Annotated in this window: 34 protein-coding genes; 15 read left to right on the forward strand and 19 right to left on the reverse strand. The window is 59.5% G+C overall.

Translation table 11 applies throughout. The features are described from left to right. Both RAH32_RS18625 and RAH32_RS18635 read right to left on the reverse strand, forming a co-directional pair. Positions 1-702, reverse strand: a 702-nt coding sequence (locus RAH32_RS18625) for a calcium-binding protein (protein ID WP_306609931.1), incomplete at its 3' end; no start/stop codon positions are given. Between the two features lie 887 nt (positions 703-1,589). Next, a complete protein-coding gene (locus RAH32_RS18635; protein ID WP_306609932.1) occupies positions 1,590-2,429 on the reverse strand; it encodes an ABC transporter permease in 840 nt (279 codons plus the stop codon). Positions 2,430-2,542: 113 nt separating this feature from the next. On the opposite strand from RAH32_RS18635, the gene RAH32_RS18640 reads away from it, so the two are divergent. The 3 genes from RAH32_RS18640 (at position 2,543) to RAH32_RS18650 (ending at position 4,891) form a co-directional block, all read left to right on the forward strand. Next, positions 2,543-3,898 (forward strand): KpsE/RkpR family capsule polysaccharide export protein, encoded by a 1,356-nt coding sequence (locus tag RAH32_RS18640; protein WP_306609933.1) that lies wholly within the window; start codon positions 2,543-2,545, stop codon positions 3,896-3,898. Then, positions 3,895-4,560 (forward strand): ABC transporter ATP-binding protein, encoded by a 666-nt coding sequence (locus tag RAH32_RS18645; RefSeq protein ID WP_306609934.1) that lies wholly within the window; start codon positions 3,895-3,897, stop codon positions 4,558-4,560. The genes RAH32_RS18640 and RAH32_RS18645 overlap by 4 nt, the downstream gene beginning before the upstream one ends. A gap of 196 nt (positions 4,561-4,756) precedes the next feature. Next, on the forward strand, positions 4,757-4,891 hold the full coding sequence (locus RAH32_RS18650) for a hypothetical protein (RefSeq protein ID WP_306609935.1): 135 nt from the start codon (positions 4,757-4,759) through the stop codon (positions 4,889-4,891). Positions 4,892-5,056: 165 nt separating this feature from the next. Here the strand turns inward: RAH32_RS18650 and RAH32_RS18655 are convergent, their stop codons facing one another. Genes RAH32_RS18655 through RAH32_RS18665 form a run of 3 tightly spaced genes read right to left on the reverse strand, consistent with a single transcriptional unit; the run spans position 5,057 to position 10,351 of the window. Next, positions 5,057-5,833, reverse strand: a complete 777-nt coding sequence (locus RAH32_RS18655; RefSeq protein ID WP_306609936.1) for a DUF6270 domain-containing protein — start codon at positions 5,831-5,833, stop codon at positions 5,057-5,059. After that, positions 5,820-6,794, reverse strand: coding sequence for a hypothetical protein (locus tag RAH32_RS18660; RefSeq protein ID WP_306609937.1), 975 nt, complete (start codon positions 6,792-6,794; stop codon positions 5,820-5,822). Before RAH32_RS18660 ends, RAH32_RS18655 begins: the two co-directional genes overlap by 14 nt. Then, positions 6,791-10,351, reverse strand: coding sequence for a glycoside hydrolase family 99-like domain-containing protein (locus tag RAH32_RS18665; RefSeq protein WP_306609938.1), 3,561 nt, complete (start codon positions 10,349-10,351; stop codon positions 6,791-6,793). Before RAH32_RS18665 ends, RAH32_RS18660 begins: the two co-directional genes overlap by 4 nt. A gap of 451 nt (positions 10,352-10,802) precedes the next feature. Between RAH32_RS18665 and RAH32_RS18670 the strand changes: the two genes are divergently transcribed. Beyond that, on the forward strand, positions 10,803-11,720 hold the full coding sequence (locus tag RAH32_RS18670; protein ID WP_306609939.1) for a glycosyltransferase: 918 nt from the start codon (positions 10,803-10,805) through the stop codon (positions 11,718-11,720). Positions 11,721-11,881: 161 nt separating this feature from the next. On the opposite strand, the gene RAH32_RS18675 is transcribed toward RAH32_RS18670, so the two are convergent. The 7 genes from RAH32_RS18675 to RAH32_RS18705 all read right to left on the reverse strand — a co-directional run bounded on the left by RAH32_RS18675 (position 11,882) and on the right by RAH32_RS18705 (position 21,329). Further along, positions 11,882-14,119: a glycoside hydrolase family 99-like domain-containing protein gene (locus RAH32_RS18675; protein WP_306609940.1), complete on the reverse strand. Its 2,238-nt coding sequence runs from the start codon at positions 14,117-14,119 to the stop codon at positions 11,882-11,884. A 288-nt stretch (positions 14,120-14,407) separates the two neighbouring features. After that, complete coding sequence (locus tag RAH32_RS18680; RefSeq protein WP_306609941.1) at positions 14,408-15,397, reverse strand: Fic family protein; 990 nt, start codon at positions 15,395-15,397, stop codon at positions 14,408-14,410. A 67-nt stretch (positions 15,398-15,464) separates the two neighbouring features. Beyond that, complete coding sequence (locus tag RAH32_RS18685; protein ID WP_306609942.1) at positions 15,465-18,533, reverse strand: efflux RND transporter permease subunit; 3,069 nt, start codon at positions 18,531-18,533, stop codon at positions 15,465-15,467. Further along, a complete protein-coding gene (locus RAH32_RS18690) occupies positions 18,530-19,639 on the reverse strand; it encodes an efflux RND transporter periplasmic adaptor subunit (protein ID WP_306609943.1) in 1,110 nt (369 codons plus the stop codon). The genes RAH32_RS18685 and RAH32_RS18690 overlap by 4 nt, the downstream gene beginning before the upstream one ends. A 108-nt stretch (positions 19,640-19,747) precedes the next feature. Beyond that, the gene (locus RAH32_RS18695) at positions 19,748-20,134 is read right to left on the reverse strand and encodes a type II toxin-antitoxin system VapC family toxin (protein ID WP_306609944.1); all 387 of its coding nucleotides are present in this window, start codon (positions 20,132-20,134) and stop codon (positions 19,748-19,750) included. Next, positions 20,134-20,376 carry a type II toxin-antitoxin system Phd/YefM family antitoxin gene (locus tag RAH32_RS18700; RefSeq protein ID WP_306609945.1) on the reverse strand — a complete coding sequence of 81 codons (243 nt, stop codon included), beginning with the start codon at positions 20,374-20,376 and terminating at the stop codon, positions 20,134-20,136. Before RAH32_RS18700 ends, RAH32_RS18695 begins: the two co-directional genes overlap by 1 nt. Positions 20,377-20,492: 116 nt before the next feature. Continuing rightward, complete coding sequence (locus tag RAH32_RS18705) at positions 20,493-21,329, reverse strand: sulfotransferase family 2 domain-containing protein (RefSeq protein ID WP_306609946.1); 837 nt, start codon at positions 21,327-21,329, stop codon at positions 20,493-20,495. Positions 21,330-21,663: 334 nt separating this feature from the next. Here RAH32_RS18705 and RAH32_RS18710 point away from each other — a divergent pair, with 334 nt between their 5' ends. Further along, positions 21,664-22,299, forward strand: coding sequence for a DsbA family protein (locus tag RAH32_RS18710; RefSeq protein WP_306609947.1), 636 nt, complete (start codon positions 21,664-21,666; stop codon positions 22,297-22,299). A gap of 1,070 nt (positions 22,300-23,369) precedes the next feature. Continuing rightward, a complete protein-coding gene (locus tag RAH32_RS18715; protein ID WP_306609948.1) occupies positions 23,370-26,321 on the forward strand; it encodes a right-handed parallel beta-helix repeat-containing protein in 2,952 nt (983 codons plus the stop codon). A 42-nt stretch (positions 26,322-26,363) separates the two neighbouring features. Here RAH32_RS18715 and RAH32_RS18720 read toward each other — a convergent pair whose 3' ends face one another. Continuing rightward, positions 26,364-27,323: a ParB/RepB/Spo0J family partition protein gene (locus tag RAH32_RS18720; protein WP_306609949.1), complete on the reverse strand. Its 960-nt coding sequence runs from the start codon at positions 27,321-27,323 to the stop codon at positions 26,364-26,366. Beyond that, positions 27,323-28,723: an AAA family ATPase gene (locus RAH32_RS18725; RefSeq protein ID WP_306609950.1), complete on the reverse strand. Its 1,401-nt coding sequence runs from the start codon at positions 28,721-28,723 to the stop codon at positions 27,323-27,325. The genes RAH32_RS18720 and RAH32_RS18725 overlap by 1 nt, the downstream gene beginning before the upstream one ends. Before the next feature lie 444 nt (positions 28,724-29,167). On the opposite strand from RAH32_RS18725, the gene RAH32_RS18730 reads away from it, so the two are divergent. From RAH32_RS18730 to RAH32_RS18740, 3 genes are all read left to right on the forward strand, one after another. Beyond that, positions 29,168-30,169: a replication initiator protein A gene (locus RAH32_RS18730; protein WP_306609951.1), complete on the forward strand. Its 1,002-nt coding sequence runs from the start codon at positions 29,168-29,170 to the stop codon at positions 30,167-30,169. A 101-nt stretch (positions 30,170-30,270) separates the two neighbouring features. After that, positions 30,271-31,266, forward strand: a complete 996-nt coding sequence (locus tag RAH32_RS18735) for a glycosyltransferase (protein ID WP_306609952.1) — start codon at positions 30,271-30,273, stop codon at positions 31,264-31,266. Positions 31,267-31,373: 107 nt separating this feature from the next. Then, entirely contained in the window at positions 31,374-32,471 is a 1,098-nt protein-coding gene (locus RAH32_RS18740) for a glycosyltransferase family 4 protein (protein WP_306609953.1), read from the forward strand. 7 nt (positions 32,472-32,478) lie between these two features. On the opposite strand, the gene RAH32_RS18745 is transcribed toward RAH32_RS18740, so the two are convergent. Beyond that, positions 32,479-33,600 (reverse strand): glycosyltransferase family 2 protein, encoded by a 1,122-nt coding sequence (locus RAH32_RS18745; protein WP_306609954.1) that lies wholly within the window; start codon positions 33,598-33,600, stop codon positions 32,479-32,481. A gap of 121 nt (positions 33,601-33,721) precedes the next feature. Here RAH32_RS18745 and RAH32_RS18750 point away from each other — a divergent pair, with 121 nt between their 5' ends. Genes RAH32_RS18750 through RAH32_RS18760 form a run of 3 tightly spaced genes read left to right on the forward strand, consistent with a single transcriptional unit; the run spans position 33,722 to position 37,433 of the window. After that, on the forward strand, positions 33,722-34,933 hold the full coding sequence (locus RAH32_RS18750) for a glycosyltransferase (protein ID WP_425589734.1): 1,212 nt from the start codon (positions 33,722-33,724) through the stop codon (positions 34,931-34,933). Next, on the forward strand, positions 34,930-36,138 hold the full coding sequence (gene epsE / locus RAH32_RS18755; protein WP_306609956.1) for an exopolysaccharide biosynthesis GT4 family glycosyltransferase EpsE: 1,209 nt from the start codon (positions 34,930-34,932) through the stop codon (positions 36,136-36,138). The genes RAH32_RS18750 and epsE overlap by 4 nt, the downstream gene beginning before the upstream one ends. Next, positions 36,135-37,433: a glycosyltransferase family 4 protein gene (locus tag RAH32_RS18760; protein WP_306609957.1), complete on the forward strand. Its 1,299-nt coding sequence runs from the start codon at positions 36,135-36,137 to the stop codon at positions 37,431-37,433. The genes epsE and RAH32_RS18760 overlap by 4 nt, the downstream gene beginning before the upstream one ends. Before the next feature lie 39 nt (positions 37,434-37,472). Here RAH32_RS18760 and xrtD read toward each other — a convergent pair whose 3' ends face one another. The 3 genes from xrtD to RAH32_RS18775 all read right to left on the reverse strand — a co-directional run bounded on the left by xrtD (position 37,473) and on the right by RAH32_RS18775 (position 40,010). Then, complete coding sequence (xrtD, locus tag RAH32_RS18765) at positions 37,473-39,035, reverse strand: VPLPA-CTERM-specific exosortase XrtD (protein ID WP_306609958.1); 1,563 nt, start codon at positions 39,033-39,035, stop codon at positions 37,473-37,475. 219 nt (positions 39,036-39,254) lie between these two features. Then, positions 39,255-39,572, reverse strand: a complete 318-nt coding sequence (locus RAH32_RS18770; RefSeq protein WP_306609964.1) for a transposase — start codon at positions 39,570-39,572, stop codon at positions 39,255-39,257. 12 nt (positions 39,573-39,584) lie between these two features. After that, positions 39,585-40,010 (reverse strand): IS5 family transposase, encoded by a 426-nt coding sequence (locus tag RAH32_RS18775; RefSeq protein WP_306609959.1) that lies wholly within the window; start codon positions 40,008-40,010, stop codon positions 39,585-39,587. Between the two features lie 173 nt (positions 40,011-40,183). Between RAH32_RS18775 and RAH32_RS18780 the strand changes: the two genes are divergently transcribed. From RAH32_RS18780 to RAH32_RS18790, 3 genes are all read left to right on the forward strand, one after another. After that, positions 40,184-41,119 carry a glycosyltransferase family 2 protein gene (locus RAH32_RS18780; RefSeq protein WP_306609960.1) on the forward strand — a complete coding sequence of 312 codons (936 nt, stop codon included), beginning with the start codon at positions 40,184-40,186 and terminating at the stop codon, positions 41,117-41,119. Between the two features lie 260 nt (positions 41,120-41,379). After that, on the forward strand, positions 41,380-44,106 hold the full coding sequence (locus tag RAH32_RS18785; protein WP_306609961.1) for a hypothetical protein: 2,727 nt from the start codon (positions 41,380-41,382) through the stop codon (positions 44,104-44,106). Between the two features lie 312 nt (positions 44,107-44,418). Then, positions 44,419-45,765, forward strand: a complete 1,347-nt coding sequence (locus RAH32_RS18790) for an IS5 family transposase (protein ID WP_306609962.1) — start codon at positions 44,419-44,421, stop codon at positions 45,763-45,765. Between the two features lie 717 nt (positions 45,766-46,482). Here RAH32_RS18790 and RAH32_RS18795 read toward each other — a convergent pair. Beyond that, positions 46,483-47,593, reverse strand: a 1,111-nt coding sequence (locus RAH32_RS18795) for an IS701 family transposase (RefSeq protein WP_306609963.1), incomplete at its 5' end; no start/stop codon positions are given.

Here is a 47,593-nt window from a genome sequence, read left to right on the forward strand (position 1 = left end):
GTAGCTGAAGGCGCTTCTGACTGTGTCACTGCCCCCGCCGGCAGCCTCGACGATCGAGTCCCTGTCATGGAGCACATAAGTGTCGTTGCCCAGGCCGCCGTTCAGCACATCCGCACCGGCACCGCCGGAAAGCAGATCGTTGCCGGCGTCCCCAAAAAGGGTATCGTTTCCAATGCCGCCGTTCAAAATATCATCTCCAGCGAGTCCGGAGATCTTGTCGGCAAAAGGGGTTCCCGTCAGGACGTCATTGCCAGAAGTTGCATCCAGTGTGGCAGAGATTTTATACGTCCCCACAAGATTTCCGAAGCCTTCCGCCAGCAGAAAATAAGTGCCTGACGCAGATGGGGTGAAGATAAGTCGAGATTCGCTGCCAATGTCATCAAAGCTGGCGGCAAGAAAGTTGCCGGTATCATCCCGAAGTTGGAGAGTCGGATCTCGCAGCGTCCCGTTTCCGCTTGGTAGCCCTTGAAGATCAATTGTGTAGGTTTGATTTGCTACAAGAGTGATGGCGAAAGTATCAACATCCTGAGCATCCTGAATTTCTCCAGAAACAGAGACTCCAACTCCTAAGTTGCCAGGAAGTGGAGAAATGTCATCGATCCAATCTCCATAGTCATCCTGGGCTGCTTCATCCGCGTTGGAGGTGTTATTGCTCAGTCCTGAATACTGGTTACCAGACATATCAGCTTTATCCTGTGCCAAGTTGTAACTTCACCGAAGGTCAAAGCCCTTCCAAAGTCAATAGTTAGAGCCCTGATTTTGGTTTTAAGTATGAATTATCACTTTGTTTTTGAAGAAATTTATTTTGAAATCTCTTTTCATCATATGGGAATTGATGATGTGACCGCCCCTCGATGGCATCTGTGTGCCATATGTGGACGGCCCCCTCCCTACAAGAACTCCTTGATGATTTTGATCGGATCGCTTGCGTTCATATGTCTGGCCTGTTGGTGCGCTTGCACATGAACGCTGGCCAAGATGGGTCCCGCGACGTTGGTTCCAAACAGGGTGACGGCCACATCGGGCCATTGGCACACATGGAGTGTCCGACGGCTCGGATCGATCGATCACACCACCTTGTAGACTCGGATGGTTTTGGGATAGCCGACTTGGGCACAGACCTGTTCCAGTGTCCGACCCGGTGCGTACTGGCGCCGGCAATATGGATCGCCGCGATCACTGCCTCAGCCTTCTTCGTCAGCCGCCCGCGACGTAGCAATGTCTTGGTCCGTTCCCTGACCTAGCCGGGCTTGTCTTCAATCCGCGCATGCGGCACCCGCCCAAAGGTTCCGGTGAGCTGTCGCTCCCGGTAGCTGTGCCGATAACCTATTACCCGGTCGACACTCCAACCGTAGCGAAAGCAGCCGAGAAACCGCAAGCTCTTCTTCCAATACTGTCTCGATGGTGGCGGGCGCCTTCGTCTTCAGGCTCTTATCGATCGGGCCGAACCCGGCCTCTACGGACAGGAGCGACAAACTCGCGGTCTCGATGATCTGGTTCATAGCATGATCTCCCTGCGATAAGCGCCGCCGGTTGGATGTTTGGCAGTTCACTGGAGATTACGCCGCCTGATCAACCCACGGCGGTGATCAGCTGTTCTGCAAGTCGCGGTGATAGCGAATCAGAAGCGCCAGGCCCAGGGCATAGACGAACAGTGACACCCCCAGCACATAAAGCGGGCTGACGTAATCTCCTGCATAGGAAGGATAAAACGACTTCCGCATCTGGCCGACCACATGGACCAGCGGGTTGAACCACAGATAGTCCGAAAACGGCGCCGGGATATCGTCATACATGAAGAAGACGCAGGAAACCAGAAACAGGGGCCGGTTCAGGATCGCCCAGACCTGCGGCCACCAGGTAAAGGCCTCGCTTAGAAAACAGTTCACCGCCCCCACGGCGACGCCAAAGGAAAAGGCCATCAGCAGCGACAAGGCGATGCCTCCGGCCTGAGGGTCGGTCCGCGTGTCCTGAAAGAACAAAAGCGCGGCGAAGACAATATAGGCCACCAACATCTGCGTGATGCCGTTCATGATCATGCGCGCCAACAAGGCATCCATGAAGGTCACGGCGGGATAGGCCAGCAATGCCTTGGAATACAGGATGGACTGCGCCACCTTGCCAGATATCGCCATATAGAACATGAACGGCACCATTCCGGTGGCATAGAAGATCGGGAAGTTCGTGCCGATGGGCGGCTTGGCCAGGACCATGGAAAAGACCAGCGTCAACAACACGATGCCGGCCACGGGTTCGGCGACCGCCCACAGATAGCCGCCGGCGGATCTGCCGTTCGTCGTCGCCATCTCGCGCAGCACCAGGGCGCCGATGGCCCGGAAACTGGAAAAGGACCGGTGCCGATGCGACAGGCGCAACGTCCCCTCGGGGGGCTGCGCCGCGGCGGCCGAAGGGAAATTGATCTTGGACATAGGCCCGACTGCCCCTTGCCTGTTCACGCCCCCGTCAGGGATGGACGCTGGAACTGTGTGGGCGGCTTATGTATGACACCGCTCGACAGATCAACAACCCCGAGTGTCTGCGCATGACCGTCCAGAACGACAAGCCGGTTCACGCCGACGCCCCCCGTCCTGCCAACCCCACCCCCGTCGGCGCCGTGCCCGCGCAGCCCCGGCCCGTGCTAGCGGGCCAGCCTGCCGCGGCAAGGCCTGCCGCGGCCCAGCCGAACCCGGCAGCGGGGGGTGCGGCCGCCCCGCGTCCCGTGCCGGCGGCGCCGGGCCGCCCTGCCCCGCAGATGCCCCCGCCCCAGGCGCCGGTCAAGCCCGCGGCATCGACCGCCCGCCTGAAGCCGCGCCATCTGGGCGTGGCCGCCAGCTTCGTGGTGATCGTGCTGCTGCCGATCCTGGTCAGCACCTGGTATCTGTATGCGCGGGCCGAGAACCAGTATGCGTCCTACATGGGCTTCACGGTGCGATCGGAATCCGGTCTCGCCACCAGTGATCTGCTGGGCGGACTGACCTCGCTTGTAGGTACGACCTCAAGTACGGGCAGCGATACGGATATCCTCTACAAGTTCATCCAAAGCCATGACCTGGTGCAGCGCATCGACGATCGGCTGGACCTGCGCGCGATGTGGTCCAAGCCCGAGAACGATCCGGTCTTCGCCTATACCGGCAACGACTCGCTGGAGGATCTGCTGTCGGAATGGGAACGCAAGGTTCGCGTCTATTACGATGCGGGCATGATCGACCTGCGCGTGGTGGCCTTCGATCCCAAGGACGCCCAGGCGATCACCCAGGCGATCTATGACGAAAGCACCGTCCTGGTGAACGAGCTGAACGACGTGGCCCGCGAGGACGCGCTGCGTTATGCCCGCAACGACCTGGACGAGGCCCTGGAACGGCTGCGTTCCGCGCGCCAGGAAATGACCGAGTTCCGCAACCGCCACCAGCTTGTCGATCCGGCCGCCGATGTCGCCGGACAGGCGGGCGTCGTCAGCACCCTTCAGGCGCAACTGGCCGAACAGCTTGTCGCGCTTGGCCTTCTTCAGGCAAATGCCCAGGAAAATGACCCCCGGATCGAACAAACCCAGCTTCGGGTGAACGTGATCCGCGAACAGATCGCCGCAGAACGCCAGAAATTCGGCTCCGAGACCGCCACCGGCGAGGCGCTGTCCACGGTCGTGGGCCAGTTCGAAAGCCTGATGGTGGATCGCGAATTCGCCCAGCAGAGCTATATCGCGGCGCTTGCCACCTATGACGCCGCCCGGGCCGAGTCCGCACGCCAGACCCGATACCTGGCCGCCTATGTCAAGCCGACCCTGGCCGAGGATGCCGAATTCCCCATGCGGGCAAAGCTGCTGTCGATCATGGGGGGCTTCCTGCTGCTGATCTGGATCGTCGGCATCCTGACCTTTTACAGTCTGCGCGACCGTCGATGATCCGGCTGGAAAACCTCACCAAGATCTACAAGCTGAACGGGCGGCGAAAGGTCGTCGCCGACAACATGAACGTGACCTTTCCGACGGGTGTGTCCGTCGCACTGCTGGGACGCAACGGCGCGGGCAAGTCGTCGTTGCTGCGCATGATCTCGGGCGAGATGCTGCCCACCTCGGGGGAGGTCTTGTCGACCGGCACGATCAGCTGGCCGGTGGGCTTTGCGGGGTCCTTCAACGGCGAACTGACAGGGGAACAGAACTGCCGCTTCGTCGCGCGCGTCTATGGGATCGACACGGACGAGATGCGCGACTTCGTGGAAGATTTCGCCGAACTGGGCCAGCATTTCTACTTGCCCTTCCGCACCTATTCGGCCGGGATGCGGGCGCGGTTGGCCTTCGGCGTATCCATGGCCGTGCCCTTCGACACCTATCTGGTGGACGAGGTGTCGGCCGTGGGCGACGCCGCTTTCCGCGCCAAATCGAACCACGTCTTCAACGCCCGCATGAAAGCCGCGGGCGCGGTGGTTGTGTCCCATTCGATGCAGTCCTTGCGCGAAATCTGCCAGGCAGGGGCGGTCTTGGAAAACGGAAAGCTCAGCTATTATCACAACCTCGAAGAGGCCATTGCAGCACATACCGAAAACATGCGGCGGCCCGCCGCATGAGCATGGCAATCTTGCGATTGCTTGGGATTGGGTGCACGCACCACGGTGATCCGACCACGAAATCCATAAACATCCGACCACCCATTCCAGCCGCATTCCGGCCAGGCTGATCTGAGCGGGCTCCGTCACGCGGGCGGGTCTGAGGCAGACATCTGCGCTACCCACAAGCTGTTGCGACAGCGGAAGAAGGCGCGCGATGAGGAAGACCGAGGACGTGCTGCGCCTGCATGCGCAGGGCATGTCGACCCGGCGGATCACACTTGCGACCGGCGTCGGCAAGACAATGGTCATCGAGTATCTGCGCCGCGCGGCGGTGGTTGGCCTGTCCTAGCCGCTTCCTCACAAGATCGCAACGGGCGACAATTACGGCCAGTTGTGTTCCTGTCCAAGTATTCAGCGCAATCTGAAGCTCCGCATCACGTTCGAGACGCTGCTTGACCTGCCTCCTACAAATACGTCTGCAAGGACTGGGCTTCAAAGTCATACAAAATCATCCTTAATCCAGTCCACCAGACGCCCGGACTGATCGACTGCAACTCTCCTCATTCTGGATGCGGATAATTTTTTCCGATAGACAGTGATTATAGGCATCATGATAATGGAATGGTGCGTGACCCCAGCGATGAAAGGCAGGGGTGGAATTGGCGTCAACCAGGCTATCCATGCAATCAATGACATGGTCGAATGAAATGCGCTTGCATAAGGAATTGAACAAGAAATTATAATAGCTGCGCATCATAAGGCAGTGTTCATCATTGCTGTCCTTGCCGTCGTAAAAAGGACTAAAGCTTGCGGTGTGAAGAATGGTTTTGTTTCTTGAGACCAGATCGGCAAATCGATTGGCAAAAGAATCCACCAGCTTCTCAACCAAAGGCCAGTTGTTCCTCTGGAAGTGCTGGATGACTCCCATGTCCCTGTAAGATGATGGATTCAACTTTGCTACATGGTGGTTGTATGTAAAAAAAGAATCATCTTTGGTTCCAATCGGAAACCGATCGTCAAGGAAATCGAAGATGACAATGCAGTTTTCGAAATTCGTTGCAAAGTCCTTCTTGAGATCGCGGGAAACACAGCGGTGCAGAAAGGGATTCAATCCGACAAGATCAAATTCACTCTTGATCGGCTTTGAACTTGTCAAGCTTGCCAAATTGGATCTGCAGTGAAAATACAGTAGAGAGTCTTTTAGTCCATTAAATTCCATGGCGTCGCGCGTAACGCACGACCCAAATATGACAATATTCTTGTTCATTGCCCCAATCTCAGACACTAGCATCTTGTAGGACCGCGCGAACTTTCCGCCACACCTCCGGCGTTATGTCTTCACGATATATTGCCTTATCCGAGCGTATTTCCAGTGGCATCAAAAAATCAGGATTTGCGTCCTTGACCCGGCAGGCAAAGGCCTCGTTTGCCTGAGCATATCGATCGCAGATAAAATCGGCTTCGCTTCGTGTAAAGATAAGTTGCTGGTGCGTGCCCAGCTGGCGCTTCAGGGCGTGGGTCCAAATTTTCAATGCTTCCGGCGAAACGACATCCGGTGCTCGGGAAATGCTGGCCATCCACACCGCCAAAGCATCCGAACTGACATTCGTTTTCACGGATTGCAGGCTTTCGGCGGCACGACGAGGCGCAATCCCGAGACAATCCAGAAATCCCCGAACAAAGCCCGTATCCGAGGTGTTTAATACGTCATAAGACAAGACGCGAATAGCATCGGGCGGAAAACCTTGCTCCAGATTATTCAAAACAAGACCATAATCCAGCGCCAGGCCGGTGCAGTAACCTGATTGAACGCTTTTGGTCAGAAATGGCGAAAAAGCTCCGATATTCGTATTTTTGCTGACTTCCAGATAAATGGATTGAATATACTGAAGCTGGTGGCGAAGAACAAGAACAACCGTCACCTCGTCAAAGGCTCGCGTCATCTCTCGAACCTCTTTATAGTTTATGGAACTGCGTTGCAGTCGGCTGAACTCTTCACTCGATACAATAACCGTATGATCGCCTTTGGCAAGTTCCGCCAAATCTTTCCATGCCTTTGCCGGATCGGAAAAGCTATAAACCTTTGGCAGCGCGATCCATGGATTTACCAAGCCGTGGTGATAAAATTCTCCCTCGAACGAGGGATAGATAATCCTCTCCTGCAAAAGCAAATTTCTAGCATTGCCCAGCACGTTCTGGATTGCTGTTGATCCTGTTTTATGCAAGCCGATATGAATGACCAGTCGGCTCATGGATTTTCTTTCCGGCTGCGGCGAAGTTCATCCAGCAGTGCTGAAGCGACTTGGTAATCTTCTGTTTGCAAAGCCTTTTCGCGTTCGTCACCCTCGACAATAGACAGCGTTCCAGCTCCATTGCTGTAATGCATGTAGTCGCCGACGTAAATATTCTGGGAAAGTCCGTCCCAGTCCGCATTACCCCTCTCGGCCAACTGCATGAGCATCATGTAATCCTCCAGAAATCTCATGCCTTTTGGGAGGTTAACTCTGCTCAGGTCCACTTTTCTTGAATCCAATAGGTAGCTGTGTATCGGCGCGTGATTTCTTTCCAGGAACTCTTCATACGAGAACCCATATTGGTAAGTGCGCTCGCGGGCCGTAATCATATCCTGCTTGTTGGCAACAGTTCGATACACCCTGCCGAATGCCAGAGCCTTTCCAGAGGCTATGAGCCGCCAATTCAACTTTTGATAAGCGTCTGCAAACAGCAGGTCGTCATAGTCCAGAAAACCGACAAGGGCACCGCGCCGGACCTTGCCCAATCCCGTTTGCAAGGCAGTGGCACGAAGGTCAGGACATTCCCTTGTTGAGGAAAGATAGCAGGCTTCCGGCTGGACTCCTCCTCTCCAAGGCAAGTCCTGTAGGATGCGATCGACTTGCGCCTGCTGTGCGTTGCTGAGATCCTGGCCGATGACAATAGGCCTGACTGACGCGCTTGCCTGCGCGATCAGGCTCAGCAAGGCTCGTTCCAGCAAGGAGAAGCGAGCGCCGCCATGAACGCGGACAATGGTGTCGACAAAGGGAGCACCACGATCCAGGTTATCTGGCAAAGTCAAGGCGGCGAATGCTTCAGGACAGAACCTGAGCATCCGAGGGGAGTTTAGCCTGAAGTTGGGCGCCGTCACGACAAACGGCGCATAATATCCGTCAGCCATGGCCAAACGCGACAGGCGGCCCTGTGGGTCGAGCGGTTTCTCGAATTCCTTGGGATACCAGGTGGGAATGTGCTCTTCATCTGGGGTTTGGCTTGCCGCCAAAACCAGGTGATACAGGCAGTCCGGCGTGGCGGCAAAGGGACGACGGATGCGGGCGACAAAGCTGCTTTCGGCAGCCTCGGGCGCATAAAGCACCCCTGCTTGCTGGGCCATGCGCTGCGAGTTGACGGAAAGGCGCAAGCCTCGCGCAGCGGTCTGACGCAGCGCCGCGATCATCAACTCATGCTGGCGCAAGTCGTAGCGCGGGTCACTGCATACATCACCGGGCAGTTGAAGATGCAACTGTAGCTTGGAAACATCCTGCACCTCGGCTGGCAGGGCTTGCTGCGCCGCATCACCGGACAGCACACGGCCTATGGCGTTCAGATAGGCATAGCCGAACCGGGTATCCGGCTCGATCATGGCCGTTTCCCCCCATTCATTCCAGGCGTTCACCACCACAAACCGACTTGCAAAACCGTCCGCCCCACGGGCTTGGCTGATCAAGGCGGTAAGCCAGCTTTCAAACAGGTCAGGTCTTGGAGCATGGGTAATGTGCGCGCGTGATCCATAGCGCGGCGTATTGTCAAAGCACGGAACAATGGAACGCAGGACCGGCAGCGTTTCGCATGTTGGCCGGTCATCGATATAATGGCGGACAACGTCTGAATAATCCAAAATACCGGTTGCAGGCTTTTCGTAGAACTGCACCCGATTGTCGATCGGCTTTGCAGCAGATCCCATCCAGTCATGCAGAACCCGTTCCACTGCAGCATCAGCTTTCTGCGCGATCAGGGATGCAGGGATGTCCTTCAGGGTGCCCACGACATAGGGAGCAGGCAGCCCATTTTCCTTGCAGACAGCACGCCAGATATCGACATATGCAAGATCGGTTGGCATCAGGCTTGGCCGATAGATGAAAATGATCGGCCGTCCTTCGTGTCGCAGATAGCGCGGATCCCGGAAAAAGGGGATCAGGTATTCGATAAATGCCCGTGCGTCATCGGCGCTGTACTTCTGTTCCAATAGTACCTGCTTGTCGGAACCGTCCCAACGCCGTGTCCAGTTTTCATTGGCCCAGCAGAAGCAATAAGGCAATTCAATATCCGGGTTGGCCAGCAATTCCTGCGCCGGCCTTTCTAGGATCATGCGGCCGCTGAACCAATAATGGTAGAAGATGAAGCCACCGACCCCGGCCTTCTTCGCGATTTCCGCCTGTTTGCGAAGCGTGTCCGGCGTTAGCAGGTAATACCCGATGTCGGGGTGGGGCTGGCGCTGCTGTTGATGCCCTTGAAACAACGGCTGCGCATCGCGGACCTTGGTCCATTCGGTAAAGCCCGGACCGTGCCATTCGTCGTTTTCAGGCGTGGGGTGGAATTGGGGAAGGTAATAGGCCAGCACCTTGGGGGCAGCAGGATCGAGAGTAGCGGAGAAATCTTCCTGAGCCTCGTAGAACGGGGCATCCTGTGGCCCTTTATCCGCATAAAGGACATGCGGCTGTTGACCCTCGCCCGGCGCCAGCAAGAACAGCATTCTTTCCAGCGCATGAGCCACCGTGCCGTCTGCTGGAATCGGTTCGATCGGGAAGTCGGCAAGGTTCAATCTGAAATGCGCCAACTGCTTCAGGACACTGGGTCCTGTCCAGAACATCGAACCTTGCGGGAAGTTTATCATGTCAGGCAGTCCGATGTTGCTGCCAATCCGTTCCAGCAGGCAACGTGCTGGGTTCCTGTTCTGGCCCCAGCCATCTGCATCGGGAAAATATCCTAAGGGAGGGGGCGCCGTGACCCATGAAGTCTGACCGCTGGTGATCAGGGTGAATGCCGTTTCTGCCGCTGGCAGGCGCCCTGCCTTGCCGCCGCAGCCGATCAGCGCGTCAAGGATATCGGCGTTCCAGCGGTCGAGCAGCGGATTATGCGGACTTTTTTTGGTGTGGAAATGTCCGATCACGTCATAGGCGGACAGCTTTTCGGCGAAATGGGCAACGAATGGTCCCAGATCCCGGCCGCGATTGGGGAATTCCTGAATTTCGCACTGCGTGTCCGGAAGCACTTCCTGGAACTTCTTTCGCAGCAGTTCTATGTCCAGATGACCCGCTGGGACGCTGACGAAAAGATCGATCTGCACGGGTACCGCGCTCAGCCGACGCGCAAAGTCCTCCACCATGTCGGGATAGAAGACGTGATAATGCACCGCAACGCGCAGACCTTGTGGAACAGGCGAAACCGGCGTTATGAAATAAGGGCGGCATGCGGGCCGTGCACCGGTCATCGGCGCAGGGGGACGTATGGAGCGTCCTTCGGCCTTACCATGCTTGATGTAATGGACCAGAGGGTTTCTCTGCGTCACTAACACATCTGGATTGCTGAAAAGGTAATATGCGGTCGAAAACTGCTCATTTGGATCGCGTCCCTCTTGCCAGCCAGTTCTAAGATAATGAACCAGAGGGTTGACTTTCGCTTCGCAAACATCAGGGTTGTGCGATAGATAAAAATCTTGATCGAAGTGCTCGGCGACAACTCTTACATTCCGATGAACTTCGATTTTCTCTCTGACCCGAGAAACCAGTTTCCGAAGATTTTTCACAGAACCTTCCATTTCATCCGTTCAGCCCAAATGTCGTCCGGCAAGACTTGCTTCCTTTGTTTCCTCGCCAGAGCGGGGAGGAATGCAGGTAACAGTCAGGCTTGCCCTCTACAACAGGCTGGCAGCAGTTGTAAGATGTCCGCCGCAAGCGCAAAGGGCCGTGACAGAAGGCTTGGCGTGCCGAACAAGCGAAGAACTGCGCAAGGCATGGGAACCCGACGAGCCACCTGGGCCGGGGTCAGCGAAGCTTGTGATCGTTGCAACTCTGACGGTCTGCGTGGTTGTGGCGCTCCCGTGACGCCCCCTGACCAGGCGATTCCCTCCCTGGAAGGATCGCGCTATCGGATCGTGGGATAAAATCCCCAATCCGCCTCAGCTTGACAATTCATGGGAAGATGGGGCAGCGGAGTTCGAAGGATCTCGGGCCGGATCATGTGATGCCTGCCGTTGGAAAGGCTGAACCGTGTTGGACGTGCTGATCCTGATGGCCACCCACAATGGCGCGCGCTTCCTCATCGATCAGTTTGCCAGCATCGCCGCCCAAAGCCATACTGCCTGGCGGTTGCTGATCTCGGACGATGCCTCGACTGACCACAGCCGCCAGGTCATTGACCAGTTCATCCGCGCTCGGCCCCCAGGCCAGGTCGCGCTACTGCAAGGCCCCGGCAAGGGGGCGACCAAGAATTTCCGCAGCCTGCTGCGTCGGGCGGATCTGGAAAACAGCTTCCTGGCCTTCAGCGATCAGGACGATGTCTGGGACCGGGATCACCTGTCGCGTGCCCTAGACAGTCTGTCGCGATTATCCGATCCCCTTGCCATCTATGGCTGCCGCATGAAGATATGCGATGAAAGCTTGAAGCCAGTCAGGCTGTCGGCTCTGCCTTCCGCGCCCCTGGGGTTCCGCAATGCCCTGGTGCAGAACATGCTCAGCGGCAATACCATGGTCCTGACGCCTCCCGCTGCGCATCTTCTGCAAAGGGCGGAAAGACGGACAGGGCCGATGCCGGTTCATGACTGGTGGGCTTATCAGATGATCACCGGGGCAGGAGGCAGGGCTGTCCTGGATCCCGTTCCCGGTATCCTTTACCGGCAGCATGACAGCAATGTCATCGGCATGGGCGGGTTGAAAAGGCTTCCTGCCCGGATCAGGAGACATCTAGGGGGCCGATACAGATCCTGGGCGCAACAGAACAGCGCGGCCCTCGGGGTTTGTGCCGACCTGCTGACCCCGGAAAACCGCCGCAGCCTCGACGCCTTTACCAAGGCGCTTTCGGCACCTCTGCCGCAAAAAATTGCCCAGTTGCGGCGATCCGGCATCTATTATCAGACCCGCCGGGATCATCTGGCATTCTGGCTGCTGGTTGCTTTGGGCAGGTTCTGAGGAAATGCGGCCTCGTGCACCCGCTTGGCCTGAAACCCTGCTGTTCCAGAATGATCCAGTTTTTCTAAGATTGGCCTAACCCGGTAAGGCCAAATTATGATTGCCTTAGCCAAGGTGGAAGACTGCTCATGCCGACCTTTTTCGGCAAAAGGCTGCGGCATTCAGCTGCCGGATCGGCAGTAACGCGACAGCACTTTTAGATACAGGTCATCATATTTCATGCTAGGTTCCAGGACCGCTTTTTCCGCCCATTCGTTCCAGGCGTTGATGAACAACTCTCCCCTGTAGGACCGGCTCAGCGCCTTCTCGGTCAGTGAGCGAAGCCAAAGGTTGAAAGAAGCAGGGTTGGCACCATAAGCGATATGGGCCTTGTTTCCCCGCCTGGCAGTATTGTCCCAAGACGGCATCACACCCCGGATCGTATTGGCGGGCAGGGATCGCGAATACTGGTCCGATACCGAAGTCTGGACAACCCGGGTATAATCGTAAACCAGTCCTGAAAAATTGCCATTGGTCCTGCGATCAAGCAGGCTTCCCCCAGGCCCGCCAAACAGGTAATCCTTTCCCTGGACCAGGCCATGGGGCGGCATCTCGATCCAGAAATCGAAGTCTTCCTGTTGGTCGGTATTATAGTCCAGGTGAAACAGAACGGCCCCGATCTCGACCTCGCCTACACCATTTTGGCGCCATGCCTTGCGCAATCTAGAAACCGAGGCCGCGGCATCGGGCAGGTCGCCGGGCCGATAGATCACGAAGCGCGGCCGCGATCCGTCGGGACGCTGATACCGCTTGTCGCGCATATAGGACGCGCAATCATCGGCAAGGGCGGTTTCGAAGCCTTCGTCATAGCGTTGCTCAAGAAGGACTGTCCCGGACATGCCATCCCAGTTGCGCCGCCAGCTTTCGTTCGCCCAGCAGAGATAGAACGGAAAGTCGATGTCGGGCCGCTTCAGCAGGTTGTCCAGCGGCTGTTCCAGTATCCTGCGGCCGCTGAACCAGTAATGATAAACGCAGAACGCATCTATGCCAGCCTGGCCCGCAAGCTGGGCCTGGCTGCCCATCACCTCTGGCAGGCGCAGGTCGTAAAAGCCCAGATCCAAGGGCAGCATCGGCTGGACATGGCCTTCAAACAAGGACTTGGCCATGACCACGTTCCGCCATTCCGTAAACCCCTTGCCCCACCAAAGGTCGTTTTCCGGGGTGGGATGGAATTGCGGCAGATAAAACGCGCTGACATAACCAGGCATCTTGGGGGTGCCTGCCTGCCGTTGCGGCATGTCCAATTCGCTTGCTTGAACAATCTTGTTGCCGAAAGCCTTGCACAAAGGCCCCATGGCCCGTTCGAACCCATGGGCAACCGTTCCATCGATCTGGCCCAGTTCGGTGTCGAAGCTGTCCGTGCCCAGTTGCAACGCCTTGATGATGGCGATCATGTCCGGTTTCAGCCAATACATCGAACCGGCAGGAAATCCGCAATTTTCCCGATCCAGCTCTATCTCGACACGGCGAAGGATTTGCCGAGTGATTTCGAAATTCGATCCCCACCATTTCCTATCGTCATAGTACTGGCCGTCAGCAACCCAGATGGAAAGGGTGTCATCAGAAACAAACCTCGCCAGCCGTTTCTCGACGCGATCCGGCGTCAGCAGCCCCTCTACCAGATGCTGTCTCCAGTTATCCCCATCCGTCCGATGAGGAGACTTCTTGGTATGGATTTTGCACACTGCTTTATAACTTGAAAGCAGCCCGGAATTTACCAGGCTGACAAAGGGCAAGATATCGCGCCCACGGTTCTCCACTTGAACGACGACGGCATCCGGGAAGGCTTTCTGAACTAAATCCTTAATGTTATCGGATATTTCGCCCCGATATGTCAGAGTAACATAAAGATCAAACTCGAAAGGAACGCTTTTCAGAAGCTCTTCAAACTCGGACCATAGCTCTGAGTAATAGATATGCACAACTACGGCATAGGGATTTGCATTTTCTTTTCCTGTTGTGCAAATATTTAGGGCATTGCTGCTTGAAAGCTCCTCGATCTCTGGTAGATCCTTGTGTATTCTGTTTTCGGAACGGCCTACCTGTGAATAATGCAGCAGAGGAGAGATCTTGGCGTCGCGCACATCGGCATTATACTTCAGATAAGCGAAAGGCGAAAAGTCTGGGTTTGGCCTGTATCCGTCTTTTTCGCCATAGACCGCATAATGTCGAAGCGGAAATTTCTTGAACAAAGGATGAATATGAGGATATGATCCTAGGTAATATTCCTTGTCAAAAAAACCATTATTTTTGGCAGCCTTTACCAAGGCTCTTTCAGAGCTGCGAAGGCGGAATATTCTTAGAAACCTTAATGCCCTGTTAAAATGATCAGCAGAGGTTTGCATGAAGTTCTTGGCCACTCTAGAGGTGAATTTGTAAAGGAAAACCTGATATAACGGGATGCGAATAAGCAATTCGGGCCATTGATTATTCCCGAATGCCTTTTATTCCAGATTCACGAATGCCGAGATTGTGGGTCAGGTCTGACATTATAGCTCGTGCTTTTTGCAGCGTCTGGGGGTGCCTATCATGGGCAAGTGCGGCTATACAACAGGGCTTGCCGGCATTGCAGGTCGGATGCCGCCGGACCTTGATTGCAAAAACCAACAGGCAGACAAGGCTGTTACAGGCTGAAAAACATTTCGCCCTTACATCGCCGCAGCCCACAGCCTGAACCGCCGCGCACCAGTAATTTCCCGCACTAATTTCATAGTGCGCATCCGCGATAGTAGGCGCTCGGCAGTGTCGCGGCTTATACCGGCCAGTTCTTCCACCTGAGCAGTGTGCAGGATCGGGTGGGCAGCCAGGGCCGCGATGATGCGGGCGGGGTTCCGGCCCTTGATGGTGGCGGTGGCTTCGCGCGCGGATTGCGCCCAGTCGGCCAGGCGGTCCAGCATCCGGCAGGCATCCTCGGTGCCGCGCGCCAGGGCGGCCAGGTGCCGCGACAGGCGCTGCCTGGCCGGACCGCCATCGGCCCAGATCGCCCGGCCATGGCTGCCCAGCGGCAGGAAGGACAGGCCGGGCACAGCGCGGGCCATGTCGCGGGCGGCCCAGACCGCGCCCTCGATCGCGGCCCCGTCGGGCGATAGGTCCGCCAGCCGCCACAGCATCCGGGCGGCAGGGGCGCGGGCCAAGGGATGCAGGCCCGCCAATCCTTCCATCGCCGTCAGGAAATCATCCGCCGCCGCGTCGAAGGCGGCGCCTACGGGGCGTTCCGACCAGGGCGCGTCTTCCCGGTCCAGGTTGCGGTGCAGCGCCAGGAAATCGCGCAGGCTGGCCGGATCGGACTGCCCCTCCAGCCGCCGCAAAGCCCAGCGGGCCTGGGCCATCGCCTGCAGGTCGGTGCCCGCGCGCGCGGCCATGGCGTCCAGGCCGATCTCCTCGCGCGACAGGGGGGTGCCCTGGGCGCGCAGCATTTCCTCGATCTCGACCAGGGCCAGGCGGCGGATGGCGCCCGCGCGGGCCTCCTTGTCCATCAGCGACAGCCGCGCCTCGAGCCGCCCTGCGCCAAGCGCCGCCCCGGCCAGATCGACGGCTAGGGCCGATTGCGCGGCCAGCCAGTCGGACGACCGGGGCGCGGCGGGCCCATCGCCGTCGCCGTCATCAAGACCTTGCCAGGAAAGACCGGATCCGCGCATATCCGCATCATAGGGCGGTCCTGTCCGCAAAGGCCAGCCCTGAATCCAGCCCTTGCGGGACGCAGCCCTATTCCGCCGCCACCGGCGCCGCTTCCGCCGCGGGTTTGCGCCGCAGGCTCTCAATCAGCACATAGATCACCGGCGTGACCAGCAGCGTCAGCACGAAGGCCAGCGACAGCCCGCCCACGATCACCGCGCCGATGGCCCTGCGGCTTTCGGACCCCGCCCCGCTGGCGATGGCCAGCGGTACCGCTCCCAGGACGGTGGCGATCGTGGTCATCATGATGGGACGCAGGCGGACAACGGCGCCTTCGCGGGCGGCCACCACCAGGGGCTTGCCTTCCTCGCGCAGCTGGTTGGCGAATTCCACGATCAGGATGCCGTTCTTGGCCATGATGCCGATCAGCAGGATCATCCCCACCTGGGAAAAGATGTTGACCGTCCCCCCGGTGATCAGCAGCGTCCCCGCCGCGCCGGCCAGGCCCAGCGGCACGGTCAGCATGATCGTCAGCGGCGTGCGGAAGCTTTCGAACTGCGCCGCCAGGACCAGGAAGACGATGACCAGCGACATCACGAAAACCGCGGCGATCCCGCCCGAGCTTTCCAGGTAATCCTTGGCCTGTCCTTCCCAGGCCAGCACCGCGCCCGCGGGTAGGCCCTGCGCCGCGTCCTGGACCGCCGCCATCGCGCCTTCCAGATCCGTGCCGGGGGCGATGTCGGCCGACATCTCGACCGAGATCAGGCGGTCGTACCGGTTGACCGATGGGGCGGTGGCGCCGGTCTCGATGCTGGCGAAGGCCGACAAGGGGATCAGGTCGCCCCGGTCGTTGCGCAGAAAGACCGACAGCATGTCGGCGATGGAATCGCGATCCTCGGGCGAGGCTTGCAGGATCACCGGATATTGCCGCCCGTCGCTGGTATATTCGCCCACGCTGCGGGATGCGAACAGCACCTGCAGGGTCTGGGCGATGGTTTCCGACGACAGGCCCAGATCCTGAGCGCGGGCGCGGTCGATCGACAGGTTGGCGCCCGGCTGATTGGCGGAATAGTTCACCTCGACCGAGGCGAGGCGCGGGTCGTCCTCCAGGCCGGCGGCCATGTCGCTGGCCCATGCGGCCGTCCGTTCCATGTCGGGACCGCCCAGCATCCAGCGGATGTTGCCCTGTCCGCTTCCCAGGCCCAGCCCGCCCGCGGCGCGGATGAAGGTCGCGGCCTCGGAAATCTGGGACAGTTGCGGGCGCAGATCGGCGATCACCTGATCCACGCTGACGTCGCGGTCCTTCCAGTCGGCCAGGTTCACGAACAGAAGCGACCGGCGCAATTCCCCCCAGGTGCCGACGATGGTGGTGACGTTGGTCACGGTGCCGTCCTGGCGCAGGGATTCCAGCAACGCCTCGACCTTGCGGGTGGCGGCGTCGGTATAGGTCAGGTTCGACCCCTGGGGCGCGGTCACGGTGATGCGGATCTGGCCGCGATCCTCGGGCGGGGTCAGTTCGCGGGGCAGGTGCTGATAAACGGCAAAGGCCGCGGCCATCAGGAAGGCGGTCACGGCCAGGATCGGCACCGGCCGGGCGATCAGCCGGTCCAGCACCCGGCCATAAACCCGTTCCAGCCCGCCGATCAGCCGGTTGATGGTCCGGGTCAGCCAGTTCTCGCGCTCCTCGTGCGGCATGATCCTGGCGGCCAGGACCGGCGACAGCGTCAGGGCGATCAGGGCGGATACCGCGACCGCCACAGCCAGCACGATGCCGAATTCGGCAAACAGCTTGCCAATCTCGCCTTCCATGAAGCTGACGGGGACGAAGACCGCGATCAGCACGGCCGTGGTGGCGATCACGGCAAAGCTGACCTGGGCGGTGCCGTCGCGCGCCGCCTGCAGGCGCGACTTGCCCATGGCGCGGTGGCGCTGGATGTTTTCCAGCACCACGATGGCGTCGTCCACGACCAGTCCGATGGCCAGGATCAGCGCGAACAGCGTCAGGATGTTGACCGAAAAGCCCAGGGCCAGCATCGCCAGCCCCGCGCCCAGGGCGGAAATCGGGATGGTGACGACCGGGATCATCGACAGCCGCATGGATCCCAGGAACAGGAAGATCACCGCGATCACCAGGGCCACGGCCTCGGCAAAGACCTTGAGCACCTGACTGATCGAGCTTTCGATGAAGACGGCCTCGTCGGCGGTGATCTCCAGGCTCATACCGGGGGGCAGGGTGGGGCGGATGCGGTCCAGTTCCGCCTTGACCGCATCGGAAATGGCCACGGTATTGGCCTGGGCCTGCGGCTGGACCCCCATCCCCAGCGACAGCACGCCATTGGCGCGGAAGATCGATTCCCGCTGTTCGGGTCCTTCCTCGATCCGCGCCACGTCGCCAAGGCGCAGAGGACGGATCCCGTCGTCGCGGATCACCACCTGCCGGAAGGTGTCGGGGCTGGAAAACCGGGTCTGGGCCAGGACCTGCAACTGCCGGGCGCCGGTCTCGATCTCTCCGGCGGGCAGTTCGATGTTGTTGGCCTGCAAGGCCCCGATGATGTCGCCGGTGGTGATGCCGTATGCAGCCATGCGCGACTGGTCCAGCCAGATGCGCATGGCGGGGGACCGGGCGCCGAAGGTGGTGGTGTTGGCGACCCCCGGCAGTCGGGCCAGCCGGTCCACCAGGAAGCGGGTCGCGTAATCCGACAGTTGCAGCGGCGTCATGTCGGGACTGGACAGCGACAAGCGCACGACCGGGTCGCCCTCGCTGTCGTTCTTGTCCACGCGGGGCCGGTCGGCTTCCTCGGGCAGGCGGCCCACCACCCGGTCCACGGCGTTCCTGACGTCGTTGGCGGCCGCGTCGATGTCGCGGCCGGAGTCGAAGGTCAGCACCGTGCGCATCCGGCCGCGTTCGGATTCCGTGGCCATCGAGGTGACGCCGCTGACGCCCGCAAGCGCGCCTTCGATCACGGATGCGACCTGGCTGTCCACGACATCGGGCGCGGCGCCGGTGTAATCCACCCGGACCGTGACCTGCGCGGCCTCGATCTGGGGCAGTTCGCGGACGGGCAGGCGCGACATGGCGACCGCGCCGATCAGCACGATCAGCAGGTTCAGCACCGTGGCCATGACCGGCCGGCGCAGCGAAAGGTCGGGCAGGCTCATCCGTCGCCCTCCGTGGGCGGCGCGGGCGCGGCCTCGACCCGGCGTTCCTGGGCCACGGCCTCGACGGGGATGCCGTCGGACAGGCGGTGCAGGTTCGTCACGATGATCCGGGCAGACGGATCCAGGCCGGACACCACCTCGATCAGCCCGTCCTGCTGCTGGCCGGTGACGATGTCCACCTGCCGCGCGGTGCCGCCGTCCGCCACCATGACCAGCACCCGGTCGCCTTCGACGTTCAGCGCGTTTTCCGGGATCGCCGGGCGCTGCCGTTCGGCCAGGACCAGCCGGACCTGCAGGAACATGCCGCCGGCAAGCGCGCGGTCGTCGTTGGGGATTTCCGCGCGCAAGGCCAGACTGCGGGTCGCGGCATCGACGCGGCTGTCGATGCGGCTGATCTCGCCCTGGAAGGCGCGCCCCGGCCAGGCGGCCGAGGTCAGTTCGACCCGCTGGCCCCGTTGCAGGCGGGGCAGCAGGATTTCCGGCACGCTGAAATCGACCTCGATCACCGACAGGTCGTCCAGGGTGGCGATGGGGGTGGCGGTGTCGATCAGCTGCCCTTCCACCAAGTCGGTCAGGCCGATGACGCCCGCGAAGGGCGCGCGCAGGCTGCGATCCTCGAGCGCGACCAGGGCGCGGTCGCGTTCCGCCTCGGCCCGCAGCAGCGCGGCGCGCGCGGTCTGATAGGCGGCGTCCGATGAACTTCCGGACTGGTTCAGGCTTTCTTGGCGGGCAAAGGCCGCCTGCGCCTCGGCCAAGGTCGCCTCGGCCGCCTTCAGGTCGGCCTGTTCGGCGCGGTCGTCCAGTTCCACCAGGACCTCGCCCGCCTCCACCCGGTCGCCGGGGCGGAAGGCGATGCGGGTGATGCGGCCGCTGGAGTCGGGCAGCAAGTCGACGGCCTGGCGCGCGCGGGCGGTGCCCACGGCGGTGACGGCATCGGCGAAGGTGACGGTCTCGGGGGCGATGGTCTCGACCCGCAGGGGGGCGCCGCTGCCTTGGGCCATCTGGGCGGGTTCCGGGGCCGCCAGCAGCCGTTCGGTCAGCCACAGCCCGCCCGCCGCAGCGGCCAGGATCACGACCAGTCCCAGGACGGCCTTCACCGCGCGCATGTCTGCTCCTTCGGACGATCAGGGGTGCTGGCCTTAGAACAACCGATTGCGCCAAAAGGAACAACCGATATCGACCCGGTCCCGGACATGTGAACAGGGCGGCTCGGATCAGACCGCCCGGATGGGTCCGGGATAAGCCGCGACGCGGGCATCCGAGGTCAGCAGCATCATCCCCTCGGCCAAGGCCTGCGCGATCAAGATGCGGTCGAAGGGATCGGCGTGAAGGGCGGGAAGGCCCGACAGGCCCAGGCAATGCCGCCCGGCAATGGGCAGTTCGGCATAGTCGTTGGCCAGAAGACCTGCCCGCAACACGCCGGGATCGACGCGGAAATCGGGACGGTCCAGGCTGCGCTTGATTGCCACCTCCCAGATCGAGGCGGCCGAGAACCACAGCCGGTTCTGCGGATCGGCGATCATGGTCGTGGCCTCAGGCGGCAGACGGCTTGACCAGAACGCCGCCCACAGCAGCAAATGCGTGTCCAGAAGCAGGTTCATCAGGCGGGATCACCGCCTTCGAACAGGGCGCGGATCGGGTCCGCCCCAATGTCATCGAAATCGTCGGGAATGTCGGCCTGGCCCTCCAGGAAACCCAGGCGGCGAGGGGGATTGCCCTCGATCATCGTGACCTTGACCAGGGGCTTGCCCGCGCGCGCGATGACAAAGGGCTGACCATGCGCCGCGTCATCGACCAGCCGGGACAGATGAGTCTTTGCCTCGTAGATGTTCACGGTCTTCATAGGCAAATCTTTCCTTAGTCCAAGAAACTTAGTTCACAGAGCAAAAAGGTCAATGCAGGGGGCTGTGCTGCGTAATGGAATTCAACGCCTTGCCCCCGATCACGTAGAAATACCCTTTAGGCAATCTTTCTAGGCAGATCGTCTGCCTGCAGAGTGGCCTTCAACGCAGCCGCCCCGGCTGCTACCTCGCGATAAATCTGTGCATCGTGGGCGTAATGCGTTTCCACAAAAGAACGGACCTCCTCCATCTGGAGGATACCACTTGCTTCAGCGGCGCTTTCCTTGATGGAAAGCAGCCGCAAGGCCATATTTTTGATTCGAGCATGCATATCCAGTGGCAAACTGCGGCGCAGCACATCGTTCACACGATAGGCCAGGCCACCGACCTGCTTGAAACGAAGTTCGACATTTTGATTGCTGCGCGTGCCGGCTTCCATAGCTGTACCCGTAATCCGGCCGATATGGGCAATGAAGTCGGGCACAAGCTCCATTGGGATCAAGTGATCAACAATCCTGCGGTCTTCATCATAGATGAAATCGCGCTGCCTGGCAAAGAAGATGTATTTGCTGGATGGTCGGTCTAGTTCAGCCGCCACGTCTTCGATGGCCTTCCGCGTCAAGTCGCGCAATTCCTCTTGGGGGATAAGCGTCATGGGCCGGTTGTCATAGCGCCACAGCATCTGCCGCAAGGATGAGCCGAACCGGTCCAATGGATCGCGCACTACCGCATAGGACGTGAACCGCTCCAGGTAGGAATAGTTTTCCGGGAAATATTGCCTCAACAGGGAAAGCGGCACATGGCCATAATCAATGTTTCCAAGGACAGAATGGCTTCCCACCTCGCCCATCCCAATATGGCCGGAATCGCATTTGATCAATTGCGTGCGCACCGAGGTGCCCGCACATTTCGGAATATGAACAAACACGAACTTATGACGCGGGCTGATGATCATCGGCAACTCTCGGCTTTATCATGACGTGGGCGCAAACCCTCAAGCAAGCCATAGTCCTGAGCCTGATGATCATGGGAGAACGCCGGATTTGGCATCTTGGCAGAAGATGCTTTCATAATAGCTGCGGCCGCAAGTTAGCAAGCAGTTGCCTTGATTGAACAACACTGTCGCGCCGGAACCAGTGCGTCCTACGCAATGAACAGGTCAGGGAAAGCGAAAATTGCAAAGCAACTTGGGAGCTCTGCCCTTCCCTACAGCATCGTGACCGGTTGGGCGTTCCCCTGCGCACAGCCTATGGGTTACTAAAGGGCATCCCTTCCAGAAAGGTTTCGCCATGATCGCTCGCCGCTTGGTCCTGACCAGTGCCACCGCCTGGGGAGTTCTGGGGGCGCTTCCCACGCTAGCCGCGGATCTCGCGCGCCCGAACCCTATGCCCGAGGCATTGCGCAAAGCACTTGAACGCGACCCGACTGCGCCGGTCCTGGGAAATCCCGATGGCGACATCACTTTGTCGGTCTTTTTCGACTATAACTGCCCGCATTGCCGCAAAATGGTCGAGCCGATCCAGGGCCTGATCTCCTCGGACCCGCGGCTGCGGATGGTGTATCGCGAATGGCCGGTCTTCGGCGAAGGGTCGGAATTCGCGGCCCGCGCCTCGCTGGCCTCGCTGCAGACGGGGCGGTATTGGCAGTTCCACACCTCCCTGATGGCGATGAAGGGTCGGGCCGAGGAAGCCAGCGTCATGCGCATGGCCCGCCGACTGGACCTGGAGGAAGCTGCCCTGCGCCGGGGGATGGAGGCCGAGCCTGTGATTCGCCATATCGGGCTGTCCTTCCAGCTTGCCGAACACATGGGCCTGATGGGCACGCCCACCTTCATCGCCGGCGACGAGGCCGCCTTCGGCGAACAGAGCCGCGCCGATCTGGCCGGGCTTGTGGCGCGCGGGCGCCAAACGCTGGGACTGGCCTGACGGACGGCTGCCCGACGTCCTGGCTTGCATCGAGCTTTTCAGGCGCGGCGGAACATAAGGAATTGTTCATCCAGCATTCACCCCGAAGGCCCCACCGATGCCCGCGACCTCAGCAAGCGCGCCGGGCATCCAGAGAGCGGCCAGAGTGGTGACCCCGGTACTCACCGCAAGACCTAGAAGGGCGAAGCCATGAACAGGGTGAACCGCCGCCATGTCAAATCAAGGCGAAAAACGACAATGGAGGACAGCAGGAAATTCCAGACTGTCGCCAAGGCGAAGCTTGCCGATGCAGCGGCAGGAGTGCTGAAAATCGCCCGACCAGGAAAAGGAACCCGCCCAGATCCACGACTGCGGCCGAGCCGCCGACAAGCACATAGCACATGGATCGCCCGGACAGCGCATCCGATCTGAACAGCCGGTGCAGGCGGGCCGTCACGCTGGGTCGCCCGTCTGATCAGCGAAGCAAAAGACCGGAACACGTTCTACCCTATGGGCCGCCCAGTTGGATTGGAATATCCCCCTGTTGACGCCCAGTCTTCGCCGACGCTCCACGGCCCTTAAGAGGTGACAGGCTTTCCGTTTTCTCTTTAAGGTTGTATTTCGGCTAAAATCAACCGATCAGCCAATACCTACCTTTTCGCTCCGGTGCGTGCGAAAAACCTATTGCCCGATCATGGGATCTAAGATGCTGCGGCTTGGCGCATCCCTCCCTAGAACCGGAATTCGTGACGCATAGCTAATTCTAACAAGGTATTGAAAATAATACTATATAGCATCGCTATCCAGGATTTTTCTTTTTATCCCTTGTGCACAGAAGAGCTGATCTGACTTTCAGGACCTTTTTCTAAAAAATACTCTATGGCCCAGATGATTTTGGAGGAAGACCCGCTTGGGGTCGGGTATCCGATCTGCCCTCATCTGAGGACCGCCGAATAACGTGAAGGCGAAGGGCAAGAACTTGCCTAGCTTTTCTTTCCATCTCCCTCTGTGTGCAAATCGCTCTTAAACACCCCCTGCCATATAAACCTCGTCTTTTCAGATCCAGAAATCCTATCTGAGGAAATGAAAGAATGTTGCTGCGTGATCTTCTTGTTACCCCGCTTGGATCAATCGGCCCAACCGGTTCTTCCTCTCGCGTGGAAGCCGCTGACGAGGCGCAGAACTCTTTGCAAATTGTCACTTCCACCCCTACAAAGGCCAAGCCTAGCATAATGTCGGATATCCAGGGTGCCTCTTTCCTGGACAAGGCCTACCAGCAGACCGGCTACACGTCCCCTGTGGATATCCCGCCTGCTGAGGAACCTATCGAAGAGCTTGTTGTTTCGCATGTGGATATTCCCTCTCCCAGGGAACCTATTGTTTCGATCCCTATGTCCTTGCACGCCGATACGCTAGCGGCCGAGGCGGGACGCGTCACGACCATCCAACCCAAGGGCAACAGCGATGAGATTGCCAGCATCCGCATCCTGTCGCAATCGAGCCATGGACATGTCAGCGTCAATCCTGACAACAGCTTGTCTCTGATCCTGAGCGAGGAGCCGAAAAACCAGGCGGATACCGAGTTCCGATATGAGATTACCTACAAGAACGGTGGATTTCAGGAGGTCCAGGCCAAGGTCGATGTGATAGCCGGTCAGGAACCGGAAGGCTGGGGCCAGGGTGATTTCTACATGCTGGAAACCGGTAGCGACGGCCGCGTCGTGGTCGAGCATGGTGAAAACCATCGCAAGGTTTACGTGACCGAAGGTGCGCATGGCCTAACCCGCGCCGAGATTGCCAAGGCCGAGGGCATCCCGGTCAGCCAGGTCACGGGCAATTGGCTGAAGGACCATCTTCAATACGGCGCGACGCCCGACAAGGCCCTGGATACGGAACTTGGCATGGAACTGTGGTATGCCACGACCGGGCACCACGTGGCACCAAATTCGAACTGGCTGCTGTTCGAACGGGGGTATGAATACGAGGATCTCGGACGCATCGTCAGCCGCGGCGCGACGGGGGAAAGCGCACTAAATCCGATGTATGTCGGCGCCTATGGCGAAGGCGATGATCCCCTGATCAAGGGCACGATCCATATCTTTCAGGATCAGGTCAAGCATATCGTCATCCAGGACATCAACACCACCCATATCCGGGGCCTGCTTGGGAAAAACCTGCTGTTCGATCATATCGGGGTCACGCTCGATGGATTGGTCATGGAGAACGTGCAGAACTTCACGATGGTGAATTCCGACATCATCGATGTCGCCCGACTTAGCTCCGTGCATGGCGGCGAAACCTGGGAGCCATTTGGAAACAGGATTTCCGGCGCCTATCTTTCGAATATCGATGGTACCCTTCTCGAAGGAAACCTGTTCGACCACAGCGGCTGGGCTGAGGGATTTGATCCCAACTTGTCGACCTCATCCCCTATGCCGCCCAGCAAGTTCAGCCACAACCTGTATGTTCAGAACGACAATATGGATGTCACGGTGCGTGACAACATCTTCATGCGCGGCTCTTCCTTTGGCGCCCAGGTTCGGCCGGGCGGAGTGATTGAGAACAACGCCTTTATCGACAACAATGCCGCGCTAAACTTCTTCAGCGGGATGAACTATACTCTTCTGCTGGACAATGTCGTCACCTCAGCCGGCTATCAGAAGATCGCCAAACCAGACGGCGCGCTCTCCATGGGCATCGGCAATTATGGCAAGCAGACGTCCCTGATCGACAACATCATCGCCCATCTGGCAAATCCCAATGACCCTGCCGAACAAGCCGTCAAGACAGTGACGCATCCGCCGCTGTCCAACGAGACAGCCCATGTCAACGACACGATCATCCATAACTGGGGCAAGAAACCCAGCCTGAACACGGAGGCCCTTTCTGCGTCTGTCCTGGACCAGACGACCATCCAAAACTTCGCTGCCCAGCTTTTGGGCAAAAAGACCGCCACCATCGGCGACTTGGCCAACCATCTCCGCGCCCAGGCGGATGGAAGGCTGGGCGGCGCCGTCGATGCCGATGTCATTAACGCCTTCTTCCGCAAGGGCTTCGACCTTGACACCACCCTGCGGGCCGAAGCCGAGGTCCTGCGGTTCATGCCTGACGAGCGTGCCGACGGTATCCGCTGGGACAATCGGCTGAACTGGTCCACCGAGGACCTGCCGGGCACCCAGGATGGCGACAGTATTGATCTCGGCGGCAATCGGGTACTCTTCGGGGCAGAAACCGCGACGATCGACGACTTTATCTTCGGCGATTTCGGGCAGTTGAAGGCGACTTCGGGCAGGCTGGACATCAAGGGAGAGATTTCGACTGCCGGGACCGGCAATCTCTTGCAGATCGACAATGCCGGGCAGATTTGGCTCGATGGATATCGTGACAGCGACCTTTTTCAGATTGAGATGGCCGGCGGGAGGTTCACCAATACCGGTGCTTTCACAGGCAATGCTGAGATTGATGTCATCCAAGACGCGCAGCTTCTTCTGGCAACGGCCGGTGGGCGGTTCGATCTCGCTGGTGGCAGCAGTCTGACCATCAGCGGCGGCAAGACCAAGGTCGGCTTCGATGGCGGCGATGGCAAGATCGCGACCCTGCATCTGCATGATGATGCCGCCCTGGCCTTTGTGGCAGATGCCGCAGGTCTGGGAAAAATCTCGGAATTCCACTCCGGGGCTTTCGAGGTCTCGAATGTGACTTCCGGGGTTCGCTTGGGCGGGGATCTAACGATCGACCTTTCAGCCTTGGATGCAAAGACCGGCGGCGCTTGGACCCTTGTCAAGGCGGATCAGGTGATAGGGTCCTTCGACAGCATCGCCGTCACAGGCTTGGGCAGCAACCAGGATGCCCTGATCCAGATCGACTATGCCGAGGACGAGGTTGTCCTGCTGGTCAGCGATACCGGAACGGGCAGCGGCCAGATCAACAGCAGCAGCAATGGCGAGGCTGATTTCATCGGCCATAGCCAAAACGCCACCCTGAATGCTCTGTGGGAAAACCTTCAGGCAGCCATGCCGCAAGTCACCGACGATCCTTTGTAAAAAACACTTTCGCACGCGAAATGCCTTTCGCGTGCGAAACCATCATCGGCTTTCCAACCAGGTGACCAGATCTGCAATTATCGCCTCCGTTATGCCTCTTCCGCTCAAGGTAATTCTACCAGCTCGTCCTCGGAGGCGGATTTCCTGCCCCATATCTTGGTCAATGTCATCGGCGTCCTGCCGGACGGTTCCCCCCCTTTTGCTCAGCGCGCGCTCTAGAACCGCGCGCTCCTCACGGGCTGTTTCCACTCCGTCCAGATCCGCTGCGATCCGGCACGTCAGCTTCGGGTCGGCTTCGATCGCCTTGACCAGGGCCAGTCCCAGCTTTTCCGGGATTGCTTCGGGGAAGCGCAGTACATGGCCCAAGACCTGGTGCAGAGCTACGAAAGACAGGATCTTCGATCGCTTTGGAGCGGGTGCATGCTGGAATAGTATCCGCACCGCCGCTGCCGGACTGTCAAAGATCCCCAACCGTGCGGCCTCGTAAGCCAGCCTGCCACGTTCATAGAAAGACAGGTCAGCGCGAATTTCGTTTTCCTCGACCATGGCCAGATAGGCTTCGGGCGCGGCGTCGAAGGGGCGCAACAGAGCCTTAACGGTGGCAAACCGGCTGTCCCCGGTTTCATCATTCAGGGCTATCAGGGCTGCCAGACGGCGGGCACCCGATATCAGGCCGTAATTCCCTTCCGCCAAGGCCACCACCTCGATCGGCATCTGTTGACCTCGGTCGCGGATGCTGGTTTTCAGGGATGCCATATCTTCGGGATCCATATGCATGCGATCGCGCTGAAGATGAGTCGCCTTGATCGATGCCAGCGGCAGATCCAGAACCATTCGCCCGCTGTCCCGCGCCTGGCGCAGTTCGGCCGCCAGATCCTCCAACGCCGCCTGCGCCGCAGCCTCGGCGGCGATGCGTGCCACCGGGGGAACCGGCACAGGGACAGGGTTCGTTTCCGCATCGCCCACCATGCCAAGGGCGGTCAGTCGCTTGCGCTTGGCCATCAGCCTTTTCCTTCCATTTTCGCATGCGAAACCTTGCCTGCCAGTTCTTCGCGGCGCCAGATGCCTAGCAGAAGAGACTTGAAGGCTGCATAGGTGCGGTCGAAAGTCTCACGGCCCCGTGCATAGGTCTCGCGGTTGAAGTCACGGTAATCAGCCTCATAGATGCCGTGGACCTGTTCGCCCGCTTGGCCGATCAGCGCGGTGAAGTCCTGACGGTGCGGTGACAGCGAGGAACCCAGATAGGACTGGATCAGCCCGGCCAGTTCCGCCTGCTGGCTTGCATCATAGCGCGTCAGCACGGCCCTCACCGCGTCCCATTCGAAATGCAGCTCCTCGCGGCCTAGGGCGCGGGCAGCGGTGTTCTCGCTATCCTCGATGCTGGCAAAGGTGGAATGGAGCATATCGAAGAACCGCCCGGTGGAATCAAACTCCAGGAAGGAGGCCCCGAAGGGCACCAGCAGGATATCGGCCGCTGCAAGGCCGTTGATGGTCAGGTATCCAAGGGCCGGAGGAGTATCCAAGAAGATCAGGTCATAGCGCTCAAGGATGTCGTCTGCGGCCAGCGTCTCGGTCAGCGCGTCCCACAGTTTCCAGCCGCGCGAGGCCATGCGCCAGACGGGGATCTGGAATTCGGCCCAATAGAGGTTCAGCTGCGCCCCGATCAGGTCGATGTTGGGCCAATGGGTTGGGCGGATCAGGTCGCCCGCCTTGATCTTCAAGGCGTCCGACAGACTGTCGTCAAGCGCCACAGGCGGATCGCCGCGGTCGATGCGGCGCTGATTGTCGGCGCGCAACGTCTCAGCGTAGTGGCGGGCAAGCAGGGGAAAAACCGTCTGCCATTCATCCTCGGCTTGGGCACCGAAGATCGACGACAGCGACCCCTGGCTGTCCAGGTCGATCATCAGCACCTTGTATCCGTCGAGCGCGGCCGACATGGCTAGATGCGCACAGGTTGAGGTCTTGCCCACCCCTCCCTTGAAGTTCGCCACCGCCACGATCTTGGCGGGCAGACCCTTGGGGCGATAGGGAAGGTATTCCTTGGACTTCGACCCTTCGGCCCCGAAATGGGCGCGCAGGCGCTGCACCTCATCCAGTGTGAACCATTTGGCGCCCCCCTCGGTTTCTGACCGGCCTTGAGGCAGGTCGGGGTTCTGGCGCAGGACACGGCGGAAATGCTGTGGGGCAACCGGGATCAGATAGCGCGTAATCTCCCAGGTGGAAAACAGTCGCAGCTTGCGGGCGCCACTCTCCTCAAGACCCCGTCCCACCAGATCCTGACGCCCTTTCCGGTAACTGGCAGCTATCCTGGCCAGATCCTCGGTGTCTGTTGGATTGCCCAGCATCGACAAGGCCCGGTCAGGCGAGATGTTGAAATACGGGGGAGTATCTTGGCTGCTCATTACAGATCCGCCTCATGTGACGTTTTTCAGGAATCATACCTTTAAAGGCGGCACATGCACCAATTTTGAGAACCTTTCTGTCTTTTTCTGGGCAGATTTTGCGTTTCCTTGGCCTTCATGTGGCATTTTCATCAGCCCAACCTTGTTAGAGTCTAGTTAGTATTAAGTTACGCAGGCAACACCCCCCAACGGATGTTAGATATGCAATTGAAATCTAACGATCTTTCCTTTCATCCACGATATCATGTTGAATCCGATCCCACGATAGGGCGACTCTGATCCCACGTCGCACTGACTCTGATCCCCCGAAACAATCTTTTCCCTATGCTGCGCCTCGCTGGACGGGCGGCTTGTGGATAACTAGGATGGTGTCAATGAAACGACGAAGCCTGCCTGACCCGTCCAGAGGCCTCGTGTGCGGGTCGCAGCAGAGAAGGCGAGGGCATGGCCGGATCAGCCCGTATGGCGCAACTACTCGAGACAGGCCTTGTGCAGGATTTCTTTGTTTGCGATTTCTTTGCCGCCGTGCCCAAGCATGACTTGGCCTCAATGGAGCATCCGATCTTCTCGCTCTCCACGCGGCCTGATCGCCGGGTTGTCAGCTATGACCACAATGGTGCCACGCTGACCGTGACGCCCAGCGTCAAGGGCCGCGCGACCATCTTCGACGCCGATATCCTGATCTTCTGCATCAGTCAGCTGATGGCCGCGCTGAACCAGGGACGGGCCGTGTCGCGTAAGCTGTCGCTGACCGCTCATGACCTGCTGCAGGCCACTCACCGCGAAACCTCAGGCGATGGCTACAAGCGGCTGCGCGATGCCTTCGAGCGGCTGGCGGGCACCCGCATCACCACCAACATCGTGACAGGCGACAAGGAAATCACCCAAGGCTTCGGTCTGATCGAAAGTTGGGAAATCGTCCGCAAGACCCGTGCCGGCCGGATGATCGCGGTAACCATCACCCTGTCAGAATGGCTTTTCAACGCCGTTTTGTCGCGATCCGTGCTGACGCTGAGCCGGGACTATTTTCGCATGCGAAAGCCTCTTGAGCGGCGGATCTACGAACTTGCGCGTAAGCATTGCGGGCGCCAGGCCGAATGGACGGTTTCGGTTGTCACCTTGGCCAAGAAGACTGGATCAACCAGTCCCCTTCGCGTCTTTCGCGCAATGCTGCGCGAGATGATCCGTGAAAACCGCCTGCCCGATTACGTCTTGTCCGAGGATGGGGGCGACATTCTGCGTGTCACCCCCCGCGCGGCGGTGACCGAGCCGGGCGAGGGTCCGCATTTGCGACCCGAGACCTTGGACCAAGCTCGCACCCTGGTTCCCGGTGCAGATATCCATGCTCTGGCCGCCGAATGGCGCAATTGGTGGGCCACGACTGGCAAGCCCCGGTTGCGCAGTCCAGACCGGGCATTTGTTGGATGGATCAAAACCCGGTCTTGAATACTGGACCGGGTGGTGGTGCGATCTCCTTTTTAGTGGCTTCCGGCTTTCCTAGTTATAGGGCAATGATGCCCCAGTTCCTGTCCTGATCGTGTTTGCCCATGCCATCTTCTGTCGCCGTCATTATCATCAATTACGGTACCGCCGATCTGGCTATCGCAGCGGTGGAAAGCGTGCTGGGACGCAGCCATAACGGTCATTTGGTCGAGATCCATCTGCTGGACAATGCCTCGCCCAGTGGGGACGGGGCAGTTCTTGCCGAGGCCCATGCCCAGCGCCGCTGGGGAGAGCGGGTCACCCTGTGGCTCGAGGCGGAAAACCACGGTTTCGGCCGGGGCAACAATATCGTTCTGCATGCCTTGACTAAAAGACCTGCCCCCCCCGATTATGTTTTCCTGCTGAATCCTGATGCACAGCTTGAGAACGAGGCGATCGCCATTCTGGCCGACCGCTTGGATGGCGCGCGTCAGGCTGCTGCAGCAGGCGCGGGGATCGCATTGCCCTCGGGTCTGCCCGTCACAGCTGCCTTTCGTTTCCCTTCACCATGGAGCGAGTTTGTTCAGGCCTTAAACTTTGGTCCCGTTAGCCGGCTCTTCCGCGACCGGCTGGTACCCTTGCCCATGGATCATCCCGACGGGCCGGTCGATTGGGTTTCAGGTGCCGCAGTGATGATGCGCCTGGAGGTGGTACGGGAGATGGGCGGCTTCGATCCCGATTTCTTCCTGTATTATGAAGAAGTCGAGTTGATGTTTCGCATGCGAAAACAGGGCCACTGGATTTTTTATGTCCCAGCAGCTCGCGTTCAACATGTCGAAGGCGCGGCAACGGATGTCAAAAGCGGCCATCCTGTTCGCAAGCGCAAGCCTGCTTATTGGTATCATTCCTGGCGCCTGTATTACCTCAAGACGCGCGGCCGCCGGGGTGCCATTGCGGCAGCCCTGGCCTGGATGGCGGGGGTGGTGCTGAACGCGCCCTTGGCCATGCTACGCGGACATCAAAGAATTGCACCAAAGGAGTTCTTTGGTGATTTTACCTGCCTGGTTATGCGGCCGCTTTTGCTTGATTCCCCCCGCCAAACTCGATCGCGTCCACGTTGAAGCCGTAAAACACTAGAAAGCTGATCCGATTGCGGTTGCGCATCCTGCTCTAGACCGCTTAACAGACCAATGATTGACAGCCCTGTGCAAGTTTCGGGATTTGAGGAATGCGCATTACCTTTGCCTTGCCAGAGCTTTCGAACCTAGCTGGCGGGCTGCGTGTTGTAGCACAATATACGCGCCATCTTCTTGACCAAGGTCACAGCGTCAGCTTTGCTGTGCGCCGCCCACGGTATACGCCCAGTCGAAAGCGGCAAATTCTCAACATAATGGGTTTGGGACGGCCGACGCCGCCGCTTGAAGCCGAACGCGGGCATTTTGCGGGAATTGATGTTCCGGTGATCCACCTGGACGAGTCCAGATGGGTAAGATCCCAGGATATTCCCGATGCCGACGCGATCATCTCGACCTGGTGGACGACGGCTGAATGGGCTAATCGCCTGCCCCCTTCCAAGGGCCGCCATATCCACTTCATCCAGGATTACGAAGATTTCTATCCAGAATTCAGCAAACGTGTCCGGGCTGTCTATCGTCAAAGGAACCATAAGATTGTCGTAGCACCTTGGCTGCACAAAAAGATTTTATCGGAATTTGGTCATGACAGCCGTGTAGTCATGAACGGGGTCGATATGGGTCATTTTGGCGCGCCAAAACGGGATCGGCGTGAACTCCCAACAGTCGGGTTCATGTATGCTCGGCACCCACGCAAGAATTGCGGCATGGCCCTTCAGATCATCCGGCTGCTTCGCAATGCACGGCCCGACTTGCATTTCAGGGCGTTTGGCGTGGATGAACTGCCTGCCCACAGCCCGGATTGCATTTCCTTTGAACGAAATCCGACCCAGGACCGCATTGCGCAAATCTATCGGTCTTGCGATCTGTGGCTGTTTGTGTCGCGGAGCGAAGGATTTGGTCTTCCGCTTCTGGAAGCCATGGCCAGCCGAACACCGGTCGTCGCCACGCCTGCCGGGGCGGCACCCGACTTGATCGACGGGGGCAACGGGGTGATAGCGTCATTCGACGCCGAGGCATTCGCCCAATCTGCCTTGGATTTCCTGAGCCGTACGCCCGAAGCTTGGAAGGCGGCTTCCGAGGCAGCCTTCCAGACCGCGCAAGGTCGGGATCTGCCGCAAGCCGCTCAGAATTTCGAAGCCGCCGTTCTAGCCTGCCTGCAACAGGACCGTCCGCTGTCCCAAGCGGGGTAATTAAGGGTCAGTGTCTGTCCAAGATCCAGCGCTGATAGCCAGGATACCATTGATCCAGATCCTTGGTTGGGATCTGCCAAACCTGGCGCCATGCGCGCATGGCGCCCAGCACCCCCTTGGCTTGCGGGAAATCCCAACGGTGCGATACGGCATCTTTGATGGTCTCGCTCAGAAGACGCCGCCACAGCATCCGCCGGTAAGGGGCAAGCCACACCTGCGGCCGATCCGCATTGCGCTTAAGAAAGACCAACATGTTCAGAAGCTGAAAGGTTGTGGCGGTCCGGCGCTTTACCCGCCCGCCCGCAACTTCGAAATGATGCAACTTGGCATCATTGGCGCGCAGTAAGAGGCCGTGGCGGCCATAGCGGTAGGACGCGTCCAGATCCTCGAGTGCGGCGTAATAGCGCAGCGACCGGTCCAGCGGTTCAGCCAGAGCGATGTCGCGTCTTATGCTCAGGCCATGGCCTGACATGAAGGTCATCGGGGTAACATCAAGATGGGCGAAATCCTGCGGTATCGTTAGGTTCCGTTCCCCTTCGTATTTCAGAAACAGCGTATGCATGTCCTGGAACAGGATGTGGCTGCTGATCCAGCGCCCCAGGCGGTATTCCCTAACCCGATCCCGCAGTCCCCTAACCTTTTCCTGGTTATCTGCTTTGCGCGCCAGTTCCGCCGTGGCTTGGGTATCAGGTATGGCAGGCACGTTCACACCATTGACGCCCGCCAGAACGCCCCGTGTATCGGCGGCATAGACCGCCAGCAGCCGCTCCACATAATCGGGATAAAGAAAGCTGTCATCGTCGATCATTACCACGATGTCACCGATTGCCTGTTCAACCCCTTGATTGCGCTGTGTGGCCGATGACGGTGTGACCGCCTGCAGGTAATCCAGCCGGATTTCTGGGTGCTTCGCTGCCAAGGCCTGAACGGCATCCCGCGTGACCTGCCAATCATCCGAGGAATCCACGATCACAGCCTGGATCGGTGGAACGGTTTGCCGAAAGGCCAAGGGCAGGGTGCGCAACAGGACATCGCGGCGGTTATAGGTGGGAACGACAAGGGACCAGGTGGGCATAGGCAGGTAAACTCTTGATGCGGCAGCTTCTGGACTATGGCCCTGATGGGCCATCCTGTTCCAGCCTTCAAGGGCAGGAACAGATGAAAATAAACTTCGCCGCGCGGCCATGGCCACTGGCCGCGTTTTCCGCTTAGATGCCGGCAAGCCGGTTTACATGAGTTATTCTTATCCTATGCCTTCCCCTCGCATCGCTTATCTGACCGGTGAATATCCCGCTGTTTCCCACACCTTCATCCTGCGCGAGGTAGCGGCGCTGCGGGCGCAGGGTCTGGACATCCTGACCTGTTCGGTCCGCCGCCCCCGGCCGGGCCAACTTCGCGGTCCCGCCGAACGGGCCGAGGGAGAAGCGACCTTCAACTTGCTGGATCATGCAAAACAGCCGCGCCGCCTGATCGGCGCCCAGATCGCAGCGCTGAAGACCCCCAGGCTTTACGGGCGCACCCTGCGCAAGGCTTGGTCGATGCGTGGGCCGGGGCTGCGGGCAGGCCTTTATCAACTGTTCTACTTTTTGGAAGCGACGGTGCTGGCGCAGCATCTAAAGGTCCAGGGCGTTACCCATCTGCACAACCATTTCGCGCAGGCCAGCGGCACCGTGGCCTTGCTGGCCGCGCGGCTGGCGGACATTCCCTTCAGCTTTACCCTGCACGGTCCCGCCGATTTCGCCGATCCCAAGCTGTGGCGGCTGGATGCCAAGATCCACGAGGCGATCTTCGTGGCCTGCATTTCCCATTACTGCCGGTCGCAGGGCATGCTGGCCAGTCTGGTCGAAGACTGGTCCAAGCTGCGCATTGTCCATTGCGGGGTTGAGCCCGCCCAGTATGACGCGCCACCGGCATCGGGCCGGGGGCTGCTCTTCGTGGGCCGGTTGGACGTGGAAAAGGGCGTGCCGGTACTGGTGGAGGCGATGCCCCAGATCCTAGAAGCCCATCCCGATGCTCATCTGACGCTGATCGGCGACGGGCCGGAGCGGCCCATGCTGGAGGACCAGGTGCGGCGGCTGAACCTGTCAGGGGTCATCCGCTTTGCGGGCTATCAAAGTCAGGACGAGGTAGCAGATGCCTTAGCTCGGTCCGCGGTTTTCGTGCTGCCTTCATTCGCCGAGGGCGTCCCGGTGGTCCTGATGGAGGCGATGGCCGCGCGCCGTCCCGTAGTCGCCACCCGCATCGCGGGCATCCCCGAACTGATCGAGGATGGCGTATCGGGCCGGATCGTGCCGCCGGGCGACGCAACGGCCCTGGCAACCACCGTCTGCGACATTCTAGCCGTGCCTGACCGCGCGGCGGCAATGGGCGAGGCCGGGCGACGAAAGGTCGAAGCCGAGTTCAATATCACGCAAGAGGCAGAAAAGCTGGCTGCATTGTTTCAGGAGGGGATTCCCGCATGAGCCTGCCCACCAAGATCGCTGTCCTGATCCCGGAATTTCCAGGCCAGACCCATTCCTTCTTCTGGAGGGAAATCGAGGCGTTGAAATCCGGCCATGGCATTTTGTCGCAGATCATCTCGACCCGACTGGCACCAAAACCAGTCTTTCACGACTGGGTGGAAGAAGCCGCTGCAATCCAGCTTTACCCGCTGCCCAAGGCGGAACTGGCGCGTCTGATGCCGGATCTGGCCTTGGCCCTGCCGCGCCTTGCCGCCGACTCCGACATCCGCCGAATCCTGCATCGACCGAAGACCTGGGCCTTTGTCATAATGGCACTGCAGTTGGCACGGATCTGCAAGGCGCAGGGGCTGTCGCATCTGCATGTCCATTCCTGTGCAAATTTCGCCCTGATTGCCGCCCTGTGCCACCGGATATCCGGCATTCCCTACAGCCTTGTCCTGCATGGCCCGTTCAAGGACTATGGTCCCGACCAGCCGGTCAAATGGAAGGAGGCAGCCTTTGTTTTTGTGATTACGGAAACCCTGCGGGCCGAGGTGGCCCAGCTCATGCCGAACATGCTGGACAAGGTCCGAGTTGTGCCAATGGGCGTGAATACCGACCTGTTCCGCCCCCCTGCGGTGCCGCGTCCCGACAACCCCGATCCCTTTACGTGGTTTTCTTGCGGCAGGCTAAACCGCGTCAAGGGTTATGATATCCTGATCGAAGCCGCCTCGATCCTGCATCAAAGATATAAGGAACAGGATTTTCGAATCCGCATCGCCGGAGAAGACGATCATGGCGGCACGGGATACAGGCGCGAGGTTGAGGCAGCGCTTGCAAGATCCGATGTCTCTGACCGGATCGTACTGCTTGGTTCGATCGACCAAACGCTTTTGCGGCAGGAACTGGAAACAGCAGATGCTTTCGTCCTGCCAAGCCGGAATGAGGCCTTGGGCGTCGCCTATATGGAGGCTATGGCCTGCGAACTGTCAGTTATCGGCACCGATGCAGGTGGGGTCAAGGAATTGATAAACCATGAAAGCAATGGGCTTCTGGTGCCGCCGGAAGATGCCCGGTCCCTGGCCGACGCTATGGAACGGACGATGCGGGATCCGGGCTTGCGCCGGTCCCTAGGGATTGCCGCGCGAGAACGGGTCCTGGCGGATTTCAGTTCCCGCCGCAGCGCGGATGCGCTTGCCGCGGCCCTGAAAGGGAACAGGCCATGACGAGCCGCCCCCGCGTTCTTGTCATCGCCGAGGCCGCCAATCCTGAATGGGTTTCGGTCCCCCTGGTCGGCTGGTCGCTGGCCTCGGCGCTGCGGCAGATGGCCGATGTCCATATCGTGACACAGATCCGCAACCGCGACGCCATCGTACGGGCCGGTCTGGTCGAAGGGCGGGATTTCACCGCCCTTGACAGCGAAGCCATCGCCCGGCCCCTGCACCGGCTGTCCAACATCCTGCGGATGGGCGAGGGCAAGGGCTGGACCATGATCACCGCCATCAACACGCTATCCTATCCTTATTTCGAACGGCTGGCATGGCAGCGTTTCGGCAGGCCGATCCAAGCCGGGGAATATGATCTGGTTCATCGGGTGACGCCCTTGTCGCCCACCATCGTCTCACCCATGGCAACCAAGGTCGCAGCCGCCGGCGTGCCTTTCGTCCTGGGTCCGCTGAACGGCGGAGTGCCTTGGCCGAGGGGCTTCGATGCCCAGCGGCGGCAGGAACGGGAGTGGCTGTCCTATCTGCGCAGCGCCTATAAGCTGAACCCGCTGCGTGGACGCAGCCTGGCTGCCGCCGCCGTCATCCTGGCCGGATCCCGCCATACCGAAAGCGAAATCCCGCCGGCCCATCAGTCTAAGACCATCTGGCTGCCGGAAAACGCCATTGACCCGGAGCGCTTCAATCAGGTCGCCCCGCAGGATCTGTCCGGCCCGCTGCGCGCCTGCTTTATCGGCCGTCTTGTGCCTTACAAGGGACCGGACATTCTGCTTGAAGCCATTGCCCCCCTAGCCCGCGCAGGCCGGCTGGTGCTGGACATGATCGGCGATGGGCCGATGATGGGCGACCTACAGGCCCAGGCCCGGCAACTGGAGATCGGCCATGCTGTGACCTTTCATGGCAACCTGCCGCACCAGGCAGTGCAGGACGTGGCAGTCTGCGCCAACCTGCTGACCTTTCCGTCTATCCGCGAATTCGGCGGTGGCGTGGTGCTGGAAGCGATGGCCCTAGGCGTGGTGCCGGTGGTCGTCGATTATGCTGGTCCGGGCGAACTGGTCGAGGATGCGACCGGCTTCAAGATCCCGCTTGGCCCTCGCCCGCATATCGTGGCGGAATTGCGCAAAACCCTGGAAAGCGTGCTGGCTGATCCTTCGGTCCTGCCGCCCTTGGGCCGTGCCGCGCGGGCTAGGGTGCTGCGAGACTTCACCTGGGACGCCAAAGCCGGCCAAATCGCCCGGGTTTATGACTGGATCCTGCAGGGCAAGCCGGGGACCGCCCCGGCTTTGCTGCAAGGATGACGGGCCGCGTCCTGGGCGGCCTTGCGCCGCAGAGGTGAATCAGCCCTCTGGCATGAACTTTGGCAGGGGCGCGATGACCTCGCGAGTCATCTCCAGAAGCCGAGCTTCGGCCGATTCCTCGGCTTCCTCGGAGCCCATCTGGGTGGTCAGGCGCACAATGCCGCCATCGGTCTGGCCTGAACGGATGCCGTCAGCCAGCAAATAGAACTTGGCGGCGACATCCCAGGCCACGCGGCGTTCGCCCTGCTGGAACCAGTAATAAACCATCATCCGGGCTTCCCCTTTCTGGATAATCGCCCGGTTCAGCATGAATTGGCTGTCCACCCCCAGGCGGGGGGCGATGTCCACGCGCTCCAGCTTGGCGATTTCCCAACCGGACGAGGGCAGACAGATCTCGGGCGAGTGGATGCCGCCCTTTGACTGATCATGGTAAAAGGCCATGAACAGCCCCACCACGGGCGTGGCGGCGTCGCGCATCATCGTGACCTGGCGGTAATCGTCCGCGCCAAGGGCCTTGGCGATGTCGGGGGTCAGCCGCTCCTCAGGGCCGCGCTGGCGCCAAGCGCCAAGCTCCGTGGGAAACATGGCGAAGGCGCTGCGCTGGACCAGCTGGCCGCGATCCTGCGGCACCAGTTGCCAGGCGGCAAGCGCCGCAAACCCCAGCACCACCACCGCGACCATCGCGCCCGAGGGTCGGATTAGCCGGAGCCGCCCGGCCTGCGACAGCAGGTTCGACGTGTCCAGATCCAAGGCATCGGCCAGCGACGGCCGGCCGGGATGCAATAGCAGCATCAGTCGCGCCAGGGCGAACAGCAGCACGATGCAGATGATGAAGATCACCCAACCTTCGAAGAAATGGGTGAACCCCTCCAGCCATTCGATACCGTAGACATTGGCGATGATCCCGGCCACGGCGATGCGGACCGAGTTCATGAAGACGGTGATCGGCACCGCAGCCAGCAGTAGCACCGCCTTGTGCCATTTGGGCCCGCGATAAAGCACAGCAAAGATATAGGAGAAGGACATGATCGGGAACAAATAGCGCAGGCCCGAACAAGCCTCGGCCACATGCAGGCGCATTACGCCCAGGTCGATGATGTTGCCTTCCAGGAAAACTGGCACCGACAACAGCTTCAGGATGCCAACCCCGATTTCTGACGACACCATCTGCAGCCAGATCGACACCTTGTAATACAGCGTCGCGGGCAGCGGCAGCATATAGACCAGGTGCAGGACCGAGGGCCAGAAATGCCAGCCCCGCGACCATCCCATTGTCACCAGGATGATCCCGCCCACCCAGATGATCGTGGCATAGGCCACGATGTCGTCCACCTGCGCCAGCTTGCCCAGAGCGCCGAATGTGAAGGCCAAGGCGATCACGGCGACCCCGGGCCAGCGATCCCGCACCGGGCCGTCTTGGGGAGGATATTGTTTCAGTTCGCGCAGGAACATCAGCGCCGAAAGCACCGGGATCAGCGGTCCATGGCTGTATTCAGGCGTCTGCCAGGCCAGCAGCAGAGCATCCAAGCCATCGATAAAGAACCACCCTGCGGCAACCGTCGCCAAGGCCAGCAGAAAGATCCCTGCGGTGCTGAACGACATCTGGTCACGGGCAACTGTAATATTTTCGCTGGAAGCCATGAACTAAAATACCTTCTAAGACCGCTGGACAAGGAAACCGGCTGACTTTCCCATCGCGCGACCTTAGCCGTTTCTTGCCGGGAATACATGTTATCCATGCAGACAAGTTGGTCAATTTTTTGCTGTTTCACAGGACTGAGCCATGCAGGGCAAAAGCCTGCCCCTAGGTAGAAAACTCATTCAGGTCCAAGCAATCACGATGGAAACTAGTGCCAGACTGGCCAGGTAGTTACGGGCAAGGCAGTCGTATCGGGTCGCGATACGGCGCCAGTTCTTGAGCCTTCCCCACATCCGCTCGATGACGTTGCGCCGCTTGTATGCTCTCCGATCGAACGGAAAGGGAAAGGTGCGCGTGGCCAGGGAGGGGATCACCGCTCTGATGCGCCGACGCTTGAGCCAGCGACGCAGGCTCAAGGCATCGTAAGCCTTGTCGGCAATCAGCCTTTTGGGACGGGAAAGTTCCTCCAGAAGCGGAATAGCCATGTGAATGTCCGGGATGTTTCCGGGGGTTCAGGGCAAAGGCGACCCCTCGGCCTTGAGCATCGGCCAGTGCATGGACCTTGCTGGTCGCCCCGCCGCGCGAGATCCCGACCGCTTGCGGCCAAGCCCCCCTTTTGTGCTCTGAGCCGACCGGTGGGCTTTCACGTGGGTGCTGTCGAGACAGAGTTCCTCCGGCACTGGCCCCGCAGCTGCAAGGCGCTCGAACATGCGTTGCCAGATCCCTCGATATGACCAGCGGGTGAAACGGTTGTAAATGGTGGTGGGTGGCCCATAGGCAGCCGGCACATCCCGCCAGCGGCAGCCGGTCTTGAGCACATGCAGAATGCCAGAGATCACCCGACGGTCGTCCACCCTGGGCTTCCCCGGCAACCCCTGCGGAAGATGCGGCTCGATGGCCGCCCAAGCTTTGTCCGAAAGCCAGAACAGATGCGCCATAACACGCTCACCCCTGCCGAACCCAATCGGAAGGAAGATTATCACAGAATTACAAAGATCCGTATGAGTTTTCTACCTAACCTTTGGTCACATTGGATCGCGCAGGTCCGACCCGTCTTGCGATTCGCAGCAGGACAGGCCAGAACAACCGGCAATTACAAGGATCGCTTGCAATGGTAGCGGGATCGCGCGCCTATCTTCTGATTTCCCCTTGCCGCAACGAAGCGGATTTTATGCGCCGCACGCTGAACAGTGTTCTTGCGCAAAGCGTGCAGCCCGCGAAATGGGTAATCATCGATGACGGCTCCACTGACGATACGTCAGCGATCTTAGCCGATTATGCGGCGCGCCACGATTTCATCCAGGTAGTGACCAAGCCCGACCGAGGCCACCGTGCCGTAGGACCGGGCGTGATCGAGGCTTTCTATCACGGCCTAGACCAAGTCGATGCCGCAGCCTATTCCTATCTGTGCAAGCTGGACCTGGATCTGGATCTACCGCCCCGCTATTTTGAAATCCTGATGATGCGAATGGAGGAAAACCCTCGCATCGGCACCTGTTCGGGCAAGCCCTGGTTCAGGACTGCATCAGGCCGCTGGGTGTCGGAAAAATGCGGCGACGAGATGTCGGTTGGCATGACAAAATTCTATCGCCGCGAATGTTTCGAGGCAATCGGCGGCTTCGTGCGCGAGGTAATGTGGGACGCCATCGACTGCCACAAGGCCCGGCAGCTTGGCTGGATCGCAGTGAGCTGGAACGACGACGATCTGCGCTTCGAACATCTGCGCCTCATGGGCTCGTCGCAGAAAAGCGTCTTCATCGGACGCAGGCGGCACGGTTTCGGCCAGTACTACATGGGATCGGATCCTCTATATTTCATCGCCACCGGCCTCTACCGGATGGCGCATCCCCCTTATGTCTTGGGCGGGCTTGCCACAATCCAAGGCTTCCTGGGCGCCTGGCTGCGCCGCGAAGTCCGGCACCAAGACACCGAGCTGCGCGCCTTCATCCGCGCCTATCAGCGCCGGGCGCTGAAGGTGGGCAAAGTCCGCGCAGTGGCTGAGATCGAGGCCGAGCGGGCAGCGGCATGGGTGTCCCGATTTTCGTGAAGGCCTGATCCGATCCTTTTACCGATAGCTTAGCCGGCGTCGCTTTCTGTCGTCGGCAGGCCTTCATGCAAAGATGGCAGGGCTGATTGGTGTTTGTGCAAGGCCAATTTTAACATGACCCCCCTGCTCCGGTGCAGCTACGAAAGCCCATCAAGTCCAGTCGGTCGACGCAGGCCGCAAAATCGGCTTTCTTGAAACCGCAGCGGACAGCCATAGCACCCGACGCCAACTGTCGACGAGATCGCCATTGGAGGCATATCGTGAAGATCAATTTCAACTTTGCGTCTAACAGCAAGATGACTCTGAAGGCCGATGGCCATATCGAAACCGTCGGCCTGTGGGAGCGTGCCCACAAGCTGTTCGAAGGCCGTACAGGCCGTATCATGGATACGCCCATGTTGAACCCATCATTAAGCAAAGCAGCCGCGCATCCCAATGGCAAGACGACGCTGGACCTGGTGAATGAGGCTAGCCCGGCAGAGGTTTCGGGTACGCTTACCAAAGACCGCAAGACCCTGGTTCGCACCTCTGCCTTCGCCCAAAAGCGCGACCATCCGTCCGGGGTGCATTACTGGCTGCCCCTAGATGACAACAACCGTTTCATCTGCGAGCCGGGGCAGCGGCATCGGAAATGGTACCTGTCCAAGTCCCCAACTGCGTTGACCAAGGCAAAGATCGCGGGGAATGCAGGTGTCTTGGAGAGCGCCGTAACTGCTGAATGGCTGCTAGCACGCCCCCAATATGGCGGGACACCCCAGACGGCAATTCATGCTGATTTGTATTCGCTCATCAAGCCTTTATTTGCGGCATCAGGGGCGCAGGCGCGCTCGGATCATTGGTTCCTTGAATGTGGCTACGACTATGCCGACCTGTCTTGGGCGGGGATGTCGGGTGAAGACGAACTGCACCCAATGTTGATTACCCAATGGGGAACAGGCGCAAAGCCGATCATCAAGCTGTCCAGCAATAGCCTTACCGTGACCTATGCCGTCATTGACGGCGTGGCAACAACACGCGAGGGCTTCAGCACATGGTATGGATATTCCATCATCTGTTCGCATATGTCATTTGGGAGAGAGGTTGATGCGCAGCGTGTGCAGACAATCACTTATTATGAGAATGACATTCTGTGTTCTTGGAGGGATGCACCTCACCCTACCCAAGGCATAAACGCTGATGGTAAGTGGGAACCCCAAAGGGGGAACCACATTCAGGGCATCTTCTCTGCTGATACGGAAGAACTTGCGATCATCAATAACCAGATCGACCATACTGGCTGGGGAGAGGGTTATGACTTCAATGGTGATGCGACTAAGCCACAGCCGCCGTTCATGTTCAGCCATTGCCTGTATCTGTCAGCATCGACCTACGACACCACTGTTCGGGGCAACTTATTGTCTCGCGCAGCCGCGCAGGGGATCGGCAAAGTTGGGGGCATTCATTTGGAAGCCAACCTCCTTGTGGACAACAATTTCCAGATACAGACCCAATCCACAGAACAGCATCAGTTCACCAACGTCATGGACAACGTGGCCTTCTCGGCTGGTTGGAAGAAAGTGGCTTATTCTGGTGGCGGATATAACTGGGGCATGACCGCTCATGGCCCCCTTTCAGGCATGTCTGGGAACATCCTTGCTCACCAAGCCAACCCTGATGATCCTGTTGAAATGGCGGCCAAGCCTCTAAAGAAAAACTGGGACTATGGGGTCAGCCTCTCTGATGGCAGGACCATCGAAGATACGCAGTCGTGGAAATGGAGTTTGACTGTTCCCGCCCGCAACGTCGAGGGTATTGCCTCTCGGGTTTTGGATGAGACAACAATCCAGCGGTTCACCGGGATGAAGATGGGCAAGACCTTTGCTACCATTGTGGAGATGGTGGAGCACGTTAAAGGTCTGCCCAGCAAAGGGGCCTTCGTCGACGAGGCTGTCCGCTGGACCAAGAGCCGCTTCGGCACACCCATCCCGCAACGCAGCACCCCTGCTAATCTGGTCTTCTATCCTGACCTCAACTTTGACGGCTTCCGCTGGGACAACCGCCGCAACTGGTCCACGAAAGATTTACCCGGCTGCCACATTTCTGACAGCGTTGATCTGTCGGGCAGCTTCGTCCGTTTCGGCCTGACGAATACCAGCATTGCCGCCCTGAAAAGCAGCGGCGGAACCTTGGACATAACATCAGGCAAACTGGAGGTCGGCGCCCTGACCGATGCCGCCAATTTGGTTGTCCGCAAATCAGGTCAGGCGTGGATTGGGGCAGCGGATCATCCGCTGGCCATCGAGGCGTCCAGCGGGCGCTTGGCCCTGTCAGGCGCGGTGGCGGATCTAGACCTTTTCGCGGGCGGGCAGGCCCAGACATTGCTGGGACCGGAATGCACCGTCCTAACAGGCAAATCTTTGGTCATCAGCGGTCAGCAGGCGCGCGTTGGTTGGGATGGCACCGGCACTGCCGCCCTGACCCTTGGCGGGAAGCTGGAGTTCCGGCGTGGCGTTTGCGTGCAGATCAACACCGGTAATAAACCGCAACTCATCCGCTATGCCTACAAGCACATCGGGAAACAGGTCATAGGCAGTATCAGTGGTGCTACAGGCAGAGTGGGGGCTGTCGAGCGGAGAATTGGCAGCGGGTTTATCTTCAATGTCTGGCTTTACGATGTGGTCGGGATGCCTGTTGTCGGAGACGTGCTCGCAATTTCGCTGGCTCTGAAAAAGGACGGGTCTGAGATCCCTAATTTTATCACTGTTGCATCGATTATTGACCAAAGCGTTGCCCCGCTGCAACGTTTTCGATCGGGGGCCATTGGTAACGGGCTAACTGAGCCAACCGTGGCTGCGACGATCACCCTGACGCCGAGCGCGCAAATCGTCGTGTCTGAGGGCCTACCGTCGCAAGACCTGACCGGACCAGGGGTTACTGTCGTCAACAGCGGCGCCACGCTGCCCGCAGGGGTGAGCATCACGGGCGGCAAGCTGGTCTATACGGCCTAAACTAGGTATTGGCGTTTCGCATGACTGGGAGTGCGCCGATAAACTCGCTCCCATTTCAACCGCCCACCAAGCATAACCATGCAGGCTTAGAGCGTATTCCTGGCTTTGAGATTTAGCATTCCCAGCCTGCCGATGATGTGATTCCCTTCTGCTAAGGCAGATGGAGATGTCAGATGGGCAAGCCACATCCAGTAGTCCGGCCTGAACAATTCGTAGTGCGCTGATTTCACTTGCGGAAGCTGCGGTTTTGTTCGCTTTGAATTACAGGGTTTCGTATGCTTTGGCCAGAAACCTTGCAATTTCTGGTCGCCGATGAAGCCTCATTCCCGCGCCCCTGAACAGGATGACCTGCTCCGCCCACGACTGGTCGATATGATCGATGCGCGCCACGAGTTGGTGAAGCTTGCGGCGCTGATCGACTGGGAGTTTTTTGAACGGGAATGGGCGACCTTCTTTCCCTCGCATCAGGGTCGACCCGCGACATCGCCACGCCTGGTCGCAGGGCTCATGTATCTCCAGCACGCCTTCAAGCTCTCTGACAAGGCAGTCGTCGTCCGGTGGGTCGAGAACCCGTATTACCAACACTTCACCGGCGAGACGTTCTTCCAGCACCGTCCTCCAATCGATCCCTCGTCGCTGGTGCGCTGGCGCAAGCGGATCGGCGAGGAAGGAGTAGAGTGGCTGCTGACCAAGACCATCGAGGCAGGCCGAGCCGCGGGCGCTGTCACCGACAAGAGCCTGAAGCGGGTGGCTGTCGACACAACCGTGATGGAAAAGACCATCGCCCATCCGACCGATGCGCGGCTTTACGAGCGCGCCCGCGCCTTGCTGGCGGGCTTGGCGAAAGAGGCCGGGGTCGAGTTGCGCCAGAGCTACGCGCGGCTTGCCCCGCGACTGGCCCTCCAGGTCGGGCGGTATGCCCATGCCTGGCAGTTCAAGCGCATGCGCAAGGCCTTGCGCCAGTTCAAGGGCTATGTTGGCCGGGTGCGCCGGGATCTCCGCCGCCACCTGCAGGACATCTCCGAAGGTCCGCTGCGCCAAAAAGTGCTGGAGGCGCTCTGGTTGGTCGGTCGCCTGCTTGAGCAAACGCCGAAGAGCAAGAACAAGATCTACTCCCTGCACGAGCCGGAGGTCGACTGCATCTCCAAGGGCAAGGCGCGGGTCCGATACGAATTCGGCACCAAGGTCAGCCTCGCCACCACTCTCGATGGGGGCTTTGTGGTTGGTGCGCGGAGCTTTCCTGGCAACCCATACGACGGCCACACCCTGGCGTCAGCACTGGAGCAAGTCGCCATCCTGACTGACCAGGTGCCGGCTCTGGCTGTGGTCGACCGTGGCTTTCGCGGCCACGGCGTGGAGACCATCAAGGTCCTGATCAGCGGCACGAGACGCGGCATCACCCCGTTATGGGCACGGCTCCTCAAGCGACGAAGCGCCATCGAGCCTGAGATCGGGCACATGAAGAGCGATGGTCGCCTGGCCAGATCTCCGCTGAAGGGCCGCATCGGCGACGCGGTCTTCGCCGTCCTCTGCGCCTGCGGTCACAATATCCGAAAGATCCTAGCCCATCTCAGGACTCTTTGGACCCTATTGCTTCACCTGATTGCGGCGATCATCTGGGGCGAAAGGACCCTTCACAGGGAAGTATTAGCCGCCTGACACGGTTGTTCAGAGCCGACCCAGTAGAACTTTGTAGCCGGGTCATTGGCTACGTGGACGAAGGTCACGGACACCGTCAGGCTGCTCGGCATTTTCGGGTGTCGCCGAAGTTCGTCAATGATCTGGTGAAGCTGCGGCGCGAGACGCGCCTTCGGTAATTGATGGCGCAATGAACGCCGAGATGTTTGATCTCTATACCAAAGCCAAGTTGGTCCGACACTCCGTTCTGGCGACGTTGTCATTCTGGACAATCTCTCCAGCCACAAGAGCTCTGCCGCAGCGGAGGCCCTGCACGACAGGGGCGCTTGGTTCCTGACCCGGACCGCCATACAGCCCCGACCTCAACCCGATCGAGATGGCTTTCTCCAAACTCAGGCGCTGATCAGAAAAGCCACCGTCCGCACCTATAATCAGCTTTGGGCGGCAGTTAGCCAGGTCTGCGATTTCTTCTCCGACGAGGAGTGCTACAACTACTTCAAAGCCGCAGGATATGAGGCCGATTAGGTGCAACGGGCTCTAGTACTACAGTTGCATTTCATGCGGGTTTTCTTCGATGAGCCTTCGCCGCTTGGGCCTGATGCCATCGGCGCCAGAATGACCATGCCAGGATGAATGCGGTTGGAGGAGCGCGACTGAGGATGAGGCGCGCCACCAAGCGCAGAACTTCAGGTGTGGTGAGGTATGTCGGCGTCGTGTAAAGCTCGGCGCGAACAAAGGTCATGCGGCACCGAGATGGAGCGCCGGACTCGTTTTGTTCGGTTTTCCCCAACCGTCACGACGTTGCTCTGCCGTCAGTCTGGCGAGAAACGCTGCTCCGGCCATCACCAGGCTCATATGCCGGTGCCAGCCGTGCCAGGAGCGGGCCTCACAATGATCGAGCCCCAGATCGTCCTTGGCGCGCAGAAAGCATTCCTCGATCGTCCAACGCAGACCCGCAGCTGCGGCAAGCTCGGCAAGCGGAGTCTCGGCCGGAGCAAAGGCAAAGTAATAGGCCACCGCCTGTGGATCATGGCGGCTTCTGCGCGCCAGCATCCAGCGGTCGAACCCGTTCTCCCGCGCCGTTCCCAGCGGCAGGCGAGCCCAGTCGTAAAGACGCGGACCCTTCGCGCCTTCCCCTGCCGCGCAGCGCTGCCACATGTTCGTGTCAAGCGCTGCGAAGAGCGTCGCCGGATCGGTCTGGATGAGCATTTCGTCTTGGAAGAAGCGCACCATATGGGTGGAGCGCACGGCCAAGACATAAGACTGCTTGCGCATTTCCAGCATACGCCGGAACTGGCGATCCGATCCATAAACGGCATCGGCCAGGACAAAGCGGCAAGGAATGCCTTCATCGAGAAGGCTGGCGATCATCTCGCGCGCCATCAGCGGCTTGGTGGCGAACTCCACATCTTCGGGAACGTGGACCTTGCTCCGACGTGCCGCATCATCAGCCCAGACCCTGGGCAAATACAGGCGCCGATCAACAAGCGCATGGCCAAAGCGGCTGGCATAAGCGGCAAAGACACCGATCTGACAGTTTTCAATCCGTCCGGCCGTCCCCGAATACTGGCGCGCCACGCCGGCAGATGCAGTCCCCTTCTTCAGGAAGCCGGTCTCATCCACCACCAGCACCCCGTCCGGATCGCCAAGCGCCTTGATCGCATAGCATCTCACCAGACGGCAAAGCTCATCGGCCGACCAGGATGACCGCCCCAGAAGCGATTGGATGCGGTAAGGACGCTCGAAGCCCGCCTCTTCCGCCAGCATCCAGCCGGTCTTGCGTTCGGCTCCCGACAGCACGCCGTCAATGAAGGCGTTAGCCGATTGCTGCTGCTCGCGTCGCCCAAAG

This window comes from Paracoccus yibinensis (genome assembly GCF_030846195.1).
Taxonomy (GTDB): Bacteria; Pseudomonadota; Alphaproteobacteria; order Rhodobacterales; family Rhodobacteraceae; genus Paracoccus; species Paracoccus yibinensis.

Excerpts from the sequence above, each read along its gene's own strand:
- RAH32_RS18635 (WP_306609932.1), bottom strand. The coding sequence starts at position 2,429 with ATGTCCAAGATCAATTTCCCTTCGGCCGCCGCGGCGCAGCCCCCCGAG.
- RAH32_RS18640 (WP_306609933.1), top strand. The coding sequence starts at position 2,543 with ATGACCGTCCAGAACGACAAGCCGGTTCACGCCGACGCCCCCCGTCCT.
- RAH32_RS18645 (WP_306609934.1), top strand. The coding sequence starts at position 3,895 with ATGATCCGGCTGGAAAACCTCACCAAGATCTACAAGCTGAACGGGCGG.
- RAH32_RS18650 (WP_306609935.1), top strand. The coding sequence starts at position 4,757 with ATGAGGAAGACCGAGGACGTGCTGCGCCTGCATGCGCAGGGCATGTCG.
- RAH32_RS18655 (WP_306609936.1), bottom strand. The coding sequence starts at position 5,833 with ATGCTAGTGTCTGAGATTGGGGCAATGAACAAGAATATTGTCATATTT.
- RAH32_RS18660 (WP_306609937.1), bottom strand. The coding sequence starts at position 6,794 with ATGAGCCGACTGGTCATTCATATCGGCTTGCATAAAACAGGATCAACA.
- RAH32_RS18665 (WP_306609938.1), bottom strand. The coding sequence starts at position 10,351 with ATGGAAGGTTCTGTGAAAAATCTTCGGAAACTGGTTTCTCGGGTCAGA.
- RAH32_RS18680 (WP_306609941.1), bottom strand. The coding sequence starts at position 15,397 with ATGCGCGGATCCGGTCTTTCCTGGCAAGGTCTTGATGACGGCGACGGC.
- RAH32_RS18685 (WP_306609942.1), bottom strand. The coding sequence starts at position 18,533 with ATGAGCCTGCCCGACCTTTCGCTGCGCCGGCCGGTCATGGCCACGGTG.
- RAH32_RS18690 (WP_306609943.1), bottom strand. The coding sequence starts at position 19,639 with ATGCGCGCGGTGAAGGCCGTCCTGGGACTGGTCGTGATCCTGGCCGCT.
- RAH32_RS18695 (WP_306609944.1), bottom strand. The coding sequence starts at position 20,134 with ATGAACCTGCTTCTGGACACGCATTTGCTGCTGTGGGCGGCGTTCTGG.
- RAH32_RS18700 (WP_306609945.1), bottom strand. The coding sequence starts at position 20,376 with ATGAAGACCGTGAACATCTACGAGGCAAAGACTCATCTGTCCCGGCTG.
- RAH32_RS18705 (WP_306609946.1), bottom strand. The coding sequence starts at position 21,329 with ATGATCATCAGCCCGCGTCATAAGTTCGTGTTTGTTCATATTCCGAAA.
- RAH32_RS18710 (WP_306609947.1), top strand. The coding sequence starts at position 21,664 with ATGATCGCTCGCCGCTTGGTCCTGACCAGTGCCACCGCCTGGGGAGTT.
- RAH32_RS18715 (WP_306609948.1), top strand. The coding sequence starts at position 23,370 with ATGTTGCTGCGTGATCTTCTTGTTACCCCGCTTGGATCAATCGGCCCA.
- RAH32_RS18720 (WP_306609949.1), bottom strand. The coding sequence starts at position 27,323 with ATGGCCAAGCGCAAGCGACTGACCGCCCTTGGCATGGTGGGCGATGCG.
- RAH32_RS18725 (WP_306609950.1), bottom strand. The coding sequence starts at position 28,723 with ATGAGCAGCCAAGATACTCCCCCGTATTTCAACATCTCGCCTGACCGG.
- RAH32_RS18730 (WP_306609951.1), top strand. The coding sequence starts at position 29,168 with ATGGCCGGATCAGCCCGTATGGCGCAACTACTCGAGACAGGCCTTGTG.
- RAH32_RS18735 (WP_306609952.1), top strand. The coding sequence starts at position 30,271 with ATGCCATCTTCTGTCGCCGTCATTATCATCAATTACGGTACCGCCGAT.
- RAH32_RS18740 (WP_306609953.1), top strand. The coding sequence starts at position 31,374 with ATGCGCATTACCTTTGCCTTGCCAGAGCTTTCGAACCTAGCTGGCGGG.
- RAH32_RS18745 (WP_306609954.1), bottom strand. The coding sequence starts at position 33,600 with ATGGCCCATCAGGGCCATAGTCCAGAAGCTGCCGCATCAAGAGTTTAC.
- RAH32_RS18750 (WP_425589734.1), top strand. The coding sequence starts at position 33,722 with ATGCCTTCCCCTCGCATCGCTTATCTGACCGGTGAATATCCCGCTGTT.
- epsE (WP_306609956.1), top strand. The coding sequence starts at position 34,930 with ATGAGCCTGCCCACCAAGATCGCTGTCCTGATCCCGGAATTTCCAGGC.
- RAH32_RS18760 (WP_306609957.1), top strand. The coding sequence starts at position 36,135 with ATGACGAGCCGCCCCCGCGTTCTTGTCATCGCCGAGGCCGCCAATCCT.
- xrtD (WP_306609958.1), bottom strand. The coding sequence starts at position 39,035 with ATGTCGTTCAGCACCGCAGGGATCTTTCTGCTGGCCTTGGCGACGGTT.
- RAH32_RS18775 (WP_306609959.1), bottom strand. The coding sequence starts at position 40,010 with ATGGCGCATCTGTTCTGGCTTTCGGACAAAGCTTGGGCGGCCATCGAG.
- RAH32_RS18780 (WP_306609960.1), top strand. The coding sequence starts at position 40,184 with ATGGTAGCGGGATCGCGCGCCTATCTTCTGATTTCCCCTTGCCGCAAC.
- RAH32_RS18790 (WP_306609962.1), top strand. The coding sequence starts at position 44,419 with ATGAAGCCTCATTCCCGCGCCCCTGAACAGGATGACCTGCTCCGCCCA.